The sequence below is a fragment of the Bradyrhizobium sp. genome (assembly GCF_050014615.1).
Lineage (GTDB): Bacteria > Pseudomonadota > Alphaproteobacteria > Rhizobiales > Xanthobacteraceae > Bradyrhizobium.
Window position 1 is genome coordinate 1 of the sequence record NZ_JBEKCZ010000008.1, and the last position, 50,523, is coordinate 50,523.

General features: G+C 59.8%; 42 protein-coding genes and 5 pseudogenes. 22 read left to right on the top strand and 25 right to left on the bottom strand.

Annotated elements, in window-relative coordinates:
* Positions 1-305: 305 nt before the first annotated feature.
* The 3 genes from ABR948_RS02335 to ABR948_RS02345 are packed head-to-tail and all read right to left on the bottom strand — an operon-like array spanning position 306 to position 4,346.
* Entirely contained in the window at positions 306-2,114 is a 1,809-nt protein-coding gene (locus ABR948_RS02335) for an FAD-dependent monooxygenase (protein WP_428113789.1), read from the bottom strand.
* Between the two features lie 43 nt (positions 2,115-2,157).
* The gene (locus ABR948_RS02340) at positions 2,158-3,108 is read right to left on the bottom strand and encodes a 3-carboxyethylcatechol 2,3-dioxygenase (protein ID WP_428113791.1); all 951 of its coding nucleotides are present in this window, start codon (positions 3,106-3,108) and stop codon (positions 2,158-2,160) included.
* A gap of 50 nt (positions 3,109-3,158) precedes the next feature.
* The gene (locus ABR948_RS02345) at positions 3,159-4,346 is read right to left on the bottom strand and encodes an ABC transporter substrate-binding protein (RefSeq protein ID WP_428113792.1); all 1,188 of its coding nucleotides are present in this window, start codon (positions 4,344-4,346) and stop codon (positions 3,159-3,161) included.
* 125 nt (positions 4,347-4,471) lie between these two features.
* Between ABR948_RS02345 and ABR948_RS02350 the strand changes: the two genes are divergently transcribed.
* From ABR948_RS02350 to ABR948_RS02365, 4 genes are all read left to right on the top strand, one after another.
* On the top strand, positions 4,472-5,290 hold the full coding sequence (locus ABR948_RS02350; protein ID WP_428113794.1) for an IclR family transcriptional regulator domain-containing protein: 819 nt from the start codon (positions 4,472-4,474) through the stop codon (positions 5,288-5,290).
* A gap of 74 nt (positions 5,291-5,364) precedes the next feature.
* Positions 5,365-6,021: an FAD-dependent monooxygenase gene (locus ABR948_RS02355; RefSeq protein ID WP_428113796.1), complete on the top strand. Its 657-nt coding sequence runs from the start codon at positions 5,365-5,367 to the stop codon at positions 6,019-6,021.
* The gene (locus ABR948_RS02360; protein ID WP_428113798.1) at positions 5,925-6,443 is read left to right on the top strand and encodes a tyrosine-type recombinase/integrase; all 519 of its coding nucleotides are present in this window, start codon (positions 5,925-5,927) and stop codon (positions 6,441-6,443) included. The genes ABR948_RS02355 and ABR948_RS02360 overlap by 97 nt, the downstream gene beginning before the upstream one ends.
* Before the next feature lie 130 nt (positions 6,444-6,573).
* Positions 6,574-6,999 (top strand): Asp23/Gls24 family envelope stress response protein, encoded by a 426-nt coding sequence (locus ABR948_RS02365; protein ID WP_428113799.1) that lies wholly within the window; start codon positions 6,574-6,576, stop codon positions 6,997-6,999.
* A 250-nt stretch (positions 7,000-7,249) separates the two neighbouring features.
* On the opposite strand, the gene ABR948_RS02370 is transcribed toward ABR948_RS02365, so the two are convergent.
* The 9 genes and pseudogenes from ABR948_RS02370 to ABR948_RS02410 form a co-directional block, all read right to left on the bottom strand.
* Positions 7,250-7,972, bottom strand: a complete 723-nt coding sequence (locus tag ABR948_RS02370; protein WP_428113800.1) for a CerR family C-terminal domain-containing protein — start codon at positions 7,970-7,972, stop codon at positions 7,250-7,252.
* A gap of 232 nt (positions 7,973-8,204) precedes the next feature.
* The gene (locus ABR948_RS02375) at positions 8,205-9,545 is read right to left on the bottom strand and encodes an oxygenase MpaB family protein (protein ID WP_428113802.1); all 1,341 of its coding nucleotides are present in this window, start codon (positions 9,543-9,545) and stop codon (positions 8,205-8,207) included.
* Between the two features lie 249 nt (positions 9,546-9,794).
* On the bottom strand, positions 9,795-11,000 hold the full coding sequence (locus ABR948_RS02380) for an ABC transporter substrate-binding protein (protein ID WP_428113804.1): 1,206 nt from the start codon (positions 10,998-11,000) through the stop codon (positions 9,795-9,797).
* 130 nt (positions 11,001-11,130) lie between these two features.
* Positions 11,131-12,015, bottom strand: a complete 885-nt coding sequence (locus tag ABR948_RS02385) for a VOC family protein (protein WP_428113806.1) — start codon at positions 12,013-12,015, stop codon at positions 11,131-11,133.
* 60 nt (positions 12,016-12,075) lie between these two features.
* Positions 12,076-13,269, bottom strand: coding sequence for an FAD-dependent monooxygenase (locus tag ABR948_RS02390; RefSeq protein WP_428113807.1), 1,194 nt, complete (start codon positions 13,267-13,269; stop codon positions 12,076-12,078).
* Positions 13,266-14,888: an FAD-dependent monooxygenase gene (locus ABR948_RS02395; protein ID WP_428113809.1), complete on the bottom strand. Its 1,623-nt coding sequence runs from the start codon at positions 14,886-14,888 to the stop codon at positions 13,266-13,268. The genes ABR948_RS02390 and ABR948_RS02395 overlap by 4 nt, the downstream gene beginning before the upstream one ends.
* A gap of 64 nt (positions 14,889-14,952) precedes the next feature.
* Positions 14,953-15,837 carry a fumarylacetoacetate hydrolase family protein gene (locus ABR948_RS02400; RefSeq protein WP_428113811.1) on the bottom strand — a complete coding sequence of 295 codons (885 nt, stop codon included), beginning with the start codon at positions 15,835-15,837 and terminating at the stop codon, positions 14,953-14,955.
* A gap of 108 nt (positions 15,838-15,945) precedes the next feature.
* On the bottom strand, positions 15,946-16,653 hold the full coding sequence (locus tag ABR948_RS02405) for a GntR family transcriptional regulator (RefSeq protein ID WP_428113813.1): 708 nt from the start codon (positions 16,651-16,653) through the stop codon (positions 15,946-15,948).
* Between the two features lie 349 nt (positions 16,654-17,002).
* Positions 17,003-17,233 (bottom strand): annotated as a pseudogene (locus ABR948_RS02410) (integrase core domain-containing protein); the annotation flags it as partial.
* A gap of 281 nt (positions 17,234-17,514) precedes the next feature.
* On the opposite strand from ABR948_RS02410, the gene ABR948_RS02415 reads away from it, so the two are divergent.
* Entirely contained in the window at positions 17,515-18,531 is a 1,017-nt protein-coding gene (locus ABR948_RS02415; RefSeq protein ID WP_428113814.1) for an integrase core domain-containing protein, read from the top strand.
* 458 nt (positions 18,532-18,989) lie between these two features.
* Here the strand turns inward: ABR948_RS02415 and ABR948_RS02420 are convergent, their stop codons facing one another.
* Positions 18,990-19,649, bottom strand: coding sequence for an HD domain-containing protein (locus ABR948_RS02420; protein WP_428113816.1), 660 nt, complete (start codon positions 19,647-19,649; stop codon positions 18,990-18,992).
* Between the two features lie 488 nt (positions 19,650-20,137).
* Between ABR948_RS02420 and ABR948_RS02425 the strand changes: the two are divergent.
* The 3 pseudogenes from ABR948_RS02425 to ABR948_RS02435 all read left to right on the top strand — a co-directional run.
* Positions 20,138-20,308: pseudogene (locus ABR948_RS02425) on the top strand (serine/threonine protein kinase); the annotation flags it as partial.
* A gap of 112 nt (positions 20,309-20,420) precedes the next feature.
* Positions 20,421-20,471, top strand: a pseudogene (locus ABR948_RS02430) (hypothetical protein); the annotation flags it as partial.
* A 63-nt stretch (positions 20,472-20,534) separates the two neighbouring features.
* A pseudogene (locus ABR948_RS02435) lies at positions 20,535-21,917 on the top strand (GAF domain-containing sensor histidine kinase); the annotation flags it as partial.
* A 78-nt stretch (positions 21,918-21,995) separates the two neighbouring features.
* Here the strand turns inward: ABR948_RS02435 and ABR948_RS02440 are convergent.
* Positions 21,996-22,343 (bottom strand): tripartite tricarboxylate transporter substrate-binding protein, encoded by a 348-nt coding sequence (locus ABR948_RS02440; protein WP_428113817.1) that lies wholly within the window; start codon positions 22,341-22,343, stop codon positions 21,996-21,998.
* 185 nt (positions 22,344-22,528) lie between these two features.
* Entirely contained in the window at positions 22,529-22,846 is a 318-nt protein-coding gene (locus ABR948_RS02445; RefSeq protein WP_428113818.1) for a hypothetical protein, read from the bottom strand.
* A 165-nt stretch (positions 22,847-23,011) separates the two neighbouring features.
* On the opposite strand from ABR948_RS02445, the gene ABR948_RS02450 reads away from it, so the two are divergent.
* Positions 23,012-23,359 carry a YodC family protein gene (locus ABR948_RS02450; RefSeq protein ID WP_428113819.1) on the top strand — a complete coding sequence of 116 codons (348 nt, stop codon included), beginning with the start codon at positions 23,012-23,014 and terminating at the stop codon, positions 23,357-23,359.
* Positions 23,360-23,646: 287 nt separating this feature from the next.
* Positions 23,647-23,874 (top strand): hypothetical protein, encoded by a 228-nt coding sequence (locus tag ABR948_RS02455; RefSeq protein WP_428113821.1) that lies wholly within the window; start codon positions 23,647-23,649, stop codon positions 23,872-23,874.
* A gap of 328 nt (positions 23,875-24,202) precedes the next feature.
* On the opposite strand, the gene ABR948_RS02460 is transcribed toward ABR948_RS02455, so the two are convergent.
* Together ABR948_RS02460 and ABR948_RS02465 are read right to left on the bottom strand one after the other, a co-directional pair.
* A complete protein-coding gene (locus ABR948_RS02460; RefSeq protein ID WP_428113823.1) occupies positions 24,203-24,487 on the bottom strand; it encodes a hypothetical protein in 285 nt (94 codons plus the stop codon).
* 268 nt (positions 24,488-24,755) lie between these two features.
* The gene (locus tag ABR948_RS02465; protein WP_428113825.1) at positions 24,756-25,433 is read right to left on the bottom strand and encodes a TetR/AcrR family transcriptional regulator; all 678 of its coding nucleotides are present in this window, start codon (positions 25,431-25,433) and stop codon (positions 24,756-24,758) included.
* A gap of 111 nt (positions 25,434-25,544) precedes the next feature.
* Between ABR948_RS02465 and ABR948_RS02470 the strand changes: the two genes are divergently transcribed.
* Together ABR948_RS02470 and ABR948_RS02475 are read left to right on the top strand one after the other, a co-directional pair.
* Positions 25,545-26,642 carry an NAD(P)/FAD-dependent oxidoreductase gene (locus ABR948_RS02470; protein WP_428113826.1) on the top strand — a complete coding sequence of 366 codons (1,098 nt, stop codon included), beginning with the start codon at positions 25,545-25,547 and terminating at the stop codon, positions 26,640-26,642.
* A 2-nt stretch (positions 26,643-26,644) separates the two neighbouring features.
* Entirely contained in the window at positions 26,645-27,544 is a 900-nt protein-coding gene (locus ABR948_RS02475) for a carotenoid biosynthesis protein (protein WP_428113827.1), read from the top strand.
* Positions 27,545-27,594: 50 nt separating this feature from the next.
* Here ABR948_RS02475 and ABR948_RS02480 read toward each other — a convergent pair whose 3' ends face one another.
* From ABR948_RS02480 to ABR948_RS02495, 4 genes are all read right to left on the bottom strand, one after another.
* Positions 27,595-27,834 (bottom strand): XapX domain-containing protein, encoded by a 240-nt coding sequence (locus ABR948_RS02480; protein ID WP_428113829.1) that lies wholly within the window; start codon positions 27,832-27,834, stop codon positions 27,595-27,597.
* A 42-nt stretch (positions 27,835-27,876) separates the two neighbouring features.
* Entirely contained in the window at positions 27,877-28,839 is a 963-nt protein-coding gene (locus ABR948_RS02485) for a quinone oxidoreductase family protein (protein ID WP_428113830.1), read from the bottom strand.
* 171 nt (positions 28,840-29,010) lie between these two features.
* Entirely contained in the window at positions 29,011-29,265 is a 255-nt protein-coding gene (locus ABR948_RS02490) for a hypothetical protein (protein ID WP_428113832.1), read from the bottom strand.
* A 2-nt stretch (positions 29,266-29,267) separates the two neighbouring features.
* Positions 29,268-30,023 carry an L-dopachrome tautomerase-related protein gene (locus ABR948_RS02495; RefSeq protein WP_428113834.1) on the bottom strand — a complete coding sequence of 252 codons (756 nt, stop codon included), beginning with the start codon at positions 30,021-30,023 and terminating at the stop codon, positions 29,268-29,270.
* 716 nt (positions 30,024-30,739) lie between these two features.
* Between ABR948_RS02495 and ABR948_RS02500 the strand changes: the two genes are divergently transcribed.
* From ABR948_RS02500 to ABR948_RS02535, 8 genes are all read left to right on the top strand, one after another.
* A complete protein-coding gene (locus ABR948_RS02500) occupies positions 30,740-36,241 on the top strand; it encodes a trifunctional serine/threonine-protein kinase/ATP-binding protein/sensor histidine kinase (protein ID WP_428113836.1) in 5,502 nt (1,833 codons plus the stop codon).
* A 177-nt stretch (positions 36,242-36,418) separates the two neighbouring features.
* The gene (locus ABR948_RS02505) at positions 36,419-37,813 is read left to right on the top strand and encodes an MFS transporter (RefSeq protein ID WP_428113838.1); all 1,395 of its coding nucleotides are present in this window, start codon (positions 36,419-36,421) and stop codon (positions 37,811-37,813) included.
* A gap of 344 nt (positions 37,814-38,157) precedes the next feature.
* Positions 38,158-38,736 carry a DUF4142 domain-containing protein gene (locus ABR948_RS02510; RefSeq protein WP_428113840.1) on the top strand — a complete coding sequence of 193 codons (579 nt, stop codon included), beginning with the start codon at positions 38,158-38,160 and terminating at the stop codon, positions 38,734-38,736.
* 71 nt (positions 38,737-38,807) lie between these two features.
* On the top strand, positions 38,808-39,287 hold the full coding sequence (locus tag ABR948_RS02515; RefSeq protein ID WP_428113842.1) for a GlcG/HbpS family heme-binding protein: 480 nt from the start codon (positions 38,808-38,810) through the stop codon (positions 39,285-39,287).
* A gap of 143 nt (positions 39,288-39,430) precedes the next feature.
* Entirely contained in the window at positions 39,431-40,363 is a 933-nt protein-coding gene (locus ABR948_RS02520; protein WP_428113844.1) for a lactate/malate family dehydrogenase, read from the top strand.
* A 402-nt stretch (positions 40,364-40,765) separates the two neighbouring features.
* The gene (locus ABR948_RS02525; protein ID WP_428113845.1) at positions 40,766-41,269 is read left to right on the top strand and encodes a DUF1348 family protein; all 504 of its coding nucleotides are present in this window, start codon (positions 40,766-40,768) and stop codon (positions 41,267-41,269) included.
* A 284-nt stretch (positions 41,270-41,553) separates the two neighbouring features.
* On the top strand, positions 41,554-44,739 hold the full coding sequence (locus tag ABR948_RS02530; RefSeq protein ID WP_428113847.1) for an efflux RND transporter permease subunit: 3,186 nt from the start codon (positions 41,554-41,556) through the stop codon (positions 44,737-44,739).
* Positions 44,736-46,010, top strand: a complete 1,275-nt coding sequence (locus ABR948_RS02535) for an efflux RND transporter periplasmic adaptor subunit (protein ID WP_428113849.1) — start codon at positions 44,736-44,738, stop codon at positions 46,008-46,010. Before ABR948_RS02530 ends, ABR948_RS02535 begins: the two co-directional genes overlap by 4 nt.
* Before the next feature lie 62 nt (positions 46,011-46,072).
* Here the strand turns inward: ABR948_RS02535 and ABR948_RS02540 are convergent, their stop codons facing one another.
* Positions 46,073-46,612 carry a hypothetical protein gene (locus ABR948_RS02540; protein WP_428113851.1) on the bottom strand — a complete coding sequence of 180 codons (540 nt, stop codon included), beginning with the start codon at positions 46,610-46,612 and terminating at the stop codon, positions 46,073-46,075.
* A 39-nt stretch (positions 46,613-46,651) separates the two neighbouring features.
* Between ABR948_RS02540 and ABR948_RS02545 the strand changes: the two genes are divergently transcribed.
* The gene (locus ABR948_RS02545) at positions 46,652-47,104 is read left to right on the top strand and encodes a hypothetical protein (RefSeq protein WP_428113853.1); all 453 of its coding nucleotides are present in this window, start codon (positions 46,652-46,654) and stop codon (positions 47,102-47,104) included.
* 1 nt (position 47,105) lies between these two features.
* Here the strand turns inward: ABR948_RS02545 and ABR948_RS02550 are convergent, their stop codons facing one another.
* The 3 genes and pseudogenes from ABR948_RS02550 to soxC all read right to left on the bottom strand — a co-directional run bounded on the left by ABR948_RS02550 (position 47,106) and on the right by soxC (position 49,949).
* Positions 47,106-47,381 (bottom strand): hypothetical protein, encoded by a 276-nt coding sequence (locus ABR948_RS02550; protein WP_428113855.1) that lies wholly within the window; start codon positions 47,379-47,381, stop codon positions 47,106-47,108.
* A gap of 733 nt (positions 47,382-48,114) precedes the next feature.
* Positions 48,115-48,676 (bottom strand): annotated as a pseudogene (locus tag ABR948_RS02555) (c-type cytochrome).
* Complete coding sequence (gene soxC / locus ABR948_RS02560; RefSeq protein WP_428113856.1) at positions 48,663-49,949, bottom strand: sulfite dehydrogenase; 1,287 nt, start codon at positions 49,947-49,949, stop codon at positions 48,663-48,665. The pseudogene ABR948_RS02555 and the gene soxC overlap by 14 nt, the downstream one beginning before the upstream one ends.
* Before the next feature lie 216 nt (positions 49,950-50,165).
* On the opposite strand from soxC, the gene ABR948_RS02565 reads away from it, so the two are divergent.
* Positions 50,166-50,523, top strand: a 358-nt coding sequence (locus tag ABR948_RS02565) for a DUF2231 domain-containing protein (RefSeq protein ID WP_428113858.1), incomplete at its 3' end; no start/stop codon positions are given.

Here is a 50,523-nt window from a genome sequence, read left to right on the forward strand (position 1 = left end):
CATAGCGCCCGCTGCCCTGCCGGTGCTCAACCTCCCGCGACTTCGTGCCTTGGCGCTTTTCGGCCGCCGGCCGCCTCAGCGCGTGGATAGACCTGCATCCCGGCAGCCGAAAACCTCGACAGAAGCGGGTAGGCCAAGTCTCTTCACAGCTTGTTACGGGGGCCTTAGGCGCCGGGCGGACACAGTCCCTAGGCCGGCGATGTTGGCCTCGAAAGGCTCTCGCATTCACCGCCAGCCTAGGGCTCCCAGAGAGCACGACGTCGCCGGCGCGCAGCGGCCGTTTGCGACGCACCGCTGGCTGGTTGTCAGGCGAACAGCGGTGTGCCGCTGGGTATCGATGGCTCGGGTTGATCTCGCGGGATCGCGGAGAGGTTCGGCAGGTCGAGAACGGCACGGATCGCTGCGCTCAGCTTTTCCTCAGCATCGTCGACGTCGGACGCCGCTTCCTTGTCGCGCCAAGCAATCACTCCGTCCGGCCGCACAAGCAGCGCTCCGGATTCGTCGATTTCGCGGATGCGCTGCCACTCGCAGTACAGGTCCTGCACTTCTAGCGAACCCGTCACGACGATCCGCAGGAAGGGAAGATCGAGGCGGCGCACCGCGTCCTTCCATGCGTCGCCGGCGAGACCGGTCACAACGGTCAGGAGACCCTTTCCGGTCACGTCCAGCGTAGACATGCGAATACCGTCCGAACCGACGAGCCATGCGTGCGGGATCTTGGCCCCCGGTCGCGTCGTCGGCTGATTGTAGAGGTCGCGGTCCCGCCGCCATATTTCGGGCTCGACCTCCTTGTCCGGAATAACGGCCGAAGATTCGTACCGCTGGTTCATCTCGACGCCTTGGGCATTGAATTCCGTCTGCTTGAGGTCGAGGGCTACCTGAGCAGCCTTGCGGGCGGCGACGCCCTCTGGACCAGGATCGCGGAACCGCGCAATTCCGGCAGCTACTGGATTTTCAGCCCCCTGGATCCGAAAACAGGCCTTCAGCAGAGCATAGTCGAGCCGCGACTGGTTGGCCCGCAGTACGACCTGTCTTCCGACGGGCGCCCTCTCCAGCGAATAGCTCTCCAGAAGCTTTGGGCCGGCCCATCCCTTGACCGCGTAGGCGAGTTTCCAACCGAGATTGTGACCGTCCTGCACGCAGGTGTTGTTGCCCAAACCGCTCGACGGAGGATGCCGGTGGACGGCGTCGCCGCCACAGAACACGCGCCCTTTGGAATACTGCGTCGCGTACGCTTGATTGATGTACCAGATCGACGTCCTTACGATATCGAGGTCGATCGCTGGATCTCCGATCAGCACCCGGATTTTTTGACGGACACTGTCTGCGGAGAGATCCGGTTCCCCCTTGTTGATGTCGAAACCCCAACCGGCGATCCATTGCGTCCACGGCCGCACAGCGCGGAGAAGCCCCATACCGATCTCGCCGAAGCTCGCGTCCGGCGTGACGATCCAGTTCAGGATGCTGGGACGATGTTTGCTGTACCTGGAGAGATCGGCGTTGAAGATCGTGTAGACCGTGCCCGCGCGCGCCGTACGTCCTTCGATGGGCAGATCGAGATGCTCCACCACCGACGACCTCGCGCCGTCGGCGCCGACCATGTACCGCGCCCGAACCGTGTACTCCCGTCCATCCAACCGGTCGCGCAGTGTAGCGAGAACGCCGCGGGAATCCTGCTCATGCCTGATGTATTCGGTGTTGAACGCGAACGTTGCACCCTTCTCCGCTGCCTTCTGAAACAGGATGGGTTCGAGCAACGGCTGGATGATGTCCACCATGCCGCACGGGCTTGCTCGAAGGTAGTCCCCCCGCCGGTCGTCTCCGGTTCCCCAAGTCCGCATGCGGATGAGCTCGGGACCGGCAAGACTGGTCGTGAACGTCGTGTCGCCCATCAGCTCCCACGGGCTCGCGTATCGCGCAACGTCCTCCGAGATTCCAAGATCGCGGAAGACCTCGTTGGCACGTTGGTTGGTGATGTGCGCGCGCGGGCTATCGGCCATCCAGTTGCCGCGCGACACGATGTGACAGCCCACGCCGCAATTCGCCAGCGCGAGAGCCGTGGTCGAACCGGTCGGGCCGGCCCCAATGATCAGCACGTCTGTTTCGTATGCCATGTCGACCTCCGCGGTTGCTCTTCGCATTCGCTCGGGAAAATCTCTAGTGAGAGATGTCCGTTTGCCTTGCGGCCATCATGGCCATGCCGGTGATCCAACCGGGAATCGCTTCGTAGAATTCCTGCTCCATGGTGAACTGTCCGCCCGCTGAGAACGCGGCGAAGGCGGCGACCCAAGCGAGGACCTCGTTGGCGCCCCGACCGGCCGCCGCGCGCACTTTATGGGTATCGAGCGCGTCCGCCCGCCAGATTTGGCCGCTACGCAGGATCTCCATGACCTCTTCGTCCCATTCCGGGTTGAGTGGCATGCAGGGTCCATTGCCTGCTTCAGCGAGAATAGCCGCCTCGAACACACGTTTCTCGCGCGCCTCCTTGGCTTCCGGGGACGGATTACGTCCGTTGATCAGGCGCTCACGGATCTCGGGCGCGGCGTCCTTCATTGATGGCAGCGGCGGATCGTGCGACAGGCCACCCGATGCGGCTAACAACACCCGTTTGCCTGAACGCATCGCGAACCGGCCGACGGATTCGCCAAGCTGCCGGGCCCGGCGGTACGTCGGAACGGGAGGTGCGGCGGCATTCACGAAGATCGGCAGAATCGGGATGGATTTGAAATCGCCCAGCACCGCTTCCCACATCTGGACGAAACCGTGATCGACCGGCATGCGGTACGACACCGCGACGTCGAAGTCCTCAGCGCGTACATGGTCCACAAGATCGAGAGCCGTCTGTTCCGGCACGTCCAGCGGACCCGTCCCCCCTCCCCAGTCGCCGAGGGATACCGCGCCCGCACCGATGCAGAACGATGGCATCAGATCGTAGAAGAAACCGTTGAAGTGATCGGGTGCGAACTGGATGACGTAATCGGGCGCAAACTCCTTCACGAAGCCTCCAAGCCGCTCGAACGCCGTTCGAACGCGTTGCTCGGTTTCATTGCTGGCGGGTCCCCGATACATAAGGGGCGTATGGGAAGCGCAGACGATGGCGACTGACATGATTGGATTCCTTCAAACGCCGAATGAGGATGGTTACAGATTGCTCGCCGCTACTTTTTCACAAGCGGACACTGGCTCTCGGCAAGGGGACGATTGACGGACTCTCCCGGCAAAGTCTGCACGACGTTGTAGAGATCCCAGTCGCCCTTGTTCTCTCCGGGCTTCTTGACCTGAAGCAGATACATGTCGTGGATCATCTTGCGGTCGGCGCGTATGTAGCCGTCGCTCGCGAAGAAGTCGTGGACCCGCTCTTTTTCCATCTGCCTCATGACCGTCGGCGCATCGTCCGTGCCCGTCGCCTTAACGGCCTTGAGATAGTGCGCGACCGACGAATAGACGCCGGCATGGAAGCTGGTCGGCATGATCTTGGCTTTGGTATAAAAGCGCTCCGCCCAGGCGCGCGTCTCCGGCGTACGATCCCAGTAGAAGGGAGACACCTCGTAAGCGTCGTGCGCGATCTTCAATCCGACCGCGTGCATATCGGTCAGTACGGACTGCAACGGAACAACCTTGGCCTTCGCGCTCAGGCCGAACTCATCGGCCTGTTTTAACGCAGTCACCGTATCGCCGCTCGAAGCCGCGATCGCGATGACGTTGGCTCCGGCATTGGATGCGGTGAGCAGGAACGATGCGAAGTCGGATGTATTTGGCGGAAACACCGAGTTGCCCACCACCTGCCCGCCGTTGAGCTTTAACTGCTCCAACGTATCCCTCGTTAAGGCGTGACCGTAAGCTTGATCGACCGTCAGGAAGTACCACTTCGTGCCACCAGCCTCGGTCACGGCCTTCGCCGCGCCTTTCGCCAGGTTGTAGGTGTCGACCGTCCACTGGACCGTCAGCGGCGAGCAAGCCTTGCCGTTGAAATCCGACGAGGTCGAGCCCGATAGCAACATAATTTTGTTCTTCTGTGCCGCCAAATTTTGCACGGCAAAACCGATTGGCGACCCCTGCATGTCGCTGATCGCGTCGACACCTTCAACGTCGAACCAACGTGCCGCAATTTGCGATCCAATATCGGGCTTGCCCTGGTGGTCGGCCGAGATCACCTCGACGTTGAGGCCGGCTCCGAAATCCTCGGCGGCCATCTCGGCGGCGATTACAGAGCCCTTGCCGTTCGCCAGGGCCGTGGGACCGGCGATGTCGGTCAGCACGCCGATTTTCACCTTGCCGCCGCTCAAATTTGGCGTCCCGCCGGCGGTCTGCGCCACCGCAGATGCCACCGAGACTGCCAGCGCCAAGCATACGGCCGCACATGAATGAACGCGTGAATGAACCATCATTTCCTCCCCCATCGCCGCCCTTTTTGGACGTGCAGCTTATGGATTGCCGTCTATCGGACTTGGATTCCACAGGAGTCTGTGAAATGTTCACTCTGCGAACACTTCCCGGACAAGCCATGCACCGTAATGTTAGGGCGCTTTCTCGTGGGTTGGTACTGATCGGCGAACTCAATGCCAGCGGGCCGTCGAACGTCGTGCAGCTCGCAAGGAGGACCGGTCTCAACCGGACAACTTGCTATCGCCTGCTCGATACCTTGCGGGTAGCCGGCTACGTGACGTTCGACGAAACCAACGCACTTTTCGGTCTCACCCCGCAAGTGCGCACGTTGAGTGAGGGCGTTTCCTCGCGCGACCTGTCAAGCCAGGCCGCGCTCCCGGCGATGTTCAGCCTGCTCGACGAGGTATCATGGCCGAGCGATTTCGGAGTCTTCGAACTGGGCTCGATGCTGATCCGAGAGAGCACCCACCCCTTCAGCCCATTCTCGGTCCATCGGTCGATGGTGGGGCGCCGCCGATCGCTGGTAAGGAGCGCGCTGGGACGAGCGGCGCTCGCCGCGTCGTCGCCCGCACTGCGTCGTGAGATGCTCGAGATGACGGCGTCTCTTGTCGATGAAGATTCTGCCCTCGCAAAGGATCGCCACTTCATCGAGGATATCGTGTCCCAGACCAAAAAAGACGGTTACGCTTCCTCTGTTGGCGGGTCGGAGGCAGGCATCAGTGCCATTGCGCTGCCAATCCGAGGCGCGGGCCCTGTGCTCGGTAGTTTGAATCTGATTTTCTTCTCAACATCGATGACGCCCGAGTTGGCAGCACGCAGGTACCTGGCAGACATGAAGCAGGCGGTACAGGAGATTGAACGCCGGTGGTCTGCGGCGAACACGGCGCGCGGAAAAATCGCCTGATCGGTCCTGATCGGGTCTAAATATCGCTCGTTCCCGCCGGCATAAGAGAACTAGACCAACGAAAGGTAGCGAGCTTGGAAAAAGCCGAAAAACCTAAGATCATTTTGGCCGGGGGCGGCATAGGTGGGTTGACGGCAGCGCTTTCCCTTATTAAGCGCGGCTTCGAGGTCGAGATATACGAACAGGCGCCGATACTCCGGGAGGTCGGCGCCGGCGTGCAAATCAGCGCTAACGGAATGCTCGTCTTCCGGGAACTCGGCCTATCCGCCCGCATCATGGAAGAGGCGGCGCATCCGGAGCGTCGCGAGATCCGGATGTGGAACACCGGCCAGGCGTGGACCGCCTTCGATCTCGGCACCGTATCGGTTCAAACTTACGGGCATCCCTACGTCACGATGTATCGGCCGGACCTGCTGGACATACTGTCCGATGCGGTTACGACAACAGCGCCTGGCGCACTCCGGCTGGGACATCGCGCCGTGGGTTTCGAGGTCGTCGGCGAGCGCGTTGTCCTTCGGTTCAATGATGGCAGCACCGCGGAAGGCGACGGGCTGATCGGCGCGGACGGGATTCATTCCGTGATCCGCGCCGGACTGCATGGGTCGGACAACGCGGAATTTTCGGGTCTCGTCGCATGGCGCGGCGTCATCCCGATGGAGGTCCTCCCGTCTCGTCTCGCTCGTTTGGTCTCGTCGAACTGGGTCGGGCCCGGCCGCCACGTCGTGCAGTAGACGACATTTGCTCGGGCGCCAATGTTCGGCATCGAGCAACAATCGTCCAAAAGAAGACAGGTCGACCAGTTCAATTCGAGATCACGGAGCAGTCGGGGAGTTCCGTCGAAGCCTGGCTACCAATGCTCCGCGCCACCGGTTCCCGATATCTCTTCCCAAGTCGACTTCATGCAGGTCCTCACATATCCACCCGCCAATATGCTCGGCTGTTGCATCGCTGGGTTGAAAGCATTGGCTTGGAGTCGGCCTTTTACGGCACGCACTCGATGCGGCGCACGAAGGCCGCCCAGATTTATCGCAAGACCGGCAACCTGCTCGCAGTGCAACTCCTCCTCGGCCATACGAAGCTGGAGAGCACCGTCCGATATCTCGGGATTGAGGTAGATGACGCTCTAAATATCGCCGAGCAGATCGAGCTCTAACCGTCGACCACCGGCATCGCGTCGGAGGTCCCTTACGCGCTAGAAGTGGTCAGTAGAAGGCAGCCACTTGGCTAAGGTTGGCACTGCATTGTCGCAGCGACACGGAGGTTAATTGGCGCGGCGAATCTCTATGTTCGCTTTCTTCCTCGCGTGCGAAGGAACGCCCGTCGACAGTCCTTATCTGCCGGCATGCTGTCAGGGTATCCCGCAACGAGTCAGGCAGCGCCCCGACCCCGCGCAATGGCGAGAGGACGAATTTATGAGCTTCCGCGAGGCCGCGTCGCTGTTCTGGCCCGACGGCCCGATCAAACCTGCTTCTCTGCGAACGGCGCAAAGGGACGGTCAGTTGGCTGTCGCACGCATCGCGGGCAAAGTCCTCACGACCCGTAGCGCAATCGAAGCGATGGTCAAGGAGGCCCTTCGCGCATCTCCCGGCGTTCGTCGTGCCAAGGCCGCACCGCGGCTTACACGGCCCTCGGGCCGGTCGGAAATCCGCGCGCAGATCGAGGCGCTGGTGGCACCGAACGCAGCCGATCTCACCCCGAAACGGAAATGAGCGCATGGCGGTCGCCCGCGGTCGGTCAGAGGCCCGCGATGCAGATGCTTGACGCGTCCGCGGACGCGGTGATCCGTCGGAAGGACGACGGATCGCTTCGCCGTTCTCTCGATCTCGACAGCCTGGACGAGGTGTTTTGGCGCATCGACGGATTTCGCAGGGGCACGAGTTCTCCGGTACAAACGAACAATACGATTTCTGACAGCGCTCAGCGCCGCCTGCGACCGCAGCGGGCACTTTGTCATCTAACCTAAATCAGGTCGATCTGATCGTGAATCGCTTTCTTCACCAGTTCAAGGCGTTCCTCCCGCAAGTCCGGCCAACCCAAGACGCGTACCGCGACATGGCTTCCGGTATCGAATGCTGCAAGACTTGAGATCAGCAGAAGCGCGCGAAGACGCCCCTCTTGCGTGGTCGCCTGCTGACCGAGAACGCGACTGATCAGGGCAGCAGACAGCTCCACCCCCGGTTTCCAGAGTTGCGAGTACAGAATCTCGAAAGCAGGACCGGGATTGGCCATCTCGCGCTGTACGAACAGCCTCCAGAGGCGTGTTTCGCTGGTGCCCAGCAGAAACTCCGCCAACGCCGCGAATACCAGCTTGATATGCTTGCGCGCGCTTGCGGCATCCATTTGCGAAGCCAGGGCCGCATGCGCTGTGTTGGCAACCGGCAGCATCAACCGGCCATAGCGGGCCGCAATCTCGTGGGCACAAGCCAGATACAGGCCTTCCTTGCCACCGAAATAGTACTTGAGGGCCGGCAGGTTGACGCCTGCATCGTCGGCGATCTGCCGGGTCGTTGCGCCCTTGAATCCCTCATTACCGAATGTCTTCAGCGCGACTTCGAGAATCCGAGTCCGGGTTTCTTTGCCCTTTTGATAGCCGTCGACCGCCGCCTTCGGCACGCGCGGAAGCTTTTTCGATCGAACTTTTAAAGCGCGCTTCGCGGAGCGGGGACGGGTTCGCTGCGGCATTTTGGGTCTCGTCAAGCGTCGAAACCGAGCATTTTCGGCTCAACGTTCCCGAAAACATATCGCGCGGCCTCATTTACCTCCGTCTATTACAGGATTCGAACGAGCCCAACAGCCAAAAGCTGTTCACCGCAGCCAGCAGATGCACGTTGCGTGAAACGCCTTCTGCATCAAATCGATCCTACTTTAATCAGATCTTCGCCCCGGGCTCTCAGCAGCCGGCGATAATCGTACTTTACGCGCCCGCCGCCTTGATACTTGCAGGTTTGTACTTCGTCACGTCAGTGGTGTATTCCGCGTGACCATACCCCTTCAGCAGAACGTTCAATTTTCGAATCAGTATCCGATCCGCGAGTCCGGCAATTCCCGGGATGCGCATGGCGAACGAATAGGCCGCCATCCGCGAAAAGACGAAGAGGCCGACGGCTGCAAACTGCAAACGGTCTTTCAGACTCAGATGGACGCCTATCTGGGCTGCCCTCTTTTCATCTCCGGATAAGAAGGTCCTAACAAAGAACACTTTCGCAAAACTTTGCTCTACTGAGTTGAAAATGCGGCTCCCAACCGATCTGTCCGAGGGAAGATAGGCCGCCATCGTGGCGCGAAGCAGTTCTCCGCAGGTGTTGTCGTCATAGCCGTTGCGGAGGGTCGCGTGCCGTGTCGACATGACCTTAACTATTCCCTGCGGGGTATCGGCGAGAAGATCCTCCGGCAAGCCCAGCAGATAGCACCGGTAACGCGCCAATTCGACGCGAGCCCGCTCCTGGGGGGTAAACTCCTTGCGACCCTTGCTGAGAACGCTGGAAGCCAAAAGAAAGATCGGGATTAGCCCCGCCGGCATCTGATCCACCTGCGGTATCGGTATGCCATAGATCCGGATATCCCATTGCTTCGAACGCCTGAGCGCATTGAAGCGCACCATCGAATGCATCAGCCTTACCAACGCAGCCGCTTTGAATCCGGCACCGTAACGATCGAGCCCACCAGGGAGAACCGTCGTCGCGAAAAAGCTCGCGGTCTCCTTGACACGATTTGCCGCCGTCTGATTGGACAAGGTGCCGGTCAATGCCATCGGCAGTGCGGCGTACTTGTTCATGAACGTTGCGATGAATGCGCCGCGAACGACATAAGGTGAAAAATTGACAGCGGAGTTGCGGTCGATGCGCGCGCCCTCGCGGACAAGATTCATATCCAGCCAATCCGGGATATGTTCCATATCGCGAATAAAGGCGATCAATTCCTGCGGAGCGCCCTCCACGTTCTCGACACCGCGGTCGCAGGCATCCGCCAGCATCGCGGTCAAACCCTTGAAGCCGTATTCCGGCATAAGCGCGGCATAGGCATCGGCCACGATATCTCCCAGCATCGTGTAAGCACGAATGCGGCCGACCTGCTCCTTGTCCGAGAGAATCTCGGCGCGCTTTCCGACCAGCTCGCCACGCAGCACGGATTCATCACGCAAGTCATCCGTGAACCGTTGCGGCGTGCTGCCAAAATCCACGTCACCATACAAGGAAGGAAGCAACTCCTTCTGAGACGCGACCTTGGCCGCGACTTGTTCCAACGTCATTTTCATGTGTTGTCCTCGCGCCCTTCCAGCGGCCTTTTCAAAGCTACTTTGACTACCTCACCGCTATTTCAACACCGGATATCTGCACGGCTTCGTCTGTAGCGCGGCTCAAATATAAATATATATCATCTGATATACATTTACAAGCCAAAATTCAGGGCAGAATTTGCGGTCCAAAAAGCATCGACGGTCACAGCCCACGGAGGCCCGCGCGCGTGAGCTTTATTTTTACAAATCCGGCGCGATGGAGAGGCACTAGGGTATTGTCATTGTCTCACCGAACGGATCCCAACTCGTTCCATTGAACCGCATCAGACGAAGCTGCTTGATCGGGGCATAATCTTCGCTTGTCGTATTCAGCGTAATACCAGGCAGAAGCAGTGACAGAGGGACTTGCTTGAGATCGGTTGCCTGTCGCATTAGGTTCTCTCGCGACAGGTCATCTCCGCATTGGCGGAGGACCGCAACGAGCGATTCGCCGACTGAATAGCCGAACAGCGCATTGCTGTCGTACGGGTCTATGTCGGGAGCGAAGGTCTTCATCGTCGCAATGTACTCCGCAACCGCAGGATCGTCCTTCCATCTAGGATCCTGCGGATCCTTGAAGTAAGTTGCAGAGATCACGCCAACTGCCTTGTCCAAGCCCACAGGCCTGAAGGTCGCGGCGATCGATGCAGATGGCACATCGACAAACTGAATCGGCTCCCATTCAAGTTCATTCACCTTCCGCAAACCCTGTGCGGCGAACTTCGAGATGCTGACGTGAAACAGAACGTCGGCCCCGCTCGCCTTCAGGCTGACGATCTGCGAATCGAGGGTCGGATCGGTTAGGTCATAGGTACGTTCTGCAATGATGAGCTTGTCTGCTTCAGCACCCAGGCCTTTGCGAATTCCCTTCTCTCCCTCGCGGCCGTATTCGTCATTCTGATAGATGATTGACACTTTCGCGTTTGGCTTTACCTGCCTGACATAACGGCCGTACGCTTCGCCAATCCTTTCCGACGAGACCGGCCATGGCATCGTCCAAGGAAACTCTTTTGGCGCAAGAAACCGAGATGATCCCGACATAATAAAGAGTTGGGGCACCTTCTTGCCGTTGAGATATTTCTGCGTCGCAGCATTCGGTGCGCTGCCCAACGAACCAACGATTGCCAACACCTCGTCCGACTCCACAAGCCGCCGCGTTTGTTCGACGGTCTTTGGGGGACTTAAGGCATCGTCCAAAGAGAGCAGATTGATTTTCCGGCCGTTGATTCCGCCCGCCTGGTTCACCTTTTGTAACAGCGCACGCGTTGCGCCGGCCGTTGGGATTCCGATTGGCGAGCCGTTTCCGCTATAGGGCACGGTTTGGCCGAGCTTGATTTCCGCGTCCGTCACGCCGGGACCGTATTGCGGGCCCGCCACGGCGATGGTTCCGGCCACGCATGTCACCACCACCAGCAACGGAAAAATTATTTTCACGTATTGATCTCCTCGGATGATTGCGCATCCGCTGAATTTTTTTGACCTGGCAACGTCGCCCGGTCGTGAGACCTGATATTCCGACCGGGCCGGGCGCACAGCCATCGCGGATCGGAGGCTCTTCGCCCGCTCATGCTTTACGGAAATCGAAATCGTACTTGGTGCCCCATGTCGTCAGCGTTCCGCGCTGCCAGACCTGAGGTCTGAGAGGCAACGTCTCGTGCCACGGCCTTGGCTCAAACCAGCCCAATTCGGGAATGAAGACGTCCATGTCGGCGTAGAACTCAACCAGCACCTGGTCGGGATCAAAGTGATACGACGCGAGATTGTGACCCGCGGTGTGCCGCGCAGGACCCCAGACAACGGGGATCTGATTTGAGCTCAGCAGGTCGGCTGCAGCGTGATGTTGGCTTCGTTCCTTGAGTTCGAAGGCTATGTGATGAAGCTTTTGAAAAGGAGCCGCAATCAAATTCAAGACATGATGATCACGGTTGCAGGTGAGAAAGGTCGCTGCAGGCTCGATCCGATCCGTAATCGAGAAACCGAGCACGTCTTCAAAAAACTTCGCGGATTTCTGAGCTTCGGGAGACATGAGGGCGACGTGACCCAGCTTGTTGGGCACGATCCCACGCGCTCCGAATCCGGGCGCGGGCAGGCTCATCTCCGAATAGATCTGCAGCAGATGGCCACCCGGCTCGACGACCTCCACCAGTTTTGATACGCCGGGCCGCGCGTCAGTCTTTATCGACGGATTCAATCCGTGTTCTTTGATGCGCGCCGCCCAATCCTCTATTGCGATGTCTTTGGTGACTTGCAGTCCGATGCAGCGCATCCCGGTCTGCGCCGACGCACGCAGCGCGATATTGTGATGGTCCAGACCCAAACTGAGATACGCCGACCCGTGCGCTTCGCTTTCGGTCACCTTGGCTCCGATGATCTCCGTATAATAGCGAAGCTCGCGCTCAATCTGCTGCGTGCCCAACTCGACGAAGCCCAGTTGAAATGCTTTCGACATCCGTTACTCCTTTGCGTCGCGCCTGCTCTATTCGGCGTCACCTATGGCAGGCCCGAAAGCTCACGATTGTGGCATGATTTGCAGTCTTTCAGCGTCAAAGCCGAAGATCGCAGCGCGCCTCGGCGATAGTCCTGTCCGCGCGCTCATTTCGATGTCGCGTTTCTCTTGTTCGGCGCCGTCTGGAAGGTGAAACGTCACTGCGTTGCCCCGCGCCGCCAACTGAATGGCTGCCGTACGGGGCCGGCGCAACTCTTCGTATTTTGTCAACGCTTCGATGACTCCGGAGGGCCCAATTCCGGCGAGGCAGGCCGCGAGTGTGGCGCCGTCTTCGATTGACTGGGCGGCGCCCTGCGCCATGTAGGGCAGCATCGGATGGCAAGCGTCACCGAGCAGCGTCACCCGTCCGACACCCCATCTCGATAGGGGAACCCGGTCGAACAGAGCCCACTTGAATGTCTCGTCGACGGCTCCAAGGATTTCGTGAATCTGGGGATGCCAACCGGCAAAGCACTTCTTTGCATCTTCGATCTCGCCGCGGTCATTCCAGGATTCGCGTTCCCATTTTGCCTGCTCGCTGACCGCCACGAAATTCACAAATCGACCACCCGACACAAAATAGTGCACGAAGTGTCCGCCCGGCCCCATCCAGTTCGTGGCGTTATGCCGAAGTCTTAGATGCGCTAGACGATCGGCTGGCGCGAGACCCCGATAGGCGACATTTCCGGAAAATCTCGGGCGCTCATCCCCAAACAGAATCTTGCGGACGACCGAATGAATTCCGTCCGCACCGACGACGACGTCACTGTCGATGGTGGATCCATCGTCGAAGATCGTCCTCGCGCCATCCTTGGTCTGAACCACGTCAACACAGCGGCGACCAGAGTGAGCCCGGCCCGTCGGCAGCGCATCACTCAAGATCGACAACAGGTCCGCGCGGTGAAAATGGTAGTATGGCGCACCGAATGCCTCTTCGGCTACGTCCCCCAACTCCTCGCGCGACAGAATTCGACCGTCATCCCAGCGTCGGACTTCAATATGCCTGGGTTTGACCGCGCGAGCGCGCAAGGCGTCAGCGAGACCATAGCGATGCAAGAGGCGGGTTGCGTTAGGACTCACCTGAATCCCGGCGCCTACCTCGGTCTTGCTTGCGACCTGCTCGCAGACGTGCACGTCGCATCCGGCACGTGTCAGGGCAAGAGCGGCCGCGGCACCTCCAATTCCACCGCCCACCACCGTGATCTTTAGACCGCTCATTGCAGGGGTCCCCATCCAAGCGCGTGAGCGAGAATCCTTCCGGCGTCAGAAGCCGAGTTCTCGGGTCCACGCCATGCAATATGCTGGTCGGGCCTGACGAGAAGCACATCCCTGCCGTAGACGCGTTCAAGCGACGATTCCTCGAGATTTAATACTTGCAACGGAATGCGGGCTTTTCCTGCGGCGGCGACAAACGGCCCTGGATCCGATTTGCCGAAATTGACGAGCGTGAACCAGGGTCCGAGCCTGTCAAACAGCGCGCTGCCATCCTTCAGAAAGGCGCTTGGCAACCGTGCGCCCGGCATGGTGGTCGGGATGTAATGGAGTGTATCCAACGGTGGTTCGATATCTTGCTCGATCGCGACAATGGGCGACTGATGATAGACGTAGCCGAACTCGACGCCGTAACTCTCGTTCTCCGCATTTCCGAGCTCCATGATACCGGCCGAAATCTCGGCGCGACGCTCGTCGCTGATGGGCTGCGCGGAGTCGAGATCGCTCCTGTAGCTCTGCGCAATTCGGAGCCTGACCTTGGTGTGCCCCGCCGAAGCCTCCCGGTTCCTCAAGCCGACCGGACGCCGTTCGCGCTCGTACGAGGCCAGCAATTCCGGGCCACCGATGCCGCGAAGCGTCGCCGCCAGTTTCCATCCAAGGTCGACGGCGTCGCCGATGCCGGTATTCATGCCGTAGCCGCCGGTTGGAATATATTGGTGGACTGCGTCGCCAGCGAGAAACACCCGCCCCCGCCCATAAGACTGGGCCAATAGCAAATGCGGAGTCCATGAATTGGTATCAAGGACCTGGTGGTCGAACGCGGCGCCTGCGAATTTCTTCAGAACGGCGCTGGGGTCGATTTCATCCGTTGCGACCGCCGGATCCTGTCGCGCGTGGACGGTCCAGATGTCCTTGTCGTTTTGCGCAATGAGCGTGCCGAACGGCGATTGGTAATGCCAGGCTATTCCCCAGCGCTGCAGAATCTCGCGCGCGCCCGAGCGGAAATGAACCATCTGGAAAAGACCGACCCGAGGCACGCCATCGAGCGCTATATCGAGCAGCTTGCGAACGCGGCTGCCGCCGCCGTCGCAGCCGACCAGGTAGTCGCAGCGAACAGTCTCGGTACCATCGTCTTCGGTATTCCGTAAAGTTACCGTGACCCCGGCCTCATCCTGTTCGAAATCATCAAACGTCCATCCGAACCGCACGCTGGCGCCCGGACTGGCCTCCGCCGCGGCTTTCAAAACCGGCTCGATCTCGACTTGCGAGACCCGCATTCCGGGCTCGCGCGATTGCGTGCCGTCATTGGTCTCGCGGATCGACCGACGGGACTGTTCCGGACTGGGATAGCGAAAGCGATGCAGCTCGTGCCCGGCCAACGACGTGATCCACGACACGTCGAAAGGATGATGCTCGGGCACCGCGACTTTGCGCAGGTCGTCGGCCAATCCGAATCGGCGAAACAGCTCCATGCTGCGGCCGTTGGTGATGTCCATTTTGGGATATCGGGTAGTGGTGGTGTTGCGTTCCGCGACCATGACCTTGACGCCGAACTGCGTCAGCACCTTTGCGAGCATCAAGCCCACCGGGCCGCCACCCGCGATCAGAACCTGCGTTGTCTTCATCGGAGACCAACCTGAACCGTGCTCCCAAAACGGAGGGAACGCTGTCGGCTTGTCGCCGTCGCGCTCACGCCGCGTCAGCTTTCTCGACTTCGGCGACAATCGGATTCGACAGCGTGCCGATGCCTTCGATCGTCACGTCGACGACATCGCCGGGCTTCATCCAGACCGGCGGCTTCCTTGCTGCACCGACACCTGCCGGCGTCCCCATCACCAGCACGTCACCTGCTTCCAGGGTCATGCAGGCGGACAACAGCTCGACCGTCTCCGCGACGCCGAAAATCATGTCGCGCGTGTTGCCACTTTGCATCAGCACACCGTTGAGGCGGGTCTCGATCGCCAATCCCGACGCGCCGGCCGGCACGTCATCGCTGGTAACGAAGTCCGGGCCGAACGCTCCGCTGCCGTCAAAATTCTTGCCGACCGTCCATTGCGGCGTTCGTAGCTGATAGTCGCGAATGGAGGCGTCGTTGAAGACCGAATAACCGGCGATGTAGTCGAGCGCGTGATCCCGCATCACGCGCCGCGCAGTGCGGCCGACAACCGCGACCAGTTCACCTTCGAAATCCAGCGCCGACGACTGCAACGGCCGCACGATCGCCTCGCCGTGGGCGACCAGAGACGTATTGGCGCGGAGAAAGACCACCGGAAAATCAGGACGGGCCTGCTTCGATTCGGTCGCATGATCCGCATAGTTCAGGCCGAGACACAGGATCTTCCCGGCCTGCGTGATCGGGGGCAGCAGACGGACCGTGACGGCGTCGAGCGGCCTCACCTGCGCGGCGCGACCGAGGGCTTCGCCGATCCGCGTCATCGCTACAGGGCCGAGGGCGAGCAGCGCCGGAAGATTATCCGGAAGGCCGGGCACTAAGTCCGCCAGCGGCAGAATTCCCTCGGACACGCGAATTCCCAGGGCGGACTTCGAACCAAACGCGTAGCTGACAAGCCGCATGGCCGCCCTCCGAAAAATCGATGATATATCAATATATGATAAAACATCGATTTTCAAGTGGGGGCTAAAATCACCGTAATAGCGCTCTTTCGCCAGCTTTTACCGGCTTCAGGCGGGTTCATGTCGGCGCGTGACCTGCGAAACCAGGGTCGACGTATGCGTGATATGGGCATTCGCCAGGCGGACCGCCTCGGCAACATTGCGGGCGATTACCGCGTTCGCGATGGCTTGGTGCTCTTTCTGGACATCCCGGCCGATTTTGGAGCGAGCAGACAGAGCCCGGTATCGCGCCGCTTGTTCGAACAGCATCGCATCGAGGTCGATGAGCCAACGCGAGCCGCACGTGGCAATGAGACTGGCATGAAACGCGCGATGTCTCGCCTCCCACTCTGGATTGATCTGTTTCGGGTCGTCGGGAGCGCGCGATGGCGTGCGTGATAGGTGATGCAGCGCGACCACAATCGCTTCCTCGCTTTCGCTGTCCGACCGGAAGATTGCCTCACGCAGCGTGACTTCGTTGAGAAGGCATCGTGTACGGGTGAGTTCTTCCAACTGATCCACGGATACCGACGGAACGCGAAAACCGCGTTGGTCCGACAGCAGTACCCATCCTTCTGCGGACAAGCGGTTGAGAGCCTCGCGCACAGGGCTTGCCCCGGCTCCGTACCTTTCCCGAAGCACGTCGATCGCCAGTTTCTCTCCCGGCATGAATGCCGCCGAGATCAGATCGCGGCGCAACCGCTCTTCGATACTCGACGCCAGAGTCGTCACCACCCGGTGACCGGCGTCAGAGCGGGTAGCTTTCTTCAACGCCATGTTGTCCTCGAGGGAGCGGTAGAACGATGTGGGAGCGAGATCGAAGATTGCCCGCCCCGCCTTTTTGTCTCCGGCCAAAACAGCAAGACCCACAGACTGTTACAAAATCGACAAAAAAGTCAATTGGGCTCGAAAATCGATACTTGCCTCCTGCATTACGGCAACCGGCGACGGCTCATTGAACTTCTAACAGAAATCCAGAGGTTTCGATCCGTCGGGCGCCGGGGCTTTGTTTCCGCCAGCCTCCATCGCAGCACAGACGGCACATGGTCACACTGTATGCGCAGTGGCGGAGCACCGATCGTTATCGGGCGATGCTTCCGGACCCAGGCCCTGTGCCTGTCGCAAATCATATCGGGACATATTGGTGATGCAATCCACCCAAGATCGGACGGCGAAGAATGTGTCCAGCGCTCTGAGCGGGGCGCGGCGCCGGAGCATCCTTGTTCAAGGACAAATGCGTGCGGACCTCATTGTAGTATTTCATGTACGACAGCAGCACATAACGAAGATGCCGCTCGCCGAACACAACAACGTGGTCAAGACATTCTCGTCGGATTGAACCGATCAACCGCTCAGCATATCCGTTTTGTCATAGGGAGCGCAGCGATGTTTGGTTGATCGCGAATGCCGATTGATCGCAATCTTTGGATGAAGACCTCGCCATAAGCCCTATCCCGGTCGCGGATCAGATAGCGGGGAGCTTGTTCCCAGCCGCACGCTTCCGTGATCTGATTGCGATCCATTCCGCGGTTGGATGCGATGTGACGCCAAACCATAAAATCTGCCGCCGGCCATGCCTGTGTGTACCGAAAACCTTATTCGAGTTGATGCCGTGATGGAATCGCCTAAGCTGGCCGAATGATCGGTTTGCTCTGTTTCGTCCTGGCCGTCCTGGCCTCGCAATTCAAGTCGAAGATGCGGCTTGAGGCTGAGAATGCGGTGCTTCGACATCAGTTGATCGTCTTGAAGCGCAGGCTGCCTGGTCGCGTCCGGCTCACGAACCATGATCGCTGGTTCCTTATCCAGCTGTATCGCTGGTTTCCCTCAATCCTGCAGGTTCTCGCAATCATCCGGCCCGAGACACTCGTTCGTTGGCACAGGGTCGGCTTTCGCAGCTACTGGCGTTGGAAGTCGCGCCTACGGGTAGGGCGACCGCAGATCCACACAGAGCTACGCGTATTGATCCGGCGGATGAGCGTTGAAAATTCGCTTTGGGGCGCGCCACGCATCCACGGCGAACTGCTCAAGCTCGGGTTTGAGATCGCGCAGTCGAGCGTCGCCAAGTACATGATCAAACGATGTAGGCCGCCCAGCCAGGCGTGGCGAACCTTCTTGCGTAACCACGCGCCGGACATTGCCGCCATGGACCTGTTCGTTGTTCCAACCATCGGTTTCGACCTGCTCTATGCCTTCGTCATCGTCCGGCTCGACCGCAGGGACGTGGTCTGGATCAATGTCACAACAAACCCGACGGCAGAATGGGTTGCTCGTCAAATAACCGAGGCATTTCCCTGGGATGAGGCTCCGCGCTACCTCATCCGCGATCGGGACCGGATCTATGGCAGCGTCGTCACACGCCGATTGCGCTCCATGGGCATCCGGGACAAGCCTACCGCACCAGCTTCGCCCTGGCAGAATGGCTTCGCCGAACGGTTGATCGGGTCGGTCCGCCGCGAGTGCCTGGATCATATCATCGTCTTGGGTGAGGCCCATCTGGGTCGGATCCTGCGATCTTACGCACGCTATTATAACGACATCAGAACGCATCGAGCATTGGACAAAGACGCTCCGGCTTCTCGCCCGGTTCAGCGCACCGGAAGCATCAGTTCACAAGCGATACTTGGTGGACTTCACCATCACTACGTCCGGGTTTAAGTTTTCGGTACACACAGGATCAAATTACGGCTCTTGGGCTATTGGTCGGGCTTGTAGTGTCCGCGGCAATGCTCTGTTTTTTCTTTGGCCCCATCGGCATCCTATATCCACTGGGGCTTGAGGTGGTCGGTCGACCAGCGAAGGGCCTGGCCGCGCTCATGGACCCGAAGACGTTTACTAAAGCCGCACCCCCGCCACATTCAAACTAGGCCACAAGGGGTTAAAACACGCATCCGGCAGGGCTGGCATATCGTTTAGCCGTCCCGTCCCTCTGAGGGTGCTTCGCGATGCGCCGATCAGCCATATCCCAAAGCGGCGCCAGCCTGCTCCGACCGGCTGTCATAATATTGGTGTCGCCAGCGACCGGCGAACCGGTGGTACTGGTAAATCGCTTCGCTGCTTCGGACATCGCAGGCCGATCCTCCGGAAATCTCCCTGATTGGAGGACGCGGCGAGATTTACCCTCGCCAGGCGGATCCCCGGATCACGCTGCAGAAATTGACGCGGGCGAAGTGCGGGCCCTTATCCGCGAGCACGTCCGCGTTGACGTTGCCGAAGGTCGTATCCGGCTTGTGCTTGTTGCCGTCGTAGAAGGCCTGGATGATGTCTTCTTTGAAACGCGGGGTACGCGGATGTACATGCACCACCGCCTCGCGCTCCGCGTCGCTGTACTCGGAATAAGCTATGCCAAGTACGTCCATTTCGACGCCGGCCGTTACCAGAGCTATGACCGGGTGCATGTGCTGCGGGATGCCGGGCGTCGTGTGCAGGGCGATCGCCGTCCAGACCGTTTCGATATCTTGTTGCGCGATGCCATGGCTGCGCAGGAAATCACGGGCAGCATTCGCGCCGTCGACTTCGAAGCGCTCATCCATGCTGCTGTGGTGATGGGTCAAGCCCATGTCGTGAAACATCGCGCCTGCATAAAGCAGTTCGGGATCGAATCTCAATCCACGGCGTTTGCCTGCCAGAGCTCCCCAATAATAGACGCGGCTCGAATGGTGAAACAGCAGCGGGGATTCGGTGTCTCGCACCAGTTCCGTTATTTCGCGCGCGAGCTTGCTGTCAGGAACTCTGGTTCCTGCCAGATCAGTATTCGTCGTAAGATTGATATTCATTGAACGTCTCCTGCCCGAATGTCCAAGTGAGGTAGGTTCGCGGCCCGCCGGAGCCATTAAATTCTGCTTTAAGGTGTTGGGGTAATCCTCCTCGACAAAACATCTCGCCTCTACGAGCAGCAGGCCGGCGCCGTTCTCGTCATCGTCCAGTCTTAATATGGCAGCGATCCTGATATGATCGCATTCTTGACGTCTGTTTTCGGATTGACGGCCTGAGGCAAACGTATCCTAATCGAGGCAGCAAGTGTCCTCCTGACAAGAGGCCCCCGGTGAACGAGCTTTCGAGCTACGTAGTCTCGCCGCTGCGGGAGGGCGATGTTGCTCTCTACCGCGGCTCTGGCACAGGCTTGTCACCAATCCTGCTTGTGGCCGCGGATGATACCTCGCCCGGTTGTATCCAGCGTCTCGAACACGAATAAGCGCTCAAGTCCGAACTTGACGCTCACTGGGCGGCGCGACCGGTCGCGCTGACGCATCACGACGGTCGTATGACACTCGTGCTTGAGGATCCCGGCGGCGCTCCGCTCGATCGACTGCTTGGCGGGCCACTGGACGTATCGCATTTCCTGCGCATCGCGATCCCTCTCGCGGGGGCGCTCCGCCGGGTGCATGAGCGAGGCCTTATCCATAAGGACATCAAGCCGGCAAATATCCTGGCGGACCCGGCAAGCGGCGGCTTGTGGCTGACAGGGTTTGGCATTGCCTCGCGTCTGCCGCGCGAGCATCAAGCCCCAGCGCCGCTGGAGGGTCATCGCGGGGACCCTCGCCTATATGGCGCCGGAACAAACCGGCAGGATGAACCGCTCGGTGGACTCCCGGAGCGATCTCTATTCTTTAGGAGTCACCTTCTACGAAATGTTGACGGGGCAGCTCCCCTTCACCGCCGCCGTGATCATTGATGGCGCCTTTGCGCAGGATCCGTTCTCGGCGGATGAGTACATCCGTCAGAAGCACGCCCGGTCGGTCCTCTTCCTGCCCCTGGTGAAGCAGGCCAAGCTGATCGGGGTGCTTTATCTCGAGAACAAGCTGGCATCGCACGTGTTCACGCCCGCCCGGATTTCGGTACTGGAACTGCTGGCGTCGCAAGCGGCGATCTCGCTGGAGAACGCCCGTCTGTACAGCGATCTCCAGGAACGAGAGGCCAAGATCCGCCGCCTGGTCGAATCTGACATCATCGGGATCATCATGTGGGATCTTGAAGGCCGCATTATCGAGGCCAACGAAGCTTTTCTCCACATGGTAGGGTACTGCCGCGACGATCTCGTTTCGGGTGGACTCCGCTGGTCTGCGATGACACCCGCCGAATGGAACTACACTCACGAACGGACTGTGGTAGAGCTCAGGGCGACCGGAAGCTACAAAGCTTTCGAGAAGGAGTACTTTCGCAAAGACGGCAGCCGCGTGCCCGTGCTTCTCGGCGGAGCGACCTTCAACGAACGCAGAGACCAGGGCGTCTCCTTTGTGCTCGATTTGACCGAGCGCAAGCGGGCGGAGGAGGAGCTGCGCGAGAGCGAGCGGCGATACCGCGAAGCGCAAATAGCGCTCGCGCACGCCAATCGCGTCACGACGATGGGGCAGCTGGCGGCCTCAATCTCCCATGAAGTGAACCAGCCGCTCGCCGCCGTCATCGCCAACGCCGAGGCCTGTCTGCGCTGGCTCGATCGCGGAGCTCCTGACCTGGACGCAGCGCGCCGCTCGGTGGAATGGGTAATAGACGACAGCAATCGGGCGAGTGAGGTGATCCAGCGCGTCCGGGCGCTCGCGAACAAGACCAGCATTGAGAAGGTGCCGCTCAACATCAATGACGTCGTCAGGGAGATCATCGCGCTGGTGCAGCGTGAGTTGATCAGCCACCAGGTGTCGTTGCGGACGGAGTTGGCACCGGCTCTACCCATGATCCTGGGTGATCGTGTCCAACTGCAGCAGGTGATTATCAACCTGGTGATGAATGGCATCGAAGCGATGCAATCGGTCACGGATCGGCCACGCGAACTAATGATCCGATCCGGCCAGGACGAGACCCAACATGTGCTCGTAAGTGTGACGGATTGCGGCGTCGGGATCTCCGCCGAAAATGCGGACCGGCTGTTCAATGCCTTCTTCACCACCAAATCCAGCGGCATGGGCATGGGACTCTCGATCTGGCCGTTCGATCATGGAAGGCCATGGTGGCCGGCTTTGGGCCACGGCAAACGTACCCCACGGCGCCACGTTTCAGTTCACCCTGCAGGTGAACGCAGACATTGCGCCGTGAGGTTACGCCCATAAGCCATCCAAGGACGGGTGGCCCGACCGCGAATTCAGCTCGGGTCAATCGCTGCAGGTCATTTGCTACTGGGGGCGGTCTCAACCGGTCGACGCAACAGTTTGTCTTGAAGGAGTTGGCGTGTGGTTTGATGCGTCACAAATTTCATAGGGGTTGCCGAACGGATCGATGCCAAGTTCGTCGAATTTCTTGCGCACCTCCGGCATCGCCAGGGCCTTGACGGGTTCGCTCTGCAATTTATCCAGAACATCCTTCGGCGTGCCGGCCGGCGCGAGCAGGCCGAACCGCGGCACGGCCTCGAAGCCAGGGAATCCGGATTCTGCCGGGGTCGGCAGATCGGGTGGACTGAGCGCCTGATCGAGGTGATGGCCAGCGCGCGCAATTTCCCTTCGCGCGCGGCACGCGTACCTTTGCGTCCGACCTGTCACGCAGATGTTCAATTCAGATTCATAAACCTGAATTTAGTTGAGGCGCCAAACAGGTTTCCCATTTTCACTCCATCGCGACGACGGCATTTGTTTTCCCCGGACGCGCCAGCGTCCGACAAAGCCCGTGGCGGACGGTTCCGTCCATTCCAGAGGAGAATGTCATGAGACGGCGAGTGATGATGGTCTTAGCAAGTGCTGCGCTTGCCGGCAGCCTTCTTGCTACTGCTGCACAGGCACGCGGAGGCGGAGGTCACATGGGTGGTTTTGGCAGAGGTCACATCGCAGCTTACGTAGGTGGCTTCCGAGCAGCCCGCACGGGTGGTGCTGACCAAAGCCACATCGGAGATCTCGGCAGAGCTCGCATCGGAGCTTACGTGGGCGGCTTCGGAGGAGCGCGCACGGGAGGCGTTGACCAAGGCCGCATCGGCGGTTTCGGCAGAGCTCGCATCGAAGGTTTTGCCAGAGGTTACATGGCGGGCATTCGCCGCGGTTACCTTGGCCATGGAACGGGCATTCACCGAGGTCACGTTGCAGTTCTAGCAGCGCCGGCGTTGGGGCAAACCGCAACACCAACGGTTACATCCGCGCTTATGGTCCAGGTCTAACAAGATTCCCTGCAGCACGGTTGCCCAGCAGATCGACGGCACGACAAACTGCGTGGGGCTACCGTGGCCAAAAAGGCCAAGACCAGTATCACCGTAATCAGCAACGAAACCAACGTAATGGAGTTTAATATGTTCGGGTCCACGAAACCGGCGGCGATCGCAATTGCAGCTACACTTGTGCTTGGTATGCCCCTGGCTCCAGCCTTTTCCACTTCCACTCCGTCAAACACAGCACCGCAGAACCAGGCCGTTTCTGCGTTCAAGGGCGGCGATCTTGTCAGGCTGCGTTCAGGAGGGCCATTGATGACCGTTAAGGGTATCAAGGGCAATCAAGTGGATTGCTTTTGGACCGACGGGAGTGGCCAGGTGAACGCCGATAGCTTCCCCATCGACGTGCTCAAGAAGGAATAGCAGCGCCTCCGGGGAATCCGGATCTTTCACCGCTGCTGCCATTCCGCTGCCGTGAGGGCGACCGGTGCCGCGTTGATCAAGAGCCACGCGATGAAGCTTCAAGCGGTCGCGTCACCACTCAGAACCATCTTCACCACATCGAGAGTGCTGGTACATCGCGCCTAACAAACGATTTAATGGTGACAGTGGGGTTGGCTCTTATCTGAACATAGTCCGCACAATGAAGGGACAGTAGCGCGATGCTCGGGCAACTTGATTTCGGCCCAGCGCAGTGGAGAAAGACCAACATGCAAATCACCGTCGTCGCCATGATGTGCCACACGCTGGCCAGCATTCCGCAGCCGGTTTGCCGCGAGGAAATCGTCGTCAAGGACGACATGCCCATGCAGACCTGCATGCTCTCCCAGGCCGCGATCGCCGACTGGAAAGGGCGTTCGATCTTTGCCGGCGAGCAATGGACGATCGGCCGCATCAAGTGCGTTCCCGGTGACTACGTCATCAAGGGGGCGGCCTGAAGCCTGTCGGTCAGCGTCGCTGCCAAGCCGACGAAGCCGCAGAGGATGCGACCAAGTGGCATCACGATCGGCCAGGGCTACAACGGCACGCTGTTGCCGTTTGTGACCGGGTTTTTTCCTCGGCACGCTGGCTTCCCTGGCGGTCGTGCTGGTGGTGGAAAAGCGCCGGCTGTTCAAGCCGCACCCGATGGCCGGCTACGGATAAGAATCGACGATGAAAGAGACCATATCCAGCACGGTCGGACCTCCGAGCGTGGCGACCCAGGATCAGGGCTTCCCTCGCGGCTCGTTCACTCTGCCGTCGTCTGCTCAGCCGAGGTGCGGCTCTTCAACAGCCTCGACAGATCGACTCCATCATTTTGTCGACCTTCGCTTCTTCACGGTCGATGGCGGGACTGGTGCCAAGCAGCGGCCCTTTGATGGGGCCACGGCCGATGCCGGATGACGAAAGCGCCGTACCCAACGAGTTAGTGCCAGGCGCAGCAGCGCTGCTGCCAAAGGCGCCGCCGGTTGCGGACATATGGGACGATCCCATGCCGCCGCCCCGGGCAAACGCTGCGGTGGCGGAAAAGCTGACGCAAAGGGCGACGCAAAGAACGGAAAGATTTTTCATGCCGAGACTCCATCGAACACGCGATCAACATGACTGTTGATCACCGATGCACGTGAAGCTGATGTAGGTTCGTAGTCCGCCGACACCATTAAATTGAATTTTAACGGTGCTTCAGCCGCGCATCTTTCCAAGAGTAATTTTCCTCTGGCGGACGAATGCGGACATCGCGGGTCGCTACGTGAAACAGCTTATCAAATGCGACCGTCGCTACTTCAGCCAGCGCACGGCAAGCATTGCTTGCCATGAACGGGACCTGCATTCGGCGGCGTTATGCCTTGGGTCGGGCAGGCGTCGAACGTCGCCCCTTTGGGGCGGGCAGCCCGAGCAAGCCGCACGCTAGTTCTACGGTCTTCTCGACTTCGGTCGGAGAGAACGGATCGAGTCCGGTCATGCGGCCGTATTCCTTCGAGAAAACAAGACCGGTGGTGATGATGCCGATCACTGCATAGTGCAGCCGCCCAGGATCACCGCGGCTCGCCATGCCGGCTTTCTGGGCTGCCCGAATAGCGGCGGTGGAAATCTCGTAGTGCGGGCGTATGTAGGTTTCGATCAACCAGTCGAGGCGCTCGCTGTCTGCCTGCCCTTCAAAGGACAACAGTCTATGCAATTCGGGGCGCTTGGCCGTGAACAAGGCGAACGCCCGCAGCATCTCGCGCAGCGCGCTGGCCGCCCCTTGAATCCTCACCTTTTCAGCCCAATACGAAAGACCTTGTTCCCTCCAACTCTCTTCGAAAATGGAAGACACGACCTCGCGCCATAGGGCGTCCTTCGTCCTGAAGTGGTAAACGACAAGTTGGTGCTGCACGCTTGCGTGCTGGGCGATCTGGCGCAGGCTGGAACCTTCGAAGCCGGATATCGCGAATATTTGCAGCGCTGCAGCAAGGATGCGGGAACGCCCATCCAGACTATCAATCGTTTTGGAAACGGTCACTTTGGAAGCATGCATTGCGTATCCTTGGGACGCCGGGAATCGCCCTTGACTTTCCGATCGGAAAGTACTCTATGAACAAACACTGTCCGGTCGGACAGTATCACGGCCTGATTTAAACGAGAAATCATGGTGAAGCGAGTCATCATTGTAGGCGGCGGTTACGCAGGCACATCTCTTTCGAGGGCGCTGGACGAGGTGGCCGAGGTCCAACTTGTCGACGCGCGAGACCGTTTCGTACACAACGTCGCGGCGATTCGCGGCGTCGTCGACCCCTCGCTGCTCGATCGCATCTTGATTCCATACGACCGCCTGCTTCGCCGGGGCAGCGTCCGGCAGAGCGTCGTTATCGGCGCGTCGAGCAGTGGCGTCACGCTCGTCAGTAGCGAGCATATCGAAGGCGACATCGTCGTGCTTGCGACGGGCTCGCACTACGCAAGCCCATTCAAGCCGTTGGGCGAGTCAACCCAGGTCTTTGCCGACAGCCTTCGGACAGCCCATAGCGACCTCATGAGCGCGAAAGCCGTTGCCATCGTCGGTGGTGGCGCAGTAGGCACTGAGCTCGCCGGCGAAATATCCAGCGCCTACCCTGGCAAGGCGGTTACGCTTGTTTCGGGTTCGCCATCCCTGATGCCAGGCTACTCCGACAGGTTGGCCGAAACGCTCGCAACACAGTTGCGAGACAAGGGAGTGCTGCTGCGCTTCAACCATCGGGTTGAGGGCCTGGCGGCCACCGATCATCCTTTCACGGGCTCGCTGGGCGAAGGCCTCGGCGGAGCGGAACAACTCGTCTTTCCAGCGCTCGGCGCGCGGCCGACAACGGCTGTTTTCCGCCAGATGCCGGGAACAAGTTTCGATGCCCAGGGTCGCGTCGTGGTCGATGGGTGGTTGCGGCCTGCCGGCTTCCGTAACATCTTCGCGCTCGGCGATGCAGCGGCGACAGGGGACGCCATGACGATCGTCGCCATCACGAGGCAGGTACCGTGGCTCGCAAAAACCATCACGGCCTTGCTCGCCGGCCAGACAATCGAATCGCTCGCGCCTTACAAGCCCTGGCCTACACGCGGCATCCTGGTGCCCCTGGGCCCGCGCGACGGGGCCAGCGCGTTGCCAATCCTGCGCAACGGGATGCTGGTAGGAAGATGGCTAACCTCCCGGATCAAAGGCCGCGAGCTGTTCATCCCCCGCTATCTGAAGGAGTTCGGCTACGCGACGGGGGACCAATGACAATGAATCTCCGAACGGGTACCGCTCAATACTCGACCCACGGCTGGATGTCACCGTTGCTCTGGGTGGTAGCGGCAGCCAGCGTGACGTCGCATGTGGCGACCGTCGTGTTGCACCTGCCACAGGGAGTGGGCGGTGCGATGATGGCGTCGTCCCTGACGCTATTCGGATTGCTGCATGGCGCATCGACCTATGGTTGGCGCGGCATCCTGTTCTTCCTGGTCGTCTGTCTCGGCGTGAGCAACGCGTTTGAGAACCTCAGCATCATGACCGGCTTCCCATTCGGCTGGTACCACTACAGCAATGCCATTGGGCCCAAGCTTTTCCTGGTGCCCCTGCTGATCGGGCCCGCCTATTTCGGCATGGGCTATCTCTCATGGACGCTGGCTCGTACTATTCTCAGCGATGAGGACACCAGATTGGCCGGCCTGCTATGGTTCGTAACGCCTGTGATCGCAAGTTTCATCATGGTGTCCTGGGATCTTACGATTGATCCGATGATGTCGACGATCAACGGCAGCTGGGTATGGCACAATGGCGGTAGTTATTTCGGCGTCCCTGTGAGCAATTTCCTGGGCTGGTATCTGACGGTATATGTGTTTTTCCAATGCTCTGCTTTGTTCGCCAGACGCAGGTTCGCGACGTATACGAAAATACCCGGATACTGGGCCACGCCGCTATTCGCCTACACGTCAATCATCATGGCTCCGATTCTCGGCCTGTTGCTTGGCAGTGAACCTGCCACTGTGTTAGCTGATCCTGTCGGTCACCCGTGGCAGGTGCAGGATATTCGATCGGTCGCCGCATTGGTATGTCTCTTCACGGCTCTGCCGTTCTGGCTTCTCGCAGTGTTCAAGGCCGGGGGCATCGCTCGCGATCCTCAAAAGAGCCCGCTACACTGACGAGCATCCGTACTCCCAAATCGCGGCAATGTCAGAAGCGCCGTCCATTCTCAGCGCCCGCGGACCTCGTCAGAGACCACCGCTTCACCGCGATCGCCTGAGGTAGCGTTGAGTTGGACGCCGCTTTTGAATAAATGCGATCTGACGAGCGATACGGCCTGCTCACCAGCCAGCATCCCGAGGAGGCCGAGAAGTGCGATCGCGGGCGGTGCCGGAGACCGCACTTTAACGAGCGCATAAACGACGCCGACCGCCGCACCCAAGATAAGAGAAGCGAGATAAGACCGCATCGAATGCTCCTTGGCCGGTAACGGCGCGCATGCCGCGCATACTCAGTTTCCGTGAGGGAGAAAGACATGCTTGTTTAAGCCAATTCCCTCTTCGACGGCGGTATAGGCATCGGTCGCTTGATCCAACGACCATTTCTGAACCGGCGATGTTCGCAAATGGCCTCCCTCGAAGCCTGCTCGAAGTTGATCCATGATTCCGGCGATTGCAGGACCTGTAAGTTTCACGGTATCGACGCCCATCAGGTGCAGACGATTGTGATAGAAGTCGATCAGGCTAAATTCGACCCGCCCGTTACCTATGCTCGTAATTGCCACCTGGCGACCGCCGAGCCGAAGCGACTTCAAGCACGGTTCGAACATCGGGCCGCCGACGGCGTCGAACACCAGGTCGGCGCCCTTCCCATTCGTCAAGGCTTTGACCTCGACAGGAAGCTCCTTAGCCTTGGTATTTACAAAAACGTCGACGTCGGAGGGCTTGTCGGAAATATCCGCCCCGATGACTTTCGCCTTCTTCCAGTGCGCGATCTGCGTGGCCGCCCTGCCGACCGCGCCCAGGGCACCGGTGATCAACACGGTCTCTCCCGCCTGGATATTGGCCGCATCAACCAGACCCGACCACGCGGCGAGATAGGGAACGCCGACAGTGGACGCCTCCTCCATTGAAAGATGCGCCGGCTTCTCGGAGAGCCCGTCCGCACTGACGACCACATATTGCGCGTGAGTGCCATCGCGCCAAACGCCAAATCCCGCTCCGCTGCCCCAGACCTCTCTGCCCTTCCAACCGTCGCCGGCCACCACCACTCCGGCAAAGTCTCGTCCGGGAATGCGCGGCAGGGCGGCCTTGAAGGCGCCGGCGACGTTTTTTACGTCGCTGGGATTGATGGCGGAGGCGTGCAGCTCGACCAGCGCCTCTCCCATCTTGATATCCGGCACAGGCAATTCCTGGATCGAGAGGACCGACGGCGGCCCGTATTTTCCGAAGCGGAGGGCTTTCATTGTCGTCATTTGCGTTCTCCGTGCAATGTTCCGTATAGCTTTACGTCGACGAGCCCGAGGAGGTTTCCGCCGCGAAATAATCGCGCAGATGCCCCGTAGATGTCGCGCTTTGCGGCGCTGCCTCGCGGTCGTCGAAGCTCTAATTACAGCGATGGCCCCCCTTGCGGTATCGCGCTACGGTTAATGCGGAAGCTTCACCTTGAAGATAGTGAAGGGACCGGAGCGCGGCAGATTGTTCTTGAACGCGACTTCCCAGAGATGGGAATCGGCGATGTAGAGATAACCGCCGCTGATCGCAAAACCGTCTGCCCAGGAAAGTTTTGAGGGGTCACTGACAAAGATTTTCGAGCGCAGCTCTTGGTCCGGAGTCATGGACAGTGCAACCACAGTGTGGTGTTCGAGATCGCCACCATAAAGCGTGCCGTTTGCATCCATGATCAACCGCCGCTCAGCACGGAACTGCCGAGATACTCGACCTTCCCGGAGAGCTGCTCGCCGGTGAGCTTGGCATCGCGCAAGGCTGCAGTGGGCACGCGCCAGTAATTATGATCGGTCAACGGCCGGTAATAGAGCCACTGCGCATCCGGAGAAAGCGCGATTCCATCGGCCTGGGTAGCCACGATCGAGCCATTCGGCCGCAACGCGACTGCGCTGCCGATCATCAGATGCTGGCTGGGATCGGCAAAGGTGGAGCGGTCGCCGACCAGCACCTGCCGGGCTTCCCCCGTCTTCAGATCGAGCACCACCAGGCTGCCCTTATTCCCGGCATTGGTGAGATAGGCAGAATCGTTCACCGTGTCGATCCGCACATCGTTCAGAGAGTCCTTGGCCGATACCACGCCCTTGAAATCATATTGCCGGATCACGCGGTTGCTGGACAGGTCGAACTCGACGAGCTTCGGCGGCAAGCGCTCTTGATCGACTTTCGACAGCGACGAGTCGAGTGCCCAAAGATGATCCGCCTTGTCGACCCAAAGCGCTTGCACAGAAATCCATTGCGATTTGCCATCCCCTTGTTCGCTGAAATTGTTCCAGGCGACATCGGGATAAGGCGTGACCACGCCGGTCTTGGGATCGACCTCTAACATACTGAAGCGCGAACGAACCCCGGAGGATGGCGCCGTCGCGAACACCCTGCCTTTGGCTGAAACACCGATGCCGACGAGTCGGAAATCATCGCCGAACGCCTTCACGGTCTCCAGGGGTGGGCCGACCTGGCCGAAATCCTGCGCTTGACCGGGATCTTGTGCCGCCGCGAGCAAGCCCGCAGCCAGGAAGATTCTGACGGATGCGCGGGCCAACATGGTTCTCGTCGCCATAAATTCACCCATCACTTATCGATCGTGCCGCTCCAATCCCAGCTCTGGAAAGGGCACGGCGCTGCAGGGGTAAGTCGATTACACGCCTTCGCTCCGCCCCTCCCAACTCTCGCGAGCCTGGTTTCGCCGCCCGAGACCGATTGCTCCATTCGAGGACATGCTGTGCGAAACGCTGATGTATCTCTCGGCGTCGCCTTGACACGGTTAAAAATAGAAAGATGGCCTGCCGCCGCCACTAAATTGCGGTTTAGAGCGCCGAATTTGATTTTATGCAGTTAGATATTCTATTCAAATAGTTGCGTCATTCGGCAGGTGTCTGCCCATCTGCAGCTGCAAAACACGCACGCCTGGCGCATTCAGGAGGGTGCGGGTGTCCGGACCGACCTTTGACGCCCAGCTGGCGTTCGAGTTTCACGGGCCCGAACTCGAGGAGGCATCGCCGCCATTCAGGAGAAGCGCTAACCTGTAGCCAAAATAGAGCACGGGGTCGTGATACGATCACATTTTCTGCTTCTGTTTTTGGATTGACGGACGAGATCAGGCGTCGCCTAATTGATTCAAGCAAGCAATCCTCCTGGCAGGAAGCCTTCGTGAAGGAGCTCTCGAGCTACGAATTTGCGCCGCTACGGGAAGGAGACATCGCTCTCTACCGGGGCTCCGGTAACGGCTTGGCGCCAATCCTGCTCGTTGCCGCGAAAGAAACATCGCTCGGTTCCATCCAGCGGCTTGTACACGAATATGCGCTCAAGGCGGAGCTTGATGCTGACTGGGCAGCGCGACCAATTGCGCTGACGCACCACAACGACCGCTTGACGCTGGTGCTTGAGGATCCCGGCGGTGCGCCGGTGGATCGACTGCTTGGCCGGCCACTGGAAGTACCGCATTTCCTGCGCATCGCGATCCCCCTGGCGGGGACGCTCCGCCAAATGCATGAGCGAGGGCTTATTCATAAGGACATCAAGCCGGCGAACATCCTGGTGGACGGGGCAAGCGGCGGCGTGTGGCTGACAGGATTCGGCATCGCCTCGCGTCTCCCGCGCGAGCATCAAGCGCCCGCGCCCCCGGAGGTAATCGCCGGGACGCTTGCCTACATGGCGCCGGAACAGACTGGCAGGATGAACCGCTCGGTGGACTCCCGCAGTGATCTCTACGCGCTGGGTGTCACCTTCTACGAAATGTTGACGGGGCGGCTCCCCTTCACCGCCGCCGATCCGATTGAGTGGGTGCATTGCCACGTCGCGCGGCAACCGGTGCCGCCTAACGAGCAGGTCGCAGGCATCCCGGGCCTGCTGTCGGCCATTGTGATGAAGCTCCTCGCCAAGACCGCCGAGGAGCGCTACCAAACCGCCGCGGGCATCGAGGTCGATCTGCGGCGAAGTCTGGCGGAATGGGAGACGCGTGGTCGCATCGATCCGTTCCCGCTGGGAACGCACGATCCGTTGGACCGGCTGCTGATCCCGGAGAAACTGTATGGGCGGGAGCGTGAGATCGATGCCCTGATCACAGCCTTCGACCGCGTCGTGGCCCACGGCAAACCAGAACTCGTGCTCGTATCCGGTTATTCCGGGGTCGGCAAATCTTCCGTAGTGAACGAACTGCACAAGGCGCTGGTTCCGCTGCGCGGCCTGTTCGCGTCCGGCAAGTTCGATCAGTACAAGCGCGACATCCCCTACACGACCCTGGCACAAGCCTTCCGGACCCTCGTCCGTCAGATCCTCGCCAAGAGCGAAGCGGAGGTGGGGCCGTGGCGGGACTCCCTGACCGAGGCGCTGGGCCCGAACGGCCAGCTTATCATCAACCTCATCCCCGAGGTCGAATTCGTCATCGGGAAACAGCTACCGGTTCCGGACCTCCCGCCGCAGGATGCGCAGAACCGCTTCCAGATGGTATTCCGACGGTTCCTCGGCGTGTTCGCGCGGCCGGAGCACCCCCTCGCATTGTTCCTCGACGATTTGCAATGGCTGGACACAGCAACGCTCGACCTGCTCGAGCAATTTGTCACGCACTCGGAAGTGAGCCACCTTCTGCTGGTCGGGGCCTACCGCGACAACGAGGTCAGTCCGTCTCACCCGCTCATGCGGACACTCGATGCAATCCGCAAAGCGGGCGCGCCGATCCAGGAGATCGTGCTGGCACCTCTTGAGCTCGACGATGTCGGCCGACTTGTGGTCGACTCCCTGCACTGCAATCGGGATTCGGGTCATCCTCTGGCGCAGCTGGTGCATGAGCAGACGGGCGGCAATCCGTTCTTCGCGATCCAATTCCTCACAGGGCTGGCCGAGGAAGGGCTCCTTGCCTTCGACGCGAACGCGGCGGCCTGGATCTCGGACTTAGCGCGCATCCGCGCCAAAGGCTACACCGACAACGTGGTGGAGTTCATGGTCGCGAAGCTGAAGCGGTTGCCCGACACGACGCAGCAGGCACTCAAGAAACTTGCCTGTCTGGGGAACGTGGCAGAGATCGCTACCCTCATCTTGGTTCGCGGGGTATCGGAAGAATGGATCCACACTGCGCTCTGGGAGGCTGCCCGCACGGGGTTAATCCTCCGCCTGGATAGTTCCTACGCGTTCATTCATGACCGCGTTCAGGAGGCGGCCTACTCGCTCATCCCTGAAGGCGACCGGGCGGCGGCACATCTTCGGATTGGCCGAGTGCTTGCATCACAGGCACCCCCGGAAGAGCTAGAGGAGAAGATCTTCGAGATTGTGAACCAACTTGACCGCGGTGCAGCGCTGATCCAATCGCAGGAAGAGCGCGACCGGGTCGCCGAACTCAATCTGATTGCAGGCAAGCGCGCAAAGACTTCGACAGCCTACGCCTCGGCACTAAGTTATCTCGCAGCCGGCCGCGCGCTGCTGGCGGAGGACAGTTGGGAGCATCAATACGAAATCACCTTTTCGATCGAGTACCACTGGGCCGAGTGCGAGCTGCTGACCGCCGATCTGGCGGCGGCGGAAGAACGGCTCATCACGCTTTCGCACCACGCCGGAAACCTCGTCGACATCGCCGCCGTGGCGTGCTTGCAGCTGACGTTGTACACGACCCTGGATCGGAGCGACCGCGGCGTGGAGGTGTGCCTTGAATTCCTCCAAAGGGGCGGCGTTCACTGGTCGCCGCATCCGACAACGGACGATGTCCGGCGGGAATATGAGCGGATATGGCAGCACGTCGGGAGCCGCCCCATAGAGGCACTCGTCGACTTGCCGCTGATGAGCAATCCGGAGGTCCACGCGACTCTCGATGTCCTGACCGAGGTCGTGACACCGGCATTGTTTACCGACGAGAACCTGCTCTCACTCGTGATTTGCCGGATGGTCAATCTCAGCCTGGAGCACGGTAACAGCGATGGATCGTGCTTCGCTTATGTCTGGTTTGGTATGATTCTCGGACCGCACTTTGGCGATTACCGGGCTGGATTCCGGTTCGGCAGACTTGGGTACGATCTGGTGGAGAAGCGTGGACTGCACCGCTACCAAGCCCGTGCCTACATGTCCTTCGGGAATCTCGTTATGCCCTGGACAAGGCACATCCAAACCGGCCGGAATTTGGTGCGTCGCGCTTTCGACGCCGCAAACAAAATCGGTGACCTCACCTTTGCGGCTTACAGCTGCAACAACCTGAACACCAATCTTCTCGCAGCCGGCGATCCGCTCGGCGATACGCAGCGCGAGGCCGAAAATGGGCTAGACTTTGCGCAGAAGGCGCGGTTCGGTCTCGTTATCGACATCATCACCGCGCAGCTCGGACTGATCCGGACTCTGCGCGGCCTGACGCCGGAATTCGGTTCCTTCAATGATGAGCGGTTCAGCGAGAGCCAGTTCGAAGATCACTTGCAGAGTGATTCACGTTTGGCGCTTCCTGAATGCTGGTATTGGGTTCGCAAGCTGCAAGCGCGCGTCTTTGCGAACGACTATGTTTCCGCTATCGAGGCAGCATCGAAGGCACAGCAGCTTCTCTGGACGTCGCCCTCATTCTTTGAGGTGGCTGAATTCCATTTTTTCGGAGCACTCGCGCGAGCGGCGCAGTGCGACGCGGCATCCGCCGACGATCGGGGCCACCATCTGGAGGCACTTGCCGCCCATCACAAGCAGCTCGAGGTGTGGGCGGAGAACTGCCCCGAGAATTTCGTAAACCGTGCGATGCTGGTCGCTGCCGAGATCGCTCGCCTCGAAGGCCGGGAGCTCGATGCAGAGCACCTCTACGAACAGGCCATCCGCTCGGCCCGCGCCCACGGTTTTGTTCACAATGAGGCGCTCGCCAATGAACTTGCTTCCCGCTTCTACGCGGCGCGCGGATTCGAAAAGATTGCCCGCGTGTATTTGCAGGATGCCCGCTACGGCTATCTGCGTTGGGGAGCCGATGGCAAGGTGCGGCAACTCGAACGTCTTCATCCGCATCTCCGCGACGCGCCTGCCCATGCATCTCCCACCACTACCATTGGCGCGCCTGTCGAGCATCTGGATGTCGGGTCGGTGCTCAAGGCCGCACAGGCGGTATCGAGCGAGATCGTCCTCGACAAGCTTATCGAAAGGCTGATGAGGATCGCGGTCGAGCATGCCGGTGCCGAGCGTGGGCTGCTTATCCTGTTCCCGGGCGACCAGCCGAGGATCGCGGCGGAAGCGACGACCGGTCGCGGCCAAGTCGAAGTTACCCTGCGCGAGACGGTCGTTTCACCGGCCCATCTTCCCGAATCCTTGCTGTATTACGTGATCCGAACGAGGGAAAGCGTGATAATTGATGACGCCTTGGTGCAAAATGCCTTCTCGGCCGATGAATACATCTGCCGGAAGCACGCCCGGTCAGTCCTTTGCCTGCCAATGGTAAAGCAGTCCAAGCTGATCGGGGTGCTCTACCTCGAGAATAATCTGGCATCGCACGTATTCACGCCCACCCGGATCGCAGTACTGGAGTTGCTGATGTCGCAAGCGGCGATCTCGCTTGAGAACGCCCGTCTCTACAACGATCTCGGGGAAAGGGAAGCGAGGATCCGCCGGCTGGTCGACGCTAATATCATTGGCATAATGATATGGGCTGTTGACGGCCAGATCATCGAAGCCAACGAAGCTTTTCTCGGCATGTTGGGCTACCGCAGTGAAGACCTTATCTCGGGTCGACTGCAATGGAAGGATCTGACGCCGGCCGAATGGCGCGACTCCGATGAAAAGGCGGTAGCAAAACTGAAGGCGACTGGATCTATCCAGCCGCGCGAAAAGGAGTATTTCCGGAAAGACGGGAGCCGCGTGCCAGTGCTCGTCGGTGCGGTAACCTTGGAGGGAAGTCGAGAGGAGGTTGTCGCTTTCGTACTCGACTTGTCCGACCGGAAGCGGGCAGAAGACAGGCTGCGCGCCAGCGAGCAACGCCTCCTCGATGCCCAGATGGAGCTCTCACACGTAACGCGCGTAACGACGCTAGGCGAAATGACAGCTTCCATCGCCCATGAGGTGAATCAACCACTTGCCGGCGTCATCGCTAACGCAGAGGCCGGTCTGCGCTGGCTCGATCGCGAAACTCCTGACCTGGACGCAGTGCGCCGCTCGGTGGAATGGGTGATAGAAGATGGCAACCGGGCGAGCGAGGTAATCCGGCGCGTCCGGGCGCTCGCAAACAAGACCGATGTTGAGAAGACGCCGCTCAACATCAATAACGTCGTCAGGGAGGTCGTTGTGCTGGTGCAGCGTGAGTTGATCAGCCACCAGGCGTCGCTGCAAATGGAGTTGGAACCGGCTTTGCCCATGATCCTGGGCGATCGGGTCCAATTGCAGCAAGTGATTATCAATCTGGTGATGAATGGTATTGAAGCGATGCAACCGGTTACGGATCGGCCGCGTGAGCTTGTGATCCGATCCCGCCAGGACGAGGCGCAACATGTGCTCCTAAGTGTGACGGATTGCGGCGTCGGAATCTCCGCCGAGAACGCGGATCGGCTGTTCAACGCCTTCTTCACCACCAAGTCCGACGGCATGGGCATGGGGCTCTCAATCTGCCGTTCGATCGTGGAAGCTCACGGTGGCCGGCTGTCGGCCACGACAAACCTACCCCACGGGGCCGCGTTTCAGTTCACTCTGCCGGTGAACACAGCCAACGTGTCGTGATGTCGCGCTCGTAGCCGTCATCATATCGAGATCCGGAGGCAATTAGCGTCGCTGCCCGACCTTAAAACGCTAAATAGCGATTTAATTGAAAACCTTGAGACCGGGAAAGATCTGTAGGCAATCCAGCTTGACCAGACCGAATCCGTATTTCATCCCGCATCTTGGAGAGCTTCTCGAATGTCGACGGAAACCATTTCGGCGGATAGCCCGTCTGCAATCGATGGTCTGCAGGCAGAACGCCGGGGATGGGCCGCCGCTGCGATTTTCACCGCCCTTGCAATGGCATCGCTCGATACGGCGATAGCGAACATCGCTCTCCCCGCTATCGCGGCGGATCTTCATGCCAGCCCAGCCGATGTCATCTGGGTGGTGAACATCTACCAGATTGCTTTGGTTGCAACGCTGTTGCCGCTCGCCGCGCTTGGCGAGGTCGTGGGTCACCGCCGGATTTATCTCCCAGGCCTGTTGCTGTTTACGCTGGCGTCGCTGGGCTGTGCCTGCGCCTGGTCGTTACCGAGCCTGCTGGCGGCACGGGTGCTGCAGGGTCTAGGCGCCAGCGGCATCATGAGTGTGAATACCGCGCTGGTTCGTTTCGTTTATCCGGGGCGCCAGCAGGGCCGAGGCTTCGGACACAATGCGCTGGTGGTCGCAGCCGCCTTCACGCTCGGCCCAACCATCGCCTCCGGCATCCTGGCGGTCGGGCCGTGGACCTGGCTGTTTGCCATCAACATTCCCTTCGGCGTTGTTGCGATGTTGATCGGCCTGAAGACCTTGCCGTGCACACCAACAGCGTCGCACGCCTTCGATTTTACCGGCGCGCTGCTGGCTGCCGCTTGTCTTGGTCTTTTCATTCTAGGGGTCGGAAGCGCGGCCCATCATGCGCCGCCTGGGCTGGTAGCGATCGAGGTTGTCTCTGCCGTGTTGCTTGGCTGGGTTTTGATCCGCAGACAGGCGGATTCTCCAGCGCCCGTGCTGCCAATCGACCTGTTTCGCAGGCCGATTTTCGCGCTGTCCACTGCCACCGCGATCTGCTCGTTTGCGGTTCAGGGTTTGGCTTTCGTCTCCCTGCCATTCTACTTCGAGGACATTCTCGGCCGGTCACAGGTCGAGACCGGCTTTTTCATGACCCCCTGGCCTCTCGTGGTGGCCATCATGGCGCCGATCGCCGGACGCCTATCCGACCGTCATCCCGCAGGAATCCTCGGCGGCGTCGGTCTCGCGTTGCTGAGCCTGGGCATGGCCCTATTGGCGATGCTTCCGGCAAGCCCGCATGTCGTCGATATCGTTTGGCGCATGGCCATCTGCGGATCCGGATTTGGGTTTTTCCAGGCGCCGAACATGAAGGCGTTGATGTCCAGCGCGCCCGCCGATCGCAGTGGAAGCGCGAGCGGCGTGGTGGCAACGGCACGCCTGATGGGACAGACGACCGGAGCAGCACTTGCGGCACTGTGTTTCGGCCTCGTCGGTCGTGAGGGCGCCACGCTCGCCCTGGTGCTTGGTGCAGGATTTGCCGCGGTCGGATGCGTGGTGAGCGTGCTGCGTTTGGTCGCGACCCCGCAACACCGCGCTTAAACCTTGACATGTTTTCGATGTTTCTGCCGCAACATCTCCCCCAAAGAGTCGCGGGCTATTTGAGGAGATTAAGCGGCGCGTCACACGCGCCGCTCCCAATTGGCATTGGAGCGGCATTTTTGGCCGGGCAGTTCCCATTCCGTGCGTACCAACGAATTTACAAGGTTTGCTTCGCGCCGAACGCGGAAGTTCATTTCGGCGATCCGATCGATATCTATACTCGCCTTGCTAAGTTTGGTTCGTATTGCGCAATTCCTGCCGACACCGGGATTCATCGGCTTGATTGTCGTCACGGGCGACCTACCTCCGTTCATAGAGACCACAAATAAATGGAGCTTTCTAAAATGAAACGGGCAACTGCAACAAATCGTATCGCCAGCCTTGGCTTAACCTGCATTCTGCTTTGGTCGGCCAGCACTGCGGTCGCCACTGCGCAAACCGCCGTACCGCCGGAGGCGCCGGCGACACTCAACGCCGTTGATTTTAATTTTGTCGGCCAAGCAAATCTGGGCGCTCCCTTCCAGGTCGATTCCGGCCGGCTGGCTGAAACGAAGGCCACGAGCGCTGCGATCCGCAGCTACGCCCATTTGATGGTCACGAGCCATATTCCGGTCGTCGACGCGCTGAACGTGATCCTCAAGCAGAAAAACATCACCCCGTCGAACACGCTTCTGCACGGCGCCTATGATGCGATGATTTTCACGCTCGAGGCGGACCATCGCGCCACGTTCGACCGGAATTATGTGAATGGCCAGGTCGAATATCAGAAGGGCAATGCGGCATTGTTCGAACAGGAGATCCAGAACGGCGCCGATCCTGACCTCAAGGAGTTCGCGCGCCAGACTCTCCCGAAGATCGTGGACCATTTGCATCGCGCCGAGAAGCTTGCTGCTGAAAACGGCGTACATCTCGCCTCGAAATGAGGCAACGGTGACGCGGTCAGTTTGATGGACCGACGCACTGATCATATAAGTCGCCAAAGAAGGAAACCATCATGCGCATCGTCGTCGCATGCGGCATCGTGCTCGGAGCGGTCGCGTTGCTCCAGCCCGCCGCGGCAGCACCTTTTGCGGAAAAGAAGGTGCTGACCCTGGAGATTGCGCGAAAGATCGTCACGGCCGCAGAATCGGAGGCAACCCGCAATCACCTGGCCGGCGTTGTGGCGGTGGTCGATGACGGCGGCTGGCCGATCCTGATCGAGCGCATGGACCATGCCGCCTACCTCGCCAGCGTGGAGCTTGCGCCTGGCAAAGCCCGAACCGCCGCGCTGTTCAAGAAACCTAGTCAGGCGCTCGAAGACGCAATCAACCACGGTCGCATTGCTGCCGTTACGGCGCAGGGCTTCACCGAGATGCAGGGCGGACTTCCCATTGTCGTCGATGGCGAGGTGATCGGTGCCATCGGCGCGAGCTTCGATACGCCGGAGCATGACGTGCAAATCGCGCAAGCCGGGCTCACGGCGGTCCCTCGTTAAATTGAACCAGGCGGCGTGACCTCGCTCTTGCAGACTTCCGGCCGCCGACACAAATTTAGAGCCGACGGCGTCAGTTAAGTGGAGCCCGAATGATGGCTCGTAGGTATCTTGCTGAAACAAAGACGCGTCGACGAGGACACACCATGAAGATCGGAATTATCGGGGCGGGAGCTGTAGGCGCGGCGTGCACGTTCGCGACTTTGATAAACGGCTGCGCCAGCGAGATTATTCTCGTCAACCGCAATCGGGATCGAGCCAAAGGGATGGCGACTGACATGGGCTATGGGGCGCCACTGTCATCCGTCACCACGGTAACGGATGGGGACTACCCGGATCTGGCCGGTGCCGCACTCGTCATGATTACCGTCGGGGTCAACGAAAAAACCGGTGGCGCGACCGATCGTGGCGATCCGCAGGGACGGTTACGCCTGCTCGACGCGAATGCGGCGGTTTATCGCGATGTAATCCCACAGGTCGTCGCGGCAGTTCCGGATGCCGTGCTGCTCGTGGTGACCGATCCTCCCGATCCACTCGCCTATTTGACACGGCAATTGGCGGGCCACGACCGCGTCCTCAGTACCGGGACCTTGCTCGACAGTCTGCGTTTTCGGGTGCACCTCGGCCGACGCCTCAACGTCGCCCCTGCGTATATCGATGCGCAGGTTCTCGGCGAACACGGAACATCCCAGATTTTTCACTGGTCCGCTGCCCGCGTCGGAGGCGTCCCGATCTCGGATGCTCTCGGAAGATACGACCCGAAGCCGACCGACATCCGAGCGGCGATCGAGGAAGAGGTTCGCTACGCAAACATTACTATCATCGAGGGGATTGGAGCCAGCCAATATGGGATAGGAATGATTTGTGCCCGAATCGCCGAAATTGTACTACGCGACGAACGCGCTGTCGTTCCGATAGGGTTCTACAGTTCGAAGTATGGCGTAACGCTGTCGCTGCCGAGCGTGGTCGGGCGAGAGGGCTGCCACAACGTCCTCTACCCACCGCTTTCGGATTTCGAGCAGATGGGCCTGGAAAAATGCATTGAAACACTGCGCAGCGCCCAGGAACGAACGCGCTGACTAATCTTTCAAAACGCGACAAAGCAGGACCGATGGCAGGTTGCCTTTTTGGCAGCCCACCCGAGCTTGCATATCCGCGAAAATGAATTCGAGTTTAGAAGGGCTGTTGAGCCTCATGTTCACGGGCGGAAGACGCCGGCGTGAACAATCAAATCACCTTCTCCGTCATAACAACCACGTGAAGCAACCGACCGGCCTTGGCAGGCTGCGATGATTTCGGGATTGTGAACGGGGATTTAATTGAAACATTTGAGTCCAGGCGAGATTTTACCTGAGTGCTTTCGTCGAATTGGTTTCTTGCATTTCGCGAGCGCATTTTGTGCAACCGACTTAGCTCTAGCTTAAGCAGCGGATCTCCACTCAATGTCTTCTCAATTGCCGCCTGTCGCTGAAGGTACAAGAATGCTGGACCTCGACCACCTCTTTCCTCCGTTTGGTCAAGCAGCGGCCATTCGTAAAGTGCGTGCCGCGGAGCGCGGATGGAACACCCATCCGCTGCGCGTACCGCTCGCGTACGCGATCGATAGCGATTGGCAGCCCCACGCAGAATTCGCATCGGGCCAACAGGAGTTAGTCGCGTCCCTGATCCGCACATGGACGAATGAGCTGGGATGCCGGCTGATTAAGGAGCTTTGGACAGGTGCGAAGACCGCCATCCACTTTGCCTTCGAATGGCACGCCGGCGCCGGGAACTGGATTCGCTCCAGTAGAAGCAAAAAAGGGAAGTTTGGTGCCAACGACCTGCTGAAGCTCCGGCTGGCCTGCGTCAGCGGCCTTCCGATCGACGAACCCGGTCGAATGATGCGCTGGGCTCGCAGCGACCCTCGCGCCGCGGATCATTCCGGGCCTTTCCGCTTTTCGTCCCTGATAGTCGGAGAACTCAAGTCCAAGAGGAGGCCGGAATGAATGACAAATGCGATCGGCCAACAAATAAACTTCAAAAGAAGACACGCTAAGCGAGACCGCCAGCGAAATATGCCAAATGGCGTCGCGCCGATGAACAACTCGACGACGCTTTGAGGCAAACCTTCCCTACCCGCGACGCGGTATCGATCGTGCAAAGCGCATGCGGCGACTAGTCGGCCACGACACCAACTGATTACCGGTTATTGCCGCGGCTTTACCGGCCTACAGAACGCTAAACTCGCAGTTGCTGAAGACGCGATGACACGAAAGAATCGGAACTAGCTATGGGTATCGTTCGCTTCGCGCTGAGGTTTCCACACACGTTTTATGTGGTGGCGGCTCTGATCCTGTTTCTCGGCGTCGCCGCCATCCGGTCGATGCCGACGGATATTTTTCCGGAGATCCGCATTCCGGTGGTGACTGTCATATGGCAGTACACCGGCCTCACCACGCCGGAAATGGAACAGCGCGTCAGCACCTACAGCCAATATTCCATCAGTGCCAACGTCAACGGCATCAAGAACATGGAAGCGCAGACCCTGAATGGCCTGTCCGTCCAGAAGATCTACTTCCAGCCGGACGTCAATCTCGACCTCGCCATCGCACAGATCGTCTCTGCCACGAATTCCATTCGCTCCCTGATGCCACCCGGCATTCAGCCGCCCATCGTCGTGCAATTCAACGCCTCAAGCGTTCCCGTGCTCCAGCTCAGTCTCAGTTCAGACAATTTGAACGAGCAGCAACTCTACGATTTCGGCATCTACCGCATCCGGCAGGATTTGGCGCCGGTTCCCGGCGTCACGCTGCCGACACCGGCTGGCGGCAAGTATCGTCAGATCATGGTCGATATCGACCCGGACAAGCTTCTGTCCCGGGGACTGACGCCGCTCGACATCGTAAACGCGGTCAATACGCAGAACCTGACGCTGCCCTCAGGGACGGCGAAAATGGGAGATATCCAATATACCGTGCGGACCAATGCCACACCGGCGACGGTCAATGACCTCAACTTGATGCCGGTCAAGTTCGCCAACGGCGCCACGATCCTTTTGAAGGACGTGGCACAGGTTCGCGACGGATCGATGGTGCAACAGAACGTCGTCCGCGAGGACGGCCGGCGCTCGGTGTTGCTCAGCGTGATCAAGAACGGCAATGCCTCGACGCTGGCCGTCGTCAACGGCGTGAAGAAGGCCCTGGAAGCGACCCGCGCCGCCGCGCCCGCCGGACTCAAAATCAGCGAGCTGTTCGACCAGTCGATATTTGTTACAAACTCGGTCACCGGCGTGCTGCGCGAAGGCGCCATCGCGGCTGGGCTCACCGCGCTGATGATCCTGATTTTCCTCGGCTCCTGGCGCTCGACGCTGGTCGTGATGATTTCAATTCCGCTGGCGATCCTGTCGTCGCTCGTCGTGCTGTATTTTCTGGGCGAAACGTTGAACACCATGACGCTTGGCGGCCTTGCGCTGGCGGTTGGCATATTGGTCGACGATTCGACCGTAACCATCGAGAATACCCACCGTCTGTGGACAGAAGAGGGCATGCCGCTTTCCGAGGCGACGCTGCACGGCGCGGCCGAAATCGCGGTGCCGACGCTGGTTTCGACGCTCGCCATCAGTTGCGTGTTCACATCCGTGGTGTTCCTGGATGGACCCGCCAAGTACCTGTTCACCCCGCTTGGGCTTGCTGTCGTCTTCGCGATGCTGGCTTCCTACGGATTATCACGGACCCTGACCCCGATCACGATCGGCTTATTCCTGAAGGGCGAAAAACACCATCAACCAGATGACGGCCCCCCCGCGGGACTCTTCTCGCGGATGACCGCAGCATTCGACCGCGGCTTCGAGCAACTGCGTGAGGGATATCTGAAATTGCTCACCACGCTGCTTCACCGGCGGGCTATCGTCCCTATCGTCACCGCGTTGACACTCGGCCTCGGCGCGGTAATGTTCCTGTCTGTCGGACGCGACTTTTTCCCGCTGATCGACGGCGGCCAGATCCAGCTTCACGTTCGCGCGCCTGCGGGCACCCGCATTGAAAGCACGGAGGCGATATTCCAGGCGGTCGAGGACAAGATTCGCGAAATCATTCCGGAGAACGAACGCTCCTTGATCGTCGACAATTTCGGACTGCCGGCGCGAGCCTACAATCTGGCATTCGCCGACGGCTCGACGATCGGAATCAACGATGGTGTCATCCAGGTGGCGCTCAAGGAGGGCCACAAGCCGACCGCCGACTACGTCAAGAAATTGCGCGAGGTCCTGCCCGCCGCATTCCCGGAGGACACGTTTTATTTCCAGGCGGCCGATATCGTCACACAGATTCTGAACTTCGGACTGCCCGCTCAGATCGACGTCCGGACGGTGGGGCGCGACAAGAACAATCTTTCGGTTGCAAAGGAGCTCCGTCAAGGCCTTGCCGGGATTCCGGGCATCGTCGACGCGCATCTGCAGCAGGAAGTCGACGGTCCGGATTTTTACGCCGAGATCGACCGGACCCGGGCCGCGCAGCTCGGCCTCAATGCGAGCACGGTGGCCACCAACATCAATGTCAGCCTGAGCTCGTCGGTGCAGGTATCGCCCAATTTCTGGACCGATCTGACCTCGGGGATTCCCTATTATCTGGCCGTGCAAACGCCGGAACGGCAAATCAACTCGCTGAACGCGCTTGCCAATACGCCGGTCTCCACTTCGGTTGCAGTAAGCGGCCAAACGGTCCCTGGCATGCTCAGCAACGTGGCGACGTTCAAGCGCGACACGGTTGCAACCAACTCCAACCAGACCAACATTCAGCCGGTTTTTGACGTCTATGCCAGCGTCCAGGGCCGCGATCTCGGCAGTGTCGCTGCCGACATCAACAAGGTCACGACGCAGCTGCAGAAGCAACTGAAGCCGGGCAATTCAATTCAGGTGGTCGGCCAGATCCAGAGCATGAACGACTCTTTCCGGAACCTTGGCATCGGGCTGCTGTTCGCCGCCGTCTTCGTCTATCTCCTGATGGTTGTGAATTACCAGACCTTTGGCGATCCGTTCGTCGTGATTCTGGCGCTGCCGGCGACGCTCTGTGGCATCGTCACGATGCTGTTCATCACCGGGACCACGCTGAGCGTGCCGTCGCTGATGGGAGCGATCATGGCGGTCGGTGTCGCGTCGGCGAATTCGATTCTGCTCGTGACCTTCGCGCGCGAGCAACAGCTGAAGGGGCACTCCGCCTTTGAGGCCGCGCTGAGCGCCGGCCACACCCGAATCCGTCCCGTGCTGATGACGGCAGCCGCGATGATCGTCGGCATGATTCCGATGGCGATCGGCGGCGCCGGCGAGGAACAGAACGCCGCGCTTGCGCGCGCCGTCATCGGCGGCCTGCTGTTCGCCACACCGACAACCCTGCTGATCGTGCCTTACCTGTTCGCCATGCTGCGCAAGGGCAACGACGGGAAACCCCACCATGGCGTTTTCGAGGAAATTCAGGCATGATCGAGATTCAAATGCGACCCAAAAATGAAGGCGTGCGAGGCCGGCCTGATAATCCGGAAACCGATCGCATCGTCGCGCTGCCCAACACGGGCCGCAAACGGCGACGTCGTTACGGAGGGGCGCTGTTCGGCGGAATTGCGTTGCTTTTGCTCGTGGGCGGCCTTGGAATCGGTGCCTGGCGCCACTACCAGGCCGAGCTCGACGTCGCGGCTACCGGCCAACGGAGCCGGACTCTTGTTCCCGACGTTCGCGTAGCCGCGGTCCGCGCCAGCGACAGCAAAATTACTGTCACCCTGCCGGCGACGACGACGGCATTTGAGGCAGCGAATATCTTCGCGCGCACCAGTGGATATATCGAGAAACGTCAGGTCGATATTGGCGATCGGGTCAAAGCGGGAGCCCTGCTGGCGGACATTACCGCCCCCGAGCTCGATCATCAGATTACGCAAGCCAAGGCGACGCTGGCCCAGATTCAGGCGACGCTGCAGCAGACGCAGGCAAGCCGCGATCTCGCCGACGTCACTAATGCGCGCGACAGCAAACTGGTCCAGCAGGGATGGCTCACGCTTCAGCAGGGCGACAACGATCGCCTGACGCTGCGGGCGCAACAAGCAGCGGTGGGCGTGGCTCAGTCCAATATTGCCGCCCAGGAAGCCCAGATTCGAGTTCTCGAGCAGGAGAAGGCCTACCAGCGCGTGGTAGCGCCATTCGATGGCGTGATCACCCAGCGCAACATCGACAACGGCAGCCTGGTGACTTCAGGATCGACCTTCATGTTCACGCTGATGCACCCTGACGTGATCCGCATCCAGGTGTTCATCCCCCAGGATGAGGCTTTCGGGGTTGAACCCGGTGTCGACGCGGTGGTCCGCGTCCCCGAGATACCGGGTCGGAGCTTTCCCGGCAAGGTTACGCGCATAGCGAGCGCATTACAGCCCGGCAGCCGAACGCTGCTGACCGAGATTGACGTCCCCAATCCGGACGGCGCGCTTAGTCCTGGCATCTATTGCACCGTCGAGCTTTTCATCCCACGCAAAACACCATCGATGATCATACCGGCCGATGCGGTGGTGTTCGATCAGAACGGCGTACATGTCGCGGTCGTCGAGAATGGCAGCGCTCATCTGCAGAAAATCACGATCGCGCGTGACTTCGGCACGGAGGTCGAAGTGCACGATGGCGTCAAGCCGGGCGATCAAGTCATCCTCAATCCGATGATCGACCTGGCGGAAGGCAGCAAGGTCACGACGCGCAAGGCGCAGAAGAGCTAAATCGGCACGGAGGAGGCGATCACAATGCGACACTTGTTGGCAGCCGCTCTGCTGTTAGGCTGTCACGCCAGCCTGGCGCAGGTCTCCACCATGGGCACCACGGCCATGGGACTTCCGTCTACGCCCGGGACCATCTTGACATCCCCGCTCAATGGCCCGAGCCCGTTCTCCGCGGCGACCCAACCGGGTGCTCTCGACACGACGCTGGCGCCAGTACCGCTGGCGCTTGATCCCACGGCCTCGGGGACCAGCATCAACTGCTCTCCAGTATCCTCGCAAACCGCTTTAGCGTCTCCGACACAGATTACTTCATCAGGCCCGGTGACGGCGAGCCCAACGTCGAGCGGCACCGGTAGCCAATCGACGTTTGGAACGCCGGGGACGCTCGTGCCGCTGGGCACGGCCCTGCCGCAGGGGACGGTCGTGATCCTGCCGCAGGGGACGATCGAGCCGCCGGGCACCATCGTCACGACGCCGGGGACCAGCGTGGCGCCGGGGACTACCGTGGCGTCAACAGCGAGCACAAGCGCGACGACAGCAATGTCATTGGGGCCATCGACAATGAGCTCCGCATCGATCAGCGGAAGTACAACCGGGACCATATCGCCCGCAGCTCCGCTCGGCAGCCCCTCGAACGTCGTATGCAGTTCTACCTACGGAGGCCCGCCGACCAATGGCGCGGCTTTGCCGCTCTCGACGCCAGACATTCCGATGAACACGTCACCCGGCACGATTCAGCAAAACATCGCGCAGCTCGGCGGCACCAGCATCGATCCAACAATGTCGGTTATGCCAACGCCAAACACCTCGGCATGCGCGGAGAGCACGACGATGAATCTGGCAACGCCAGGCACCATGGCGCCGGCCAACGCCACGGGCGCTGCCGCAACGCCGGGCGTATCGCCGCCGGGCTGCTGAGGGAAAAGATTCCTTCGCTGCGCCTAGCGAGGGACCTTGCTCCCGAACCATTGACCGCTCCCGTCTGTCGGCGGCAGGACAAAAGGGCGGCCTTCGGCCGCCCTTTTGTTCTTGTTGTCTTGCCCGGATCAGTGCCGCCTTCGCTATCCGAAGAGGCAGAAAAGGCAAAGGAATAGTTTACTGACAGTCGTTCCGGCTGTCCCATTCGCCGCTCTGTCGAAAAGCGGACCACCCCATGTAATCGGTCTGCTCGTCGTAGGGATTTCCCGCTTCCTGGCTGCAGAAGGTTTTCGCACGGCCGTCAGTTGAGTTATTAGCGTTGCGGAATTGCTCGCTCGCGGCTACAGGCGCACTGTACGCCTTGCGAACGTGATAAGAGGACGCTGTGGCCATTTGAACTGCCGATCCGGTAATCAGCAACGCGCCAAGCATGGTTAGAATTGTCTTTCGCATTTTTATCTCCGTAAGTCTGACGCTCGGTCGAGGCAATTGCACCTCGCTTCATGCGTCCTGCATCCCCTCTCAGGGCGATGATGGTGTTGCGGTGTGAAGAAGAAAAATCGGGCCTTGCAAAGCTGGCTTAGTGGCTGGCTGCTTCCGAGACTGTCTCGGAAGCAGCCATCAGCCCATTAGCTCGGGGGGTTGAGTGACGGATCTTCGCCGCCTACCCTCGACGGGTCCCTGCCGCTAAAGCCAAAATTTTCCATGTTCCGGCCCGCACGCGTTTGTGGGATTGCATAGAAGGACTCGTTTGCCTGATTATAGGCTCCGCGATAATCCGACCGACGCACGTGATGCTCTGACGCGTTGGCCATCTGACCCGCAGATCCGGCAATCAGCAACACGCCAAGAATGGTTAGAACTGTCTTTCGCATTTTTATCTCCATTAATCTGGCGCCTCGGTCCGGGCAACTGCACCTCGCTTCTGCGCCTTGTGAAGGTGAGATGAGAGGTCCGATTCCATACGACCATCAACACACCGGTTTCTGAGCTTTCATTCGCTCTGCCCTCCAGGTGGGTTTCACACTCTCAATGCGCCATTAAATTTGACTTCAGAAAACAAAAGTACCGTCTGGCTTGGCCGCTGACGACCAACACAAAAGCGTTCGCTGATCGATCGTCGTTATCAAGGAAATTTGTTCGATTTCCCAATCGTGACGAGCCGCCCTCTCCGTGCAGTGCTGCTCTAACAGTCTTTCATGCATGCCGGGTTTTCGACGTCGGGTCGTGAATCGCCGACGAACATATTTCCGTTCGGCATCTTGATCGCGCTCAACGCCTTGGGGTCGAGCGTCGCCTCGGCCGGCAGCAACCCATTCAGATGAAGGATGTAGGCTGAGACCGCATAGACGTCATCATTGGTTAGCGATTGCGGCGCGTTCTGGGGCATGGCGCGGCGGATATAATCAAACAAGGTCGGAGCGTACGGCCAATAGCTGCCGACGGTCCTCACCGGCTTCGGCGTCGCAAGCGTGCCCTGCCCACCGACCAGTTGGTCGCCAATACCGCCCTCGCCGTTGGCGCCATGGCAAGCCGCGCACTGCCTATCAAAAACCTCGCGGCCGTGAGACACCGCCGCTTCCTGGTGGAAGGTTGTTGCCATGACGATCGATATCGATATTCCAGCCCGCGATCTCGGCAGGTGTGGCAGCACGCCCGCTGCCATAAGAGTTTTGCGCGTGGATCCCCGTCGCGCATGACAGCGCGAGCGTGGCGAAGGCTGCGACCTGAAGTTTACGCGTGGGCATTGGTGACCTCGCCATCAGTTCCGATGCGCCAGGGCCAGATCGCATTATTGTGGTAATAATAATTTTCGCCGCGAACCGCGAGAAGTTCGGCCAGCGTCGGCTGCACGTAACCGGTTTCATCTACTGCGCGGCTTTGCATGACGGCCGGCTGGCCGTCCCAATGCCACGCAAGCCTGAAGCGGGTCAGCGCTCGCGTCAGCACCGGTTCCTGCAGCTGCGCCTCCTGCCAGCTCTGGCCGTCATCGACCGAGACGTCGACGCGATTAATCTTGCCGTGGCCGCTCCAGGCGATGCCGCTAATCTCGTGAAATCCGGGTACGCTCAGCCGCTGGCCGCCCGAGGGACGCGTGATAATGGATTTCGCTTCCATATAGAATGTGAACTCGCGCGCCGAGCCATCCGGCATCAAGTCGGTGTATTTCGACGTCTCTTCACGTGAATATGTCGGCTCGGCGGCGACGCGAAGACGGCGGAGCCACTTCACGCTCATATTGCCTTCAAATCCAGGCAACAGCAGACGTAGCGGATAGCCCTGCTGCGGGCGCAGCCGCTCACCGTTCTGGCTGTACACCAGCATCGCATCATCAAGACATTTTTCGATGGGAACGCTTCGTGTCAATGCTGCCGCGTCCGCGCCCTCGGCGACGACCCATTTCGCGCCGGCCTGCAATCCGGCCTCCCGAAGCACGCGTTTCAGGCTGACCCCGGTCCATTCGGCACAGCTCAATAGACCAACGAGGTCGGAGGCGGTCTTGCCGTACGGTTTCCTGTAGTTTGGGTTGGCCGAGCATTCGAGGAAGTAGACATGCGATTCGGAAGGAAAGCGTCGGATGTCATCCATGGAGAAGATCAACGGCCTGTCGACGAGACCATGGACCATCAGCCTATGCTGTGCCGGATCGATCGTGGGAACACCACCATGATGGCGTTCGTAGAATAGCCCGTTCGGCGTGATGATGCCATCGAGATCCTGCAGCGGCGTTCGTCCAGACGCGGATAGATATTGCGGAAGCCCCTTTGGAATATTTTTGATGACAGCCTTCTCGAACGGCGAAGGCGTTCCGTAAGGCTGACTCCCCATGGGATCGCCGGGTGCCTTCATCCATTCCGGAACATTGGGCGGAAGGTTGTCGGAACGTTCGTTCGTCGCCAGCGCTTCGCCTCCGGCAAGAGTGCCCGCGATAACACCGCCACCCAGCAAAGCGCCGCCTTTGCGCAGAAATCGCCGGCGCGTCAGGGCAATATCCTCATCGATATTGGTTGGCTTGACCATTTCGCGTCCTCCGTCTGAAGGCCGCACAAATAAACGCCCTTCGACCGATGCCAGCTTAACTTTCAATTTAATGGTGCCGACGGGCGAACAGACCTACGTCGCCTCCACGGGGTCGAATGCTCGATAGAACGCTTTGACATCGCCCATACGGAACCGGAGATCAGCGCCCGGCGCTTTGGAGATCAAGACGCGCGGGATCATAAGAAGGGTTGAAACATGCAGCAGCACGCGACAATCACGGAAGCTCGTTTCGTGGGGAATACCGATTTTAGGTCAACCGCAAAATCTGGCGGGCGACCGATCCACAGAATGCTGGTGGCATTTTCCGCTGCCTATTTCATCGGTGCTTTGGTCACCGATGTTGTCTATTGGCAAACGCTCAATGTGTTGTGGGAGCGGTTCTCCATCTGGCTGATCACTGCAGGTCTGATACTGGCGGGCCTCGCCGTCGTCGCTTTTGCAATCGACCTGTTCGCCGGCAGACACATCGACAGGCCCGCGTGGCCTCGCGCGGTTGGCTACGCGCTTGCCATCCTGCTCTCACTGATAAACGCGTTCGTTCACAGCCGCGACG

Excerpts from the sequence above, each read along its gene's own strand:
- ABR948_RS02335 (WP_428113789.1), bottom strand. The coding sequence starts at position 2,114 with ATGGCATACGAAACAGACGTGCTGATCATTGGGGCCGGCCCGACCGGT.
- ABR948_RS02340 (WP_428113791.1), bottom strand. The coding sequence starts at position 3,108 with ATGTCAGTCGCCATCGTCTGCGCTTCCCATACGCCCCTTATGTATCGG.
- ABR948_RS02350 (WP_428113794.1), top strand. The coding sequence starts at position 4,472 with ATGTTCACTCTGCGAACACTTCCCGGACAAGCCATGCACCGTAATGTT.
- ABR948_RS02360 (WP_428113798.1), top strand. The coding sequence starts at position 5,925 with ATGGCGCGGCGTCATCCCGATGGAGGTCCTCCCGTCTCGTCTCGCTCG.
- ABR948_RS02365 (WP_428113799.1), top strand. The coding sequence starts at position 6,574 with ATGTTCGCTTTCTTCCTCGCGTGCGAAGGAACGCCCGTCGACAGTCCT.
- ABR948_RS02370 (WP_428113800.1), bottom strand. The coding sequence starts at position 7,972 with ATGCCGCAGCGAACCCGTCCCCGCTCCGCGAAGCGCGCTTTAAAAGTT.
- ABR948_RS02375 (WP_428113802.1), bottom strand. The coding sequence starts at position 9,545 with ATGAAAATGACGTTGGAACAAGTCGCGGCCAAGGTCGCGTCTCAGAAG.
- ABR948_RS02385 (WP_428113806.1), bottom strand. The coding sequence starts at position 12,015 with ATGTCGAAAGCATTTCAACTGGGCTTCGTCGAGTTGGGCACGCAGCAG.
- ABR948_RS02390 (WP_428113807.1), bottom strand. The coding sequence starts at position 13,269 with ATGAGCGGTCTAAAGATCACGGTGGTGGGCGGTGGAATTGGAGGTGCC.
- ABR948_RS02395 (WP_428113809.1), bottom strand. The coding sequence starts at position 14,888 with ATGAAGACAACGCAGGTTCTGATCGCGGGTGGCGGCCCGGTGGGCTTG.
- ABR948_RS02400 (WP_428113811.1), bottom strand. The coding sequence starts at position 15,837 with ATGCGGCTTGTCAGCTACGCGTTTGGTTCGAAGTCCGCCCTGGGAATT.
- ABR948_RS02405 (WP_428113813.1), bottom strand. The coding sequence starts at position 16,653 with ATGGCGTTGAAGAAAGCTACCCGCTCTGACGCCGGTCACCGGGTGGTG.
- ABR948_RS02415 (WP_428113814.1), top strand. The coding sequence starts at position 17,515 with ATGATCGGTTTGCTCTGTTTCGTCCTGGCCGTCCTGGCCTCGCAATTC.
- ABR948_RS02420 (WP_428113816.1), bottom strand. The coding sequence starts at position 19,649 with ATGAATATCAATCTTACGACGAATACTGATCTGGCAGGAACCAGAGTT.
- ABR948_RS02445 (WP_428113818.1), bottom strand. The coding sequence starts at position 22,846 with ATGGCCAAGGTAACCGCGGCGAATGCCCGCCATGTAACCTCTGGCAAA.
- ABR948_RS02455 (WP_428113821.1), top strand. The coding sequence starts at position 23,647 with ATGCAAATCACCGTCGTCGCCATGATGTGCCACACGCTGGCCAGCATT.
- ABR948_RS02460 (WP_428113823.1), bottom strand. The coding sequence starts at position 24,487 with ATGAAAAATCTTTCCGTTCTTTGCGTCGCCCTTTGCGTCAGCTTTTCC.
- ABR948_RS02465 (WP_428113825.1), bottom strand. The coding sequence starts at position 25,433 with ATGCATGCTTCCAAAGTGACCGTTTCCAAAACGATTGATAGTCTGGAT.
- ABR948_RS02470 (WP_428113826.1), top strand. The coding sequence starts at position 25,545 with ATGGTGAAGCGAGTCATCATTGTAGGCGGCGGTTACGCAGGCACATCT.
- ABR948_RS02475 (WP_428113827.1), top strand. The coding sequence starts at position 26,645 with ATGAATCTCCGAACGGGTACCGCTCAATACTCGACCCACGGCTGGATG.
- ABR948_RS02480 (WP_428113829.1), bottom strand. The coding sequence starts at position 27,834 with ATGCGGTCTTATCTCGCTTCTCTTATCTTGGGTGCGGCGGTCGGCGTC.
- ABR948_RS02485 (WP_428113830.1), bottom strand. The coding sequence starts at position 28,839 with ATGACGACAATGAAAGCCCTCCGCTTCGGAAAATACGGGCCGCCGTCG.
- ABR948_RS02490 (WP_428113832.1), bottom strand. The coding sequence starts at position 29,265 with ATGGATGCAAACGGCACGCTTTATGGTGGCGATCTCGAACACCACACT.
- ABR948_RS02505 (WP_428113838.1), top strand. The coding sequence starts at position 36,419 with ATGTCGACGGAAACCATTTCGGCGGATAGCCCGTCTGCAATCGATGGT.
- ABR948_RS02510 (WP_428113840.1), top strand. The coding sequence starts at position 38,158 with ATGAAACGGGCAACTGCAACAAATCGTATCGCCAGCCTTGGCTTAACC.
- ABR948_RS02515 (WP_428113842.1), top strand. The coding sequence starts at position 38,808 with ATGCGCATCGTCGTCGCATGCGGCATCGTGCTCGGAGCGGTCGCGTTG.
- ABR948_RS02520 (WP_428113844.1), top strand. The coding sequence starts at position 39,431 with ATGAAGATCGGAATTATCGGGGCGGGAGCTGTAGGCGCGGCGTGCACG.
- ABR948_RS02525 (WP_428113845.1), top strand. The coding sequence starts at position 40,766 with ATGCTGGACCTCGACCACCTCTTTCCTCCGTTTGGTCAAGCAGCGGCC.
- ABR948_RS02530 (WP_428113847.1), top strand. The coding sequence starts at position 41,554 with ATGGGTATCGTTCGCTTCGCGCTGAGGTTTCCACACACGTTTTATGTG.
- ABR948_RS02535 (WP_428113849.1), top strand. The coding sequence starts at position 44,736 with ATGATCGAGATTCAAATGCGACCCAAAAATGAAGGCGTGCGAGGCCGG.
- ABR948_RS02540 (WP_428113851.1), bottom strand. The coding sequence starts at position 46,612 with ATGGTCCCGGTTGTACTTCCGCTGATCGATGCGGAGCTCATTGTCGAT.
- ABR948_RS02545 (WP_428113853.1), top strand. The coding sequence starts at position 46,652 with ATGCAGTTCTACCTACGGAGGCCCGCCGACCAATGGCGCGGCTTTGCC.
- ABR948_RS02550 (WP_428113855.1), bottom strand. The coding sequence starts at position 47,381 with ATGCGAAAGACAATTCTAACCATGCTTGGCGCGTTGCTGATTACCGGA.
- soxC (WP_428113856.1), bottom strand. The coding sequence starts at position 49,949 with ATGGTCAAGCCAACCAATATCGATGAGGATATTGCCCTGACGCGCCGG.